Origin of the sequence: Streptococcus sanguinis SK1 = NCTC 7863 (genome assembly GCF_000194945.1) — a bacterium.
Lineage (GTDB): Bacteria > Bacillota > Bacilli > Lactobacillales > Streptococcaceae > Streptococcus > Streptococcus sanguinis.
In genome coordinates, this window is sequence record NZ_GL878507.1 from 986320 (window position 1) to 1043990 (window position 57671).

Annotated in this window: 55 protein-coding genes and 3 pseudogenes (2 of these 58 only partly in view); 6 read left to right on the top strand and 52 right to left on the bottom strand. The window is 42.0% G+C overall.

Annotated features, from left to right (window positions below):
- From HMPREF9378_RS06265 to cdaA, 8 genes and pseudogenes are all read right to left on the bottom strand, one after another.
- Window positions 1–323, bottom strand: partial view of a RidA family protein gene (locus HMPREF9378_RS06265; protein WP_002895964.1) — the 5' portion only. It extends 58 nt beyond the left edge of the window; only the first 323 of its 381 coding nucleotides appear in the window; it begins with the start codon at window positions 321–323; the stop codon falls past the left edge of the window.
- Between the two features lie 213 nt (window positions 324–536).
- Window positions 537–698, bottom strand: a complete 162-nt coding sequence (locus tag HMPREF9378_RS11655; protein WP_002895966.1) for a hypothetical protein — start codon at window positions 696–698, stop codon at window positions 537–539.
- A gap of 11 nt (window positions 699–709) precedes the next feature.
- A complete protein-coding gene (gene obgE, locus HMPREF9378_RS06255) occupies window positions 710–2020 on the bottom strand; it encodes a GTPase ObgE (protein WP_002902732.1) in 1311 nt (436 codons plus the stop codon).
- A gap of 50 nt (window positions 2021–2070) precedes the next feature.
- Window positions 2071–2199 carry a DUF4044 domain-containing protein gene (locus HMPREF9378_RS11180; protein ID WP_002895969.1) on the bottom strand — a complete coding sequence of 43 codons (129 nt, stop codon included), beginning with the start codon at window positions 2197–2199 and terminating at the stop codon, window positions 2071–2073.
- A 117-nt stretch (window positions 2200–2316) separates the two neighbouring features.
- A complete protein-coding gene (locus tag HMPREF9378_RS06250; RefSeq protein WP_002902731.1) occupies window positions 2317–4056 on the bottom strand; it encodes an Ig-like domain-containing protein in 1740 nt (579 codons plus the stop codon).
- A gap of 65 nt (window positions 4057–4121) precedes the next feature.
- Window positions 4122–5474, bottom strand: a complete 1353-nt coding sequence (glmM, locus tag HMPREF9378_RS06245) for a phosphoglucosamine mutase (RefSeq protein WP_002902729.1) — start codon at window positions 5472–5474, stop codon at window positions 4122–4124.
- 94 nt (window positions 5475–5568) lie between these two features.
- Entirely contained in the window at window positions 5569–6324 is a 756-nt protein-coding gene (locus HMPREF9378_RS06240) for a CdaR family protein (RefSeq protein ID WP_023916015.1), read from the bottom strand.
- A gap of 2 nt (window positions 6325–6326) precedes the next feature.
- Window positions 6327–7169: pseudogene (cdaA, locus tag HMPREF9378_RS06235) on the bottom strand (diadenylate cyclase CdaA); the annotation flags it as partial.
- Between the two features lie 232 nt (window positions 7170–7401).
- Here cdaA and murT point away from each other — a divergent pair.
- From murT to HMPREF9378_RS06220, 3 genes are read left to right on the top strand one after another with little or no spacing between them, the layout of a single operon-like run.
- Entirely contained in the window at window positions 7402–8745 is a 1344-nt protein-coding gene (gene murT, locus HMPREF9378_RS06230) for a lipid II isoglutaminyl synthase subunit MurT (protein ID WP_002902724.1), read from the top strand.
- On the top strand, window positions 8745–9530 hold the full coding sequence (gene gatD, locus HMPREF9378_RS06225) for a lipid II isoglutaminyl synthase subunit GatD (RefSeq protein ID WP_002902723.1): 786 nt from the start codon (window positions 8745–8747) through the stop codon (window positions 9528–9530). The genes murT and gatD overlap by 1 nt, the downstream gene beginning before the upstream one ends.
- A gap of 18 nt (window positions 9531–9548) precedes the next feature.
- Window positions 9549–9806: a LapA family protein gene (locus HMPREF9378_RS06220; RefSeq protein WP_002902722.1), complete on the top strand. Its 258-nt coding sequence runs from the start codon at window positions 9549–9551 to the stop codon at window positions 9804–9806.
- 18 nt (window positions 9807–9824) lie between these two features.
- Here HMPREF9378_RS06220 and HMPREF9378_RS06215 read toward each other — a convergent pair whose 3' ends face one another.
- The 37 genes from HMPREF9378_RS06215 to HMPREF9378_RS06030 form a co-directional block, all read right to left on the bottom strand.
- Window positions 9825–11006 (bottom strand): MFS transporter, encoded by a 1182-nt coding sequence (locus HMPREF9378_RS06215; RefSeq protein ID WP_032911170.1) that lies wholly within the window; start codon window positions 11004–11006, stop codon window positions 9825–9827.
- Between the two features lie 78 nt (window positions 11007–11084).
- Window positions 11085–11948 (bottom strand): Rgg family transcriptional regulator, encoded by an 864-nt coding sequence (locus HMPREF9378_RS06210; RefSeq protein WP_002913726.1) that lies wholly within the window; start codon window positions 11946–11948, stop codon window positions 11085–11087.
- Between the two features lie 211 nt (window positions 11949–12159).
- Entirely contained in the window at window positions 12160–13038 is an 879-nt protein-coding gene (locus tag HMPREF9378_RS06205; protein ID WP_002902719.1) for a hypothetical protein, read from the bottom strand.
- A gap of 145 nt (window positions 13039–13183) precedes the next feature.
- Window positions 13184–13843 (bottom strand): hypothetical protein, encoded by a 660-nt coding sequence (locus HMPREF9378_RS06200; protein WP_002902718.1) that lies wholly within the window; start codon window positions 13841–13843, stop codon window positions 13184–13186.
- Window positions 13844–13901: 58 nt separating this feature from the next.
- Window positions 13902–14798, bottom strand: coding sequence for a hypothetical protein (locus tag HMPREF9378_RS06195; protein WP_002902717.1), 897 nt, complete (start codon window positions 14796–14798; stop codon window positions 13902–13904).
- Between the two features lie 215 nt (window positions 14799–15013).
- Complete coding sequence (locus tag HMPREF9378_RS06190; protein WP_002913728.1) at window positions 15014–15718, bottom strand: hypothetical protein; 705 nt, start codon at window positions 15716–15718, stop codon at window positions 15014–15016.
- A 69-nt stretch (window positions 15719–15787) separates the two neighbouring features.
- Entirely contained in the window at window positions 15788–16693 is a 906-nt protein-coding gene (locus HMPREF9378_RS06185) for a hypothetical protein (RefSeq protein WP_002913730.1), read from the bottom strand.
- A 168-nt stretch (window positions 16694–16861) separates the two neighbouring features.
- The gene (locus HMPREF9378_RS06180; protein ID WP_023916005.1) at window positions 16862–17533 is read right to left on the bottom strand and encodes a hypothetical protein; all 672 of its coding nucleotides are present in this window, start codon (window positions 17531–17533) and stop codon (window positions 16862–16864) included.
- Between the two features lie 90 nt (window positions 17534–17623).
- Window positions 17624–18385: a hypothetical protein gene (locus HMPREF9378_RS06175; RefSeq protein WP_002902712.1), complete on the bottom strand. Its 762-nt coding sequence runs from the start codon at window positions 18383–18385 to the stop codon at window positions 17624–17626.
- 369 nt (window positions 18386–18754) lie between these two features.
- Window positions 18755–19471: a hypothetical protein gene (locus tag HMPREF9378_RS06165; protein ID WP_002900725.1), complete on the bottom strand. Its 717-nt coding sequence runs from the start codon at window positions 19469–19471 to the stop codon at window positions 18755–18757.
- A gap of 66 nt (window positions 19472–19537) precedes the next feature.
- Complete coding sequence (locus HMPREF9378_RS06160; protein WP_002913733.1) at window positions 19538–20281, bottom strand: hypothetical protein; 744 nt, start codon at window positions 20279–20281, stop codon at window positions 19538–19540.
- An 88-nt stretch (window positions 20282–20369) separates the two neighbouring features.
- Entirely contained in the window at window positions 20370–20927 is a 558-nt protein-coding gene (locus HMPREF9378_RS06155; protein WP_002900729.1) for a hypothetical protein, read from the bottom strand.
- Between the two features lie 159 nt (window positions 20928–21086).
- Entirely contained in the window at window positions 21087–22982 is a 1896-nt protein-coding gene (locus HMPREF9378_RS06150; RefSeq protein ID WP_032909515.1) for an ABC-F family ATP-binding cassette domain-containing protein, read from the bottom strand.
- Window positions 22983–23081: 99 nt separating this feature from the next.
- Window positions 23082–23447, bottom strand: coding sequence for a hypothetical protein (locus tag HMPREF9378_RS06145; RefSeq protein WP_002900732.1), 366 nt, complete (start codon window positions 23445–23447; stop codon window positions 23082–23084).
- Window positions 23448–23451: 4 nt separating this feature from the next.
- Entirely contained in the window at window positions 23452–24171 is a 720-nt protein-coding gene (locus tag HMPREF9378_RS06140; protein WP_002902711.1) for a matrixin family metalloprotease, read from the bottom strand.
- A 177-nt stretch (window positions 24172–24348) separates the two neighbouring features.
- The gene (locus HMPREF9378_RS06135; RefSeq protein ID WP_002900735.1) at window positions 24349–25209 is read right to left on the bottom strand and encodes a DNA/RNA non-specific endonuclease; all 861 of its coding nucleotides are present in this window, start codon (window positions 25207–25209) and stop codon (window positions 24349–24351) included.
- A gap of 60 nt (window positions 25210–25269) precedes the next feature.
- The gene (locus HMPREF9378_RS06130; protein WP_002900736.1) at window positions 25270–25452 is read right to left on the bottom strand and encodes a DNA-directed RNA polymerase subunit beta; all 183 of its coding nucleotides are present in this window, start codon (window positions 25450–25452) and stop codon (window positions 25270–25272) included.
- On the bottom strand, window positions 25445–26725 hold the full coding sequence (murA, locus tag HMPREF9378_RS06125; RefSeq protein ID WP_002900738.1) for a UDP-N-acetylglucosamine 1-carboxyvinyltransferase: 1281 nt from the start codon (window positions 26723–26725) through the stop codon (window positions 25445–25447). Before murA ends, HMPREF9378_RS06130 begins: the two co-directional genes overlap by 8 nt.
- 67 nt (window positions 26726–26792) lie before the next feature.
- On the bottom strand, window positions 26793–27023 hold the full coding sequence (locus HMPREF9378_RS06120) for a DUF1146 family protein (protein ID WP_002895990.1): 231 nt from the start codon (window positions 27021–27023) through the stop codon (window positions 26793–26795).
- A gap of 173 nt (window positions 27024–27196) precedes the next feature.
- On the bottom strand, window positions 27197–27619 hold the full coding sequence (locus HMPREF9378_RS06115) for a F0F1 ATP synthase subunit epsilon (RefSeq protein ID WP_002900740.1): 423 nt from the start codon (window positions 27617–27619) through the stop codon (window positions 27197–27199).
- A 7-nt stretch (window positions 27620–27626) separates the two neighbouring features.
- Window positions 27627–29033: a F0F1 ATP synthase subunit beta gene (gene atpD / locus HMPREF9378_RS06110; RefSeq protein ID WP_002897903.1), complete on the bottom strand. Its 1407-nt coding sequence runs from the start codon at window positions 29031–29033 to the stop codon at window positions 27627–27629.
- 38 nt (window positions 29034–29071) lie between these two features.
- Window positions 29072–29953 carry a F0F1 ATP synthase subunit gamma gene (locus HMPREF9378_RS06105; protein WP_002895995.1) on the bottom strand — a complete coding sequence of 294 codons (882 nt, stop codon included), beginning with the start codon at window positions 29951–29953 and terminating at the stop codon, window positions 29072–29074.
- A 15-nt stretch (window positions 29954–29968) separates the two neighbouring features.
- Window positions 29969–31474, bottom strand: coding sequence for a F0F1 ATP synthase subunit alpha (gene atpA, locus HMPREF9378_RS06100; protein ID WP_002895997.1), 1506 nt, complete (start codon window positions 31472–31474; stop codon window positions 29969–29971).
- Window positions 31475–31489: 15 nt separating this feature from the next.
- Window positions 31490–32026, bottom strand: coding sequence for a F0F1 ATP synthase subunit delta (locus HMPREF9378_RS06095; protein WP_002904151.1), 537 nt, complete (start codon window positions 32024–32026; stop codon window positions 31490–31492).
- Window positions 32026–32520, bottom strand: coding sequence for a F0F1 ATP synthase subunit B (gene atpF, locus HMPREF9378_RS06090; protein WP_002912080.1), 495 nt, complete (start codon window positions 32518–32520; stop codon window positions 32026–32028). The genes HMPREF9378_RS06095 and atpF overlap by 1 nt, the downstream gene beginning before the upstream one ends.
- A gap of 19 nt (window positions 32521–32539) precedes the next feature.
- Complete coding sequence (gene atpB, locus HMPREF9378_RS06085; RefSeq protein ID WP_002912078.1) at window positions 32540–33253, bottom strand: F0F1 ATP synthase subunit A; 714 nt, start codon at window positions 33251–33253, stop codon at window positions 32540–32542.
- Between the two features lie 42 nt (window positions 33254–33295).
- Complete coding sequence (locus tag HMPREF9378_RS06080; RefSeq protein WP_002913737.1) at window positions 33296–33496, bottom strand: F0F1 ATP synthase subunit C; 201 nt, start codon at window positions 33494–33496, stop codon at window positions 33296–33298.
- A gap of 264 nt (window positions 33497–33760) precedes the next feature.
- Window positions 33761–34702 (bottom strand): mannose-6-phosphate isomerase, class I, encoded by a 942-nt coding sequence (gene manA / locus HMPREF9378_RS06075; RefSeq protein WP_002913739.1) that lies wholly within the window; start codon window positions 34700–34702, stop codon window positions 33761–33763.
- Window positions 34703–34839: 137 nt separating this feature from the next.
- Window positions 34840–35340 (bottom strand): phosphatase PAP2 family protein, encoded by a 501-nt coding sequence (locus tag HMPREF9378_RS06070; protein ID WP_002900746.1) that lies wholly within the window; start codon window positions 35338–35340, stop codon window positions 34840–34842.
- A gap of 142 nt (window positions 35341–35482) precedes the next feature.
- Window positions 35483–37879 carry a glycogen/starch/alpha-glucan phosphorylase gene (locus HMPREF9378_RS06065; RefSeq protein WP_002900747.1) on the bottom strand — a complete coding sequence of 799 codons (2397 nt, stop codon included), beginning with the start codon at window positions 37877–37879 and terminating at the stop codon, window positions 35483–35485.
- 212 nt (window positions 37880–38091) lie between these two features.
- Entirely contained in the window at window positions 38092–39522 is a 1431-nt protein-coding gene (gene glgA / locus HMPREF9378_RS06060) for a glycogen synthase GlgA (RefSeq protein ID WP_002900748.1), read from the bottom strand.
- Window positions 39519–40658, bottom strand: coding sequence for a glucose-1-phosphate adenylyltransferase subunit GlgD (gene glgD, locus HMPREF9378_RS06055; RefSeq protein ID WP_002900749.1), 1140 nt, complete (start codon window positions 40656–40658; stop codon window positions 39519–39521). Before glgD ends, glgA begins: the two co-directional genes overlap by 4 nt.
- A complete protein-coding gene (locus tag HMPREF9378_RS06050) occupies window positions 40648–41790 on the bottom strand; it encodes a glucose-1-phosphate adenylyltransferase (protein WP_002897914.1) in 1143 nt (380 codons plus the stop codon). The genes glgD and HMPREF9378_RS06050 overlap by 11 nt, the downstream gene beginning before the upstream one ends.
- 6 nt (window positions 41791–41796) lie before the next feature.
- Window positions 41797–43707: a 1,4-alpha-glucan branching protein GlgB gene (gene glgB / locus HMPREF9378_RS06045; protein WP_002902694.1), complete on the bottom strand. Its 1911-nt coding sequence runs from the start codon at window positions 43705–43707 to the stop codon at window positions 41797–41799.
- 385 nt (window positions 43708–44092) lie between these two features.
- Window positions 44093–45517: an NADP-dependent glyceraldehyde-3-phosphate dehydrogenase gene (locus HMPREF9378_RS06040; protein WP_002900753.1), complete on the bottom strand. Its 1425-nt coding sequence runs from the start codon at window positions 45515–45517 to the stop codon at window positions 44093–44095.
- 233 nt (window positions 45518–45750) lie between these two features.
- Complete coding sequence (ptsP, locus tag HMPREF9378_RS06035) at window positions 45751–47484, bottom strand: phosphoenolpyruvate--protein phosphotransferase (protein WP_002900755.1); 1734 nt, start codon at window positions 47482–47484, stop codon at window positions 45751–45753.
- 1 nt (window position 47485) lies between these two features.
- Window positions 47486–47749, bottom strand: a complete 264-nt coding sequence (locus HMPREF9378_RS06030; RefSeq protein ID WP_002896017.1) for a phosphocarrier protein HPr — start codon at window positions 47747–47749, stop codon at window positions 47486–47488.
- Between the two features lie 597 nt (window positions 47750–48346).
- Between HMPREF9378_RS06030 and nrdH the strand changes: the two genes are divergently transcribed.
- The 3 genes from nrdH to nrdF all read left to right on the top strand — a co-directional run bounded on the left by nrdH (window position 48347) and on the right by nrdF (window position 52001).
- Window positions 48347–48565, top strand: a complete 219-nt coding sequence (gene nrdH, locus HMPREF9378_RS06025) for a glutaredoxin-like protein NrdH (RefSeq protein WP_002897920.1) — start codon at window positions 48347–48349, stop codon at window positions 48563–48565.
- 160 nt (window positions 48566–48725) lie between these two features.
- Window positions 48726–50885 carry a class 1b ribonucleoside-diphosphate reductase subunit alpha gene (gene nrdE / locus HMPREF9378_RS06020; protein WP_002900758.1) on the top strand — a complete coding sequence of 720 codons (2160 nt, stop codon included), beginning with the start codon at window positions 48726–48728 and terminating at the stop codon, window positions 50883–50885.
- 156 nt (window positions 50886–51041) lie between these two features.
- Window positions 51042–52001 carry a class 1b ribonucleoside-diphosphate reductase subunit beta gene (gene nrdF, locus HMPREF9378_RS06015; protein ID WP_002900761.1) on the top strand — a complete coding sequence of 320 codons (960 nt, stop codon included), beginning with the start codon at window positions 51042–51044 and terminating at the stop codon, window positions 51999–52001.
- 241 nt (window positions 52002–52242) lie between these two features.
- Here nrdF and HMPREF9378_RS06010 read toward each other — a convergent pair whose 3' ends face one another.
- From HMPREF9378_RS06010 to HMPREF9378_RS05980, 7 genes and pseudogenes are all read right to left on the bottom strand, one after another.
- Complete coding sequence (locus HMPREF9378_RS06010; protein WP_002913740.1) at window positions 52243–53544, bottom strand: hypothetical protein; 1302 nt, start codon at window positions 53542–53544, stop codon at window positions 52243–52245.
- Window positions 53545–53594: 50 nt separating this feature from the next.
- Window positions 53595–53774 (bottom strand): annotated as a pseudogene (locus HMPREF9378_RS11915) (DUF7720 family protein).
- Between the two features lie 436 nt (window positions 53775–54210).
- Window positions 54211–54648, bottom strand: a pseudogene (locus HMPREF9378_RS06000) (helix-turn-helix domain-containing protein); the annotation flags it as partial.
- A 353-nt stretch (window positions 54649–55001) separates the two neighbouring features.
- Window positions 55002–55919 carry a diacylglycerol/lipid kinase family protein gene (locus HMPREF9378_RS05995; RefSeq protein WP_002902690.1) on the bottom strand — a complete coding sequence of 306 codons (918 nt, stop codon included), beginning with the start codon at window positions 55917–55919 and terminating at the stop codon, window positions 55002–55004.
- A 161-nt stretch (window positions 55920–56080) separates the two neighbouring features.
- A complete protein-coding gene (locus HMPREF9378_RS05990) occupies window positions 56081–56734 on the bottom strand; it encodes a CPBP family intramembrane glutamic endopeptidase (protein WP_002902688.1) in 654 nt (217 codons plus the stop codon).
- A 21-nt stretch (window positions 56735–56755) separates the two neighbouring features.
- Window positions 56756–57457 carry a CPBP family intramembrane glutamic endopeptidase gene (locus HMPREF9378_RS05985; RefSeq protein WP_002902687.1) on the bottom strand — a complete coding sequence of 234 codons (702 nt, stop codon included), beginning with the start codon at window positions 57455–57457 and terminating at the stop codon, window positions 56756–56758.
- On the bottom strand, window positions 57454–57671 hold the end of the coding sequence (locus HMPREF9378_RS05980) for a DUF3267 domain-containing protein (protein WP_002902685.1). Its footprint extends 325 nt past the window's final position; 218 of the gene's 543 nt are visible here — the last part of the coding sequence; its start codon lies beyond the right edge, outside the window — the gene reads right to left on this strand; the stop codon is at window positions 57454–57456. Before HMPREF9378_RS05980 ends, HMPREF9378_RS05985 begins: the two co-directional genes overlap by 4 nt.

The following is a 57671-nucleotide window of genomic DNA, read 5'->3' on the forward strand; positions in this document are numbered from 1 at the left end:
ACTTCGACTGCCGAACGAGCTGGAAATGCTTCTGTAAAGGCTGTTTTGTAAACTTCATTAAAGGCCACAAAATCATTGATATCACTCAAGAAGCAGGTAGCCTTGACCACATGGTCAAAGTCTGTTCCAGCGGCTTCCAAAATGGCTGAAACATTTTTCAGTACCTGCTGAGTCTGCTCTTCAATAGTTGTCCCAATGATTTCTCCAGTTTCAGGAGACAGAGGAATCTGCCCGCTCGCAAACAAAAGATTGCCAACAATTTTTCCTTGAACATAAGGTCCAATCGCTGCTGGTGCTTTATCTGTATGAATCGTTTTTGCCATAATTATCACTTCTCCTACTTATTTTTTTCATTATACCATAAAATAGCAATCAATGGCCACGACAGATTGATAAGCCTTGACTTTTTCCATTTTTTCATTGATGAGGTCCTTAGAAGCTAAAAGGAAATCGACTTACCTATCAGAACACATTTTTTAAGATTTAAAAACACTGAGAAATTTTTCCCAGCGTTTATAGTTTCAAAATCAGAAGTTTTATTCCTCTTCTGCTTTCGCTAATGCTTCTCTTTCTAAACGCAGCTTGCGTTTGGGATTGAGTTTATTAAAGAGCTCTTCTAGCTTTTCAGCATTCCAGACGTCGGCTGCAGAGACAAAATTTCCATTTTCATCGCGGAAGGATATTGGTTTATCACCCATTGCAATCCTCCTTAGTCAACGAATTCAAACTCAAACTTGCCGATGCGGACCAGATCCCCATCCTTGGCTCCGCGAGCACGAAGGGCTTCATCAACGCCCATACCACGCAGCTGACGGGCAAATTTCATAACTGCCTCATCTCGATCAAAGTTGGTCATATTAAAGAGTTTCTCAAGCTTATCACCTGACAGCACCCAAGTCGCATCATCATCACGAGAGATTTCAAAAGCTGGTGCTTCTTCGTCAAAGCCATAGTAAGCTTCTTCTTCCATTTCAGACTCATCATAAAGCAAGAACTCAGGCGTTTTATCTAATAATTCTGCGGTCGCATCCAAGAGGGTCGCAAGCCCCTGCTTGGTCAGACTGGAAATCGGGAAGATTTGCGGTAGTTCCGCAAATTCGTCATAATTAGCCGCTAATTTCTCTTTGAATACCTTGAGATTTTCAGCACTTTCCGGCATATCCATCTTGTTAGCAACAATAATCTGCGGACGCTCCATGAGACGAAGATTATAGGATTCCAACTCTTTATTGATAGCTAGATAGTCCTCATAAGGATCACGCCCCTCACTAGCTGACATATCGATAACATGCAGGATAACCCGTGTCCGCTCAATATGACGGAGAAACTGGGTTCCCAGTCCCACTCCTTGGCTAGCCCCCTCAATCAAACCCGGCAGATCTGCCACCGCAAAGGACTCTCCAGAATGAGTGCGAACCATGCCTAGATTGGGCACGATTGTCGTGAAATGATAGGCACCAATCTTAGGCTTGGCTGCTGTAATAACACTAAGCAAAGTGGATTTCCCGACAGATGGGAATCCGACCAGACCAACGTCTGCTAGGACCTTGAGCTCCAGCAGAAGCTCTCGCTCTTGACCCGGTTCTCCGTTCTCAGAAATCTCTGGAGCAGGATTTTTAGGCGTTGCAAAGCGAATATTTCCACGACCGCCTCGGCCACCACGCGCTACGATAAATTCTTGACCATTTTCTACCAAGTCCGTCAGCACCTTGCCAGTCTCAGCATCACGAACCGTCGTCCCCTGCGGCACACGAACAATCAAGTCCTCAGCCCCTCGGCCATGCATTCCCTTGGTCATGCCCTTTTCACCAGACTGAGCCTTGAAGTGGCGATTGTAACGAAAATCCATCAGGGTACGCAGGCCCTCGTCTACAACAAAAACAACATTGCCGCCTCGACCGCCATCGCCACCCCAAGGACCGCCATTAGGAACATATTTTTCACGGCGAAAGGCCACCATGCCATCGCCACCATTGCCAGCCTTAACTTGAATCTTGGCCGTATCTAAAAACATACTCATTTTTTCTATTCTCTTTTTCTAGTCTAAAAAAACGCCCTGAAGCGTTTGGATTAAAAGATTGCGCTGAGAGCAGAAGCAAAAATCGCTCCGACTGTCACGATAAGCATGATAATCACGACCAGCATCGTCAATTTTTCAAATCCTGTTTTTTTGCGTTGTCCGTTATCTCCAAAAGCCACGATAACACCTCTATCCTTTAAAAATTACTAGGTCTATTCTAACACGATTGCTCCGTTTTTTCAAATGGAAAAGTATGCAAAAAGGTTTTAAGAGAAAACTCTTAAAACCTTTGAATTTTATCTAGTCTTTTTTTGAAGAAAGACATAACTTCCAAAGCCAACTAAGATTGCCAAACCTGCAACTGACAGCCAAAGTGTAGTTTCTTGACCAGTCTTAGGCAGAACTTTTTTGTTGCCTCCTGCAGCACCCGGATCATTGGTACCATTGTTTGAATTGTTATTTCCATTCCCTGGATTGTCTGTTCCACCCTTTGGATTGTCGGAACTGTTACCAGGGGTATTGTTACCATTGCCTGGGGTATTATTTGGATTATTGTTTGGATTATTATTTGGGTTGTTGTTTGGATTGTTGTTATTGCCAGGAGTTGGCGGCTGAACTGACTTGCCTGGATCATTACCTCTATAAGTATTTGTAAAGACTGGATCCAAGTCATACTTGACAGAGCCTAAAAGCTCACCATTAACGTCTGTTACAGTAACTGTCAGCTGTGCTTCCTTGTCATCATAGACGTAGTTAGGATCATTTCCTGGGATTTCCTTGATGCTGTAGCGGTAAGTACCAGCAGCACTGTAGTTTAAAGCCTTGAAGTTGATAGAGCCGTCTGCTTCATTGGTAACTGTTTGAAGCAAGTTACCACTTTCGTCAAAGAGACCAAAGGTAAATTGACCTTTTTCTAACTCTTTATTAACAAGCTTCTTCTGAGCCTTAATCATTACGTCTTTTGCTAGCAGAGCGCTTCCTTTACCAGAACCATCTTCTAAGCGGACTGACTTAGTAATAGTACGCTCTGGGAAGCCTTTAGCTGTCCAAGACAAGGTGTTGTTAACCACATCGCCTACTTGAACACCATCTGGTACACGAGTAGAGTACTCGATGTACATTGGCCAGTTGTAGTTATCACCAAAGTTAATGGTAAATCCATTGGCATCACCATTAGCATTTTGCGTAAGAACTGCCTTGTTAGTGAAGTTATCCAAAACAGGCAGAGTCAGCAAGTGCGCTTCATTGCGGATGCCACCTTCTACAGGAGCATAACGAACTGCGCGCAGTGTACCTGGTACCAATGTCAGACCATCGCCAAAGTTGTCTGAAATCACCATGTTACGAAGCATGTCCTGTCTTGCATTCAGGATAATGCGCCACTTGACAATCTTTGGATCGCTACTGTCTTGGTAACCATATTTCATTTCATACTCACCAGCAGTTCCTTCTACCTTTTCGTATTGGAAAGAAAAATCTGTCTGGCCAAATTTGAAGGAAACCGGCTCTGAATTTTGTACCTTGTCGTTATTAACTCGTACATTAAAAGTCAGGGACATTTCTTTTTGTTCGGTGTAGTTAGTAAAGTAATTACTAAAGGTTACCGTAACAGTCTGACTTGCTGGATTCGCTTGAGCTTTTCCGACTACTTCTCCCTTGTGATTGACAACATCAGATACTTGGAAGTTTAAGGGAGTAATCAGGGTTAATTCCTGCGGCAGTGAGAAAGTAAGGGTGTCGCCTTCAGCGATAGTTTGAGATGACGGGAATGTGAAACTAGTTGTTACAGACAGAGTTTCATTGGTCATAACTGTTGAGTCACTTGTTAATGGCACACCATCTTTGGTAATGCTTGTTTGCTGGGTATAATCTGTTACCTCAGCAGCCTGTGTCCTAGCAGCCAAACCAAGACCTGTAACAATAGCCGTTAACAAGATTAAAATTTTAAGAATAAGTGTTTTCTTATTTTTCATCTTATACTCCTTTCGTAGCTTATTATACCAAGAGTATTGCAATTTATCAACATTTTTATTCAAAGTGTTTAAAAATTCATACGAATATAAAAAAACCAAGACATTATGTCTCAGTTTCTTTACATTTATTAGTCTATCCCAATTTCATCTCGAACAACATTAGCAATGGTATCTACATAATAATTTACTTCTTCGTCAGTTGGTGCTTCAGCCATGACCCTCAGCAGAGGCTCAGTTCCGCTCGGACGAACCAAAATCCGGCCATTGCCAGCCATTTCAGCTTCCATTCTCTCAATCACTGTCTTGATAGCTGGAACTTCCATCGCCTTATCCTTCATGCTGTTTTCCACACGGATATTGACCAGTTTCTGCGGATAGATGGTTACTTCAGCAGCCAATTCGGATAGTTTTTTACCTGTTTCCTGCATGACCTTGGTCAATTGCACAGCTGAAAGCTGACCGTCACCTGTCGTATTGTAGTCCATGATGATAACATGTCCAGACTGCTCGCCACCTAGATTATAGCCATTCTTGCGCATTTCCTCTACTACATAGCGGTCACCAACTGCTGTCACAGCCTTTTGGATACCTTCGCGATCCAAAGCCTTATGGAAGCCAAGATTGGACATGACGGTCGTAACAATGGTATTCTGCGCCAGCTCGCCTTTTTCAGACAGGTATTTACCGATAATGTACATAATCTTGTCACCATCTACCAGCTCACCATTTTCATCCACAGCAATCAAGCGGTCGCTATCTCCATCAAAGGCCAGACCAATTGCTGCACCAGACTCACGGACAACTTCCTGCAAAGCTTCTGGATGTGTAGAGCCGACATTCAGATTGATATTGAGGCCGTCTGGATTTTCTCCAATAATCGTCAACTGAGCGCCGAGGTCTGCAAAAATCTGACGAGCGCTGGTAGAAGCCGCACCGTTAGCCGTATCTAAGGCCACATGCATTCCTTCTAGTTCTAAGCCAGTTGAAACCAAGTATTGTTGGTACTTGCGCAGTCCTTCTGGATAATCCACCAAGTCACCTAAACCTTCGGCACTTGGACGTGGCAAGGTATCTTCTGCTGCGTCCAGCAAAGCTTCGATTTCCAATTCACGCTCATCATCCAGTTTATAACCGTCACCACCAAAGAATTTGATACCATTATCCAAAGCTGGATTGTGGCTGGCAGAAATCATGACTCCGGCGCTGGCTTTCTCTGACTTGACCAGATAAGCCACACCAGGCGTTGCAATGACACCCAATTTATAGACATGAATCCCAACGGACAAAAGTCCTGCAACCAAGGCGCTTTCCAGCATTTCTCCTGAAATTCGAGTATCCCGGCCAACAAAGACCCGAGGAACTTCACTTTCGTGCTGGCTCAGAACATAACCACCAAAGCGACCGAGTTTAAAGGCCAATTCCGGCGTTAATTCCACATTTGCTTCTCCGCGAACACCATCGGTTCCAAAGTATTTACCCATTATAAATAGTTTCCTTTCATAAGACCTGGATGTAAAGATTTAGGCTGCAAGCAAGGCAGACCGCTTTAATCCAAGTTTATTTTCAAAATTTTATTTAGTTTTTATTTGATGAGCTCGTATTTGAGCTACTGTTAGAGGAGGACGAGCCTGAACTGTCTGCTGTTTTAGTGTTGACACGCATAGTCGTTTCAAATGGTGTCACCACGCTTGGCATGACATTTCCCTGCCCATCAACAGCCTGCAGCGGTGCTGTTCCGCTGTAGTTGCCAGTGATAATGACATTGGTCGGAAGAATAGCTACGACAGACTCTATCTTAGACAGGGTCTCCTCGTCACTGGTTACAGTAGCTTCCTTATTTTCCAAGGTCACACCACTGATAGACACATTTTCAGCCACCTGGCTGTCTGTGATGAGGTAGCGGACTTCAACCTTCTTGCTAGCCTTTTTACCAATCTTAACCGAAATCTTCTGCGGAGTCACTGTAGCAGTCAGACCGCTTGGCAGGTTTTCAACCTTTAGCGGAATTTCTACTGTGCCTTCTGTAGCCTTGGAAAGATCAGCAACGACTCGAAACTTCCGAGTACTTTCCTGCATTTCACTGGCTAGATTGACTCGGTTGGAGCCTGTCAGGGCGACGGAGACTTCAGAAGTGAAGCCGCTGATAAAGTAATTCTCGCTGTCATATTTGATGTCAATTGGCACATTGGAAACCGTATTGGTATAAGTTTCGGATGTGACCTGTCGAACTCCAGTATTGTTTTGATAACTGCTAGAGGTTGCATAGACAAACAGCACTAGGGCAAAGAAAAACGAAGAGATGATATAAAGAATTTTTTTACGTTTTTTCATTTCTTCCATCCTCCCATGAAGCGTTTTTTCAAACCTGCTGGCTTGTCCTGCTCTGATAAGAAGACCTTTCTCAGCTCTATCTCAAACTCATCCAAAGTCAGATCATGCTTGAAAATTCCATTGTGCGTAGTGGAAATCCCACCTGTTTCTTCTGAAACAACAAAAGTAAACGCATCGGATACTTCAGACAGGCCAATAGCTGCGCGGTGCCGGGTTCCAAACTCCTTAGAGATGCCGCTGCTTTCTGTCAGAGGCAGGTAGGCACAGGAAGCCGCAATCTTATTGTTTTTTATGATGACAGCTCCATCATGCAATGGCGTATTGGGGATAAAAATGTTGATTAGCAGCTCTCCAGACACATCTGCATCCAAAGGAATCCCTGTTGCAATGTACTCCTGCAAGGTGCGGGTTCCCTGAATGGCCACCAAAGCCCCGATTTTCCGCGGACTCATATAGGCAACAGACTTGACAAAGGCCTGAACCATTTTTTCTTCGTTACTGATGGGCGTTGTAGAAAAAATATCTGTTGCTCGGCCGAGCTTTTCCAATCCTGCCCGAATCTCTGGCGAGAAAATCACCACGGTCGCAATGACCCCGTATGTGATGACCTGATTGATCAACCAAGAAATGGTGGTCAAGCCGATGATATTGGCAAAAAACTGTGCCAAGATAAAGAAGAGCACCCCGCGGACCAGAATCATAATCTTGGTACCGGCAATGGCCTTGATTAGATAATATAGAATCCATGCGACGATAGCGACGTCAATAATATTAATTACAATCCTCCAAGGGTCAGAAAACAAACTGGCCCAATATTGGAGATTGGTTAGTTGTTGAAAATTCATACTTAGACTTCCTACTCCTCTACAAGCAAAATCAAACAGCTGTAGCAACAAATCGAACTTATTAAATCTAGTAACAGCCTGATTTTGTCTTGTAGTCAGAGTTTACTCAATTAACTTCTCTCTTTTTATTTTACAGTGGGTCTTAACGCTTAAAGACTTACCAACCCATTATATCACGTTTGTCAATATTTTTCTGTAACCTTCTTTACTTTTTTATGATAAAATATTTCTTATGAAGATAAATACAGCCTTGGGCCTCTTGGCGGGCAAGTCCTCCCACTTTGTTCTCAACAAAATGGGGCGTGGATCGACTCTGCCAGGGAAAGTTGCCCTGACATTTGATAAAAATATTTTGCAAAACCTAGCAAAAAACTATGAGGTCGTGGTTATTACCGGAACCAATGGTAAAACACTGACTACAGCTCTGACAGTAGGCATTCTCAAGGAAGCCTTTGGAGAAGTGGTGACCAATCCCAGCGGTGCCAATATGATTACCGGAATCACGACAACCTTCCTGACTGCTAAAAAAGGCAAATCTGGCAAAAATATCGCTGTGCTGGAAATAGATGAAGCCAGCCTATCTCGGATTTGTGATTATATCAAGCCTAGCCTCTTCGTCTTTACCAATATTTTCCGTGACCAGATGGACCGCTATGGGGAAATCTACACGACCTACCAGATGATTCTGGATGCTGCAGCTAAAGTGCCTGAAGCAACTGTACTGATGAATGGTGACAGCCCCCTCTTTAACTCCGTAAGCCTGAAGAATCCTGTACGCTACTATGGATTTGATACCGAGAAAGGCCAAGCTCAGCTGGCTCACTACAATACAGAGGGCATTCTCTGTCCCAAGTGCGAGCATATCCTCAAATACGAGCTCAACACTTATGCCAATCTGGGGGCTTATATCTGTGAGGACTGCGGCTTCAAGCGTCCTAAGCTTGACTACAGCCTGACCGCTCTCAAAACACTTGAGCATAACCGCTCGGCCTTTACCATTGATGGTCAAGACTATCAAATCAATATCGGCGGTCTTTATAATATCTACAATGCCTTGGCCGCTGTATCAGTGGCTCAGTTCTTTGGTGTTGAGCCGGCTACTATTAAGGCTGGCTTTGACAAGAGCCGAGCTGTCTTTGGCCGTCAGGAAACTTTCAAAATCGGCGATAAGGAATGTACCTTAGTCTTGATTAAAAATCCAGTCGGTGCCACCCAAGCTTTGGATATGATTGGACTGGCGCCCTTTGACTTTAGCTTGTCTATCCTGCTCAATGCTAACTATGCGGACGGCATTGATACCAGCTGGATCTGGGATGCTGACTTTGAGAAAATTCTAGAGATGGAGATTCCTCATGTCATTGCAGGCGGTGTGCGCCACTCCGAGATTGCTCGTCGACTGCGGGTAACGGGCTATCCAGCAGATCAGATTACCGAAGTTAAGGACTTGGAAGCAGTGTTCAAGACCATTGAACAGCAAGAAACCAAGCATGCCTATATCTTAGCAACTTATACTGCCATGCTGGAATTCCGCGAGTTACTAGCAGAACGGCAAGTGGTCAGAAAGGAGATGAACTAATGGTATACAGATCCCTCACTTCTCCCGAAAACCAGGACTATCGCTACAATGTAAAGATTGCCCACCTCTATGGCAATCTCATGAATACCTACGGTGACAACGGCAATGTCCTCATGCTCAAGTATGTGGCTGAAAAGCTAGGCGCTAGAGTTGAAGTCGATATCGTCTCTCTAGAAGATGACTTTGACAAGGACAGCTACGACATCGTCTTCTTTGGCGGAGGTCAAGACTATGAGCAAACGATCGTGGCTCGTGACATGCCAGCTAAAAAAGAAGCTTTGGAAAGCTTTATCAATGAAAACGGCGTAGTGCTAGCTATCTGCGGTGGTTTCCAACTCTTAGGCCAATACTATATCGAAGCTTCTGGCCGACGTATCGAAGGCCTAGGTATTATGGGACATTACACCCTTAATCAAACCAATAATCGCTATATCGGTGACATCAAGATTCATAACGAAGAATTCAATGAGACCTACTACGGCTTTGAAAATCACCAAGGACGGACTTTCCTCTCGGACGATGAAAAACCTCTGGGCAAAGTCGTCTATGGAAATGGCAACAACCAAGAGGATGGTTGCGAGGGTGTTCATTATAAAAATGTCTTTGGCTCCTACTTCCATGGCCCTATCTTGTCCCGCAATGCGAACTTGGCCTACCGTCTGGTGACCACCGCTCTGAAAAACAAATATGGCTCAGATATTCAACTAGCCGCTTATGAAGATATCCTTGCCCAAGAAATCCCAGAAGAATATGGAGATATCAAGAGCAAGGCTGAGTTTGAATAGATAAACAGGAGAATCACTATGAAAGAAAAATTGCATTATATTCTGCTTTTAATTACCATTCTATTGGTTGCTGGTATTTCCTTGGCCAATATGCAGAGTGTCAACGTCAGCTTTATCCTGTTCAGCTTCAAACTTCCCTTAATCATATTGATTTTAGTCTCAGTGCTCCTAGGCTCTGTCACGACCTTTCTCATCAGCATGCTAAAAAACTTCTCGCTGAAAAAAGAGCTTAAGAAAACCAAAGAAGCACTTAAAAATTCCCATACAGAAAACTAGGTTGGAAATTATTCCAGCCTAGTTTTTTTGTATTCTCTTTTGATAAAGGTAGGAAATCAAAGCCAATCCCATCACTCCAAAACCAATCAAGAGAAAGGAAAGGGTGCTGACACTCGGCAGAAGAGTCATTAGAAAAGTCGCAGGAGGCATGAAAAGAATTGCCAGCGTGTAGATCGTTGAGAAAACGCGGCCTAGATACTGCTTGTCCACCTTGGTCTGAACCTGGCTGAAGAAATGAATGTTGAACACAGTCATAAAGAGCTCACAGATAAGATTACCAGAATAGGAGAAATATGGATGAACCGGTAGCAAGGCTGAGACACCCATGACTGCGACTCCAACACCGGTCAATAGCAGGGCTACAAGTAAATTGCCCATACTGGCCTTAACCTTGCTGGCTAGAATGGCTCCGATGATTGAGCCTATAGCACCCAAACTCAAAATGGTCGCATAAGAGCCTGTCTTACTGTAGAGCTGATTGGTAAAAGGCAATAGATAATTAAAGGCCGCAAAGAAAAAATTGACTGCAGAAGCTACCAAGAGCAGAAAGAAGATTTCTTTTTGCTGACGGATATAAACTAAACCTTCCTTAATATCTATCAGGATATTTCCAAGATTGATGGGAGACTTCTGCTTGCTTGGCTCATGATTAGGCAGAAAGTAAACCAAGGCAAAAGCCAGAAAGAAGCTAAGAGCATCCAGCTGAAGGGTCACGCGCAAATTTGCATACTGCATCACGATAAAAGATAAAACTGGAGCTGAGACGCTGATAACCTGCAAGGCCAATTCCAGATGAGAATTGTAGGCCACGATGTCTTCCTTGTCCACAATTTCGGTAATATAAGACTTATTAGCTGGCCGAGAAAAAGCAAAGGCTATAGCCTGAACTACATTGGCAAAAATCAACGCTCCAATCATGAGCTGGTCATTTGAAATAAAAGAAATCAGCAGACAAAGACCAGCACAAATCAAATCTGTTACCATCAAAACCTTACGCCTGGAAAAGCGGTCCGTAATGGCCCCACCCAAAGGATTAAATAAGATAGAAGTGACTAGCTCTGATATCTGGTAAATGCCCAAGACCGTCTGTCCCAGAGCTCCCAAAGAAGCAAGCCAGATGCTATTCCCATAATCATAAAGCATATTCCCAATTTTATTAATAGCAGCCCGTGTAATCAGCTGTGCTGCCTGTCGATTCATAAAAATACCTCCTTTCATTTCTGAAACTATTGTATCAGGAATGGAGGGAGGTTCTTTATTTTTCCCATATTTGGGAAATTATACTTTTACAAACTTATGGAAATGCTCTTGATAATAGGCAACTTGCTCAGGTAAATTCAGCACTTCAAAGATGTGCATGGCTTCCTGCATTTGCTTGATGCCCTGCTTCTTCTGCTCCTTCTGATAAGCAGCAAACCCCTTGAGATAGAGGAACACATTGCGTTCATAGAGTTTAATGCCCTTGCCAATGATTTTCTCCACGTAAGCCTCAAAATAACTAGCCTTATCAAAAGAACGACTTTCCAAACAATGCTGGTAACAATTGAGAGCTATAATCAAGACTAGTCTCTTATGGCGACCGATTTCTTTGTAGTAGTCCTCCCGCTCCATGACTTCCTTGCCCAGACGGTAGACGTAGTCCACATCATAAAAGCTATAGAGATTGCCAAAGAGAATCAGCTCATACATAGTCCAGTCTTCCACTTGGAAAAGATAATCAGCCACCTTATCTAAATCCTCTTGCCTCATGCGAAACTGGCTGTCTCGCTGACAAATCAAGCCCTGCATCAAAATCCAATTCAGCTCATAGTAAAGAGGCGTGCTACTAGCTTGGGCCTTTTCCAACTGCTCCGCTTGCAAGTCTTGAAATCCCTTGATGTCATTTGAGTAGTAAAGAGGGATAATTTTACCCATCATGGCCACGTGCTCATGCTGCTGGAAATTCCGTGCCTTGTCCATAAAATTTTCAAGAGTCACATGAATATTATCCAAGAGATCTAAAAATTTCGAGAGGGTCATGTCCGACTCACCCAGCTCAAAACGAGACAGCTGAGAAGTCGAGCAAACCTGACCAGCCGCTTCCTTCAAAGAATAATGCCCATTTAAACGAAAATCACGAAAAACTTTACCTAAATCTTCCATTTGTTTACCACTTCAATTCCTTTAATTGCTGTTTCGCTTCCCTAGTCGCTCTTTCAAAACTATCTTCACCGATCATTGTTCGGATTATACTTTCGGACGAGCCTCTTTTCGTCAAAATCTTATCGGCCGAAAATCGGAAAAGGCAGATTCTACTAAGAATCCTGTCTACTTTTCTCTATTACCCATACCAATCGTTCTTTTTATCTGTTTTTTAATAAATCCTTGTGTTTTTTTTAAAATATTTTTTTCCATACCACTCTTCTACAGTTTTCCCTTCCCACTCACGGTATTCTTCGGGATATTTCCATTTGTAGAAAGCTTGTAAATAACTAGGAAATTCGATGTAGATTAACATAGCAATCACAGCAATATTTAGGATAATCCATGTTATCAAAAGACCTAAGCCTTCCAACGAAGTTGAAAATTTTATGGAAAAACCCTTTATTATAAAGTTTATAATTACTCCAATTCCCAAAAAGCTCATTCCATAAATCGCTATCTTATTGGCAATTTTATTGCGAAGAGAAGAGCCACTTCCATTACCATACATCAGTTTTTTAAGACTTTCAATTTCAAGGCTAAACATAAAATAGGCTAATATAGAAATAAAAACAAAAATAGCAGCAATCATCCAAATAGATAAAGTTGGTAATGATATATCAATAGCTAGCAGGTTAAATTCAAAACTAAGCCAAATTAAAAATGTGATAACATGAAAATGATAACGATAGGGCAGTATAAAAGCTTTTCTAAAAACTTTACCAATCAATATGATAAATACCCAAATTAAGAAACAGACTAGATATACCTCAGCTGTTAGTAATGGATGTTGATAGATAGGCAATCTTAAATCTTTAGGATCAGAGTCGTGCAAGGATAGCGAAAAAACAAGAATCATAAAGTTTATAATGACAGGACCGATAAGAGTTAAAACAATATTCTGAATATGAAGAACTAGTTTAGACTTTCCTTCCCTATAATATATTTCTAACTTAGAGAAAACATTTCCTTTCTGGTACTGTACAAACCCATCATCTTCCAGATTCAAACTCTCTTCAAAACTAGCCTTAAAAATAGATTTTTTCTTCATTTTTTCAATCAAAATACCAATATATTTCCTATTCCATAAGATGTCTAGAAATTACCGCCATAACGCCCACACCTTCATAAGAGTTCAAATAATCTTTCATTTTGGAATTCATTACAGCAAAACTTTTCAAAACTCATATTTTCTATTATGAAATTTTATTGTATCTATTCTTTCTATATCTTTCAACAGCCATAAACCATCTAACCATATTGTTTTGCCATAATAACAGAACTGCTGCAGCTGGTAAAATACCCATAAAGCTTAAAGTGATAATCTCACTGCCGATAGGTGTCCCTATCATATTAAAAACTAGAATAGATATGACTAAAATTGGACCAATCAGTCCCATTAAAGCCATAAATACTGTGAAAATCCAAGCGAATATCTTCTTGCCAAGAGTAACCTTCTTATCGCCAAAATTACCCCAAATAAGATTAGTATCAACTGCCCGTCTAAAATTTTCTTTACTGGTTGGCTGTGCCAACTTAACATTCTTATAAAGGGCTCGCTCTACTATGACCAGCAAAAGAGTACCTTCCAGAAACCAAACAATTAGAAAATAAACCAAAGTACCATAGCCATAGACACCACCAAACAATCGTGTCTCAGGAAAAAGCTGCATCACACCACTAAAAGCAATCAGAAATGATGTAATTAAAATGATTTGTTTCCGATTGCCACGCGATGCCTCTGTATTCAATAGTTTACTTTTAGGAGCTGCTAAGGGGTCTCTTGGCTTTTCTACATTTACATAAATAGCCTGACCATCACTTTCCCCTATATAAATAACTTTCCTAAAAAACATCCTTCATCCTTTCCTCTCTATATACCAACAATTAAAACAAGTCAGGTTGATATAGTTCTCAGCACTTTCTTTTCTTCCTCTTTTTAAACTGATAATAAATAAAACTCCCCGTAGCATCCAAGACAATCGTATAGCCAAAAATTCTTATAAACCATATTAGCCAAATCGGACTATTTTCAGCATCTATATGCAATAATTGCAAACAAGCAATAATACCAAGAAATAGAATAACCTCTGCAATCAAACGGGGCTTAGTCTTTTTGAAATCTAAAGTTTTAAAAATGCTATGATTATATAATTCTTCTGGTACTTCTTCCCAGTAAGTCTTATCTTTCGCTCTCAATTTAAGTAAATATCCGACTTCAACAATGAGTCTCGAGAAAGCTGATATAAACACTAGATTACCAAAAATACCTAATATTTGCTTATAATAGCCGGTTATCAAACCAACCATCATTCCGCCAAGCAAGGTAGCTCCTAGAATTATCCAAATAGAGGGTTTACTATAGACACTCGAAGCAGCAACATAGTTGGCATTAGTCCGTTGCTCGGAAAAGCCTGTTTCTAATTGTTTCTTTAGCCATCTTACATTATAAAGGATTAAACCCAAAAATAGAATCAGAGAACTAAGCCCAAAAATAATGGTATATATAAAAGAATTTCTCAATAAATTATTAGTGAGTACAACAATAACATAATCGGTCAAAACTAATGACAGAAGTAATCCATTAATCATTGCAAAAAGCATGGCTGTACCAAAAAATTGATGTCTATAAATCAATTTTTGATTGAAAGAAATAACTTGACATATCAGCATAAAAAGAAGGTATACGCAAAAAAATAGGAATATAAGATTAGAAAAGGGATTCAATTTGAGTTGATCTTTTATAAAATAATACACATGCGACAAGGCAATACTTAAGGCAAATATACCGGACCAGGCCAAACCAAGCATCCCAACAGAAGCTCGTGTCGCACCTAGTGATTGAAAGTAGTTCTTGTTTAATTCTTCTGGTCCTAAAACTATATTTTTTCACTCATTTTCTACCTCAAAAAATTTGGCCTTTGTATCTCTAAAAGCATTTTTTTAATTCTGCTAGACATACAGACATTACATGGTTTGATCTCAACTGGTTTATGACAACCGAACCAATTGGTAAAATAGGGTTATTATTTTCCATTTTCATTCTCCAATTCATAATTTAATTTATCTAAAATTTTATTATTTATAACAGTTTTGACTATGCCATTCCATATAATATTTGGAACCAAAGAAAGTAGTATAGCAAGTACAACTAATTTTATTATAAACTCTATAATTGTACTTGGCATAAAATAAAACCAATAAACAAAAGGAATAACTGCAAAGACAATAAACAACACTACTAAAATGTTTGCAAGATAAGATGTTTTTATCTGTTTCAAAACATCATTATGTTTTAAAGTTATATCGTGTATAACTTCAAAATATTCTTTCTGGACAGTACTACTAGGAGCTTCAATCAAAGGATAAGTATTTCTAATTGAAATCATCCATAATTCAAAAAGTATAAAAAACCAGATTCCTAAGATCATAGGTAACAGAAAAGAAAAAAGACCGAACTCTTTTTGAGGAACAATGTAATTATCAGAATAACCAGCGATAAAAGCCATAATCGGGACAATCAAAAATGGCGAAGACATCCAAGTTAATCTGCCAATTTTCTTAGCTATGTTTTGGTGATTCCCTATTTTTTCCTTATCGAGCCTTCTCCAAACAATATCTCCTGATAAAAAATAGTACTCTGCAGCTAAGCCTGTTCCTTTTAAATTAGTTCCCATCCCATTATCAACAGCAAATAATAATCTTATCTTTTTCACAATGGACATCTCCATATTAGCTTTTTAGACTTAATATTTCGATCTAGTTCTTTATTGACATCACTTCCTAAAAGCAATAATTTTTTACTCATTTTCTTCTCCATTCTCTTGTGTTGTTTCTTCTTTTAGCTTGCCACTTTTGACCAGCTTTTTATAATATCGTTTGCTGTACCATTCTCGGTCTGAAATCTTTAAGTAGGATTTATACTCTTCTGGGTACTTGTGGATATAATAGGCTTGAAAAATATGCACATTCATCATAAAAGCTATAAAATAACCGCTAATGACAAACCAAACCACCAAAAATAATCCAAACATATAAAAATACCAAAGGACCGGAAGTTGATTCATTAGATGATAGACCAGTGATACCGGAAAGAGCACTACCATCGTTCCGACTGTAATCATCATCACTTTCTTAAGAATTGACTTTTCTTCTTCATCGTTCAGTCTCCTTTTCAGATTCTGGATACTATTCGTAATAATCCAGAAAAAGAGAACGATTCCTAAGACGAACTGAAACCAGAATCCCACCAATGTATAAGCATCGTAAGCTACCGCACTAGCAAAATAAAACCCCGATATAAAAGCACAAATTGACATTGAAAAATAAAAAGGAAAGTAAGTCCAAAGCTGACTGTTCAAGCGTTTCTTGGGCCAAAAAACAGGGATAGATCCAAAAAGGAAAGTTAGATAGAAAACTATACTGATTGGTCGCATTATTTGCCCAATTGTGTGAAACAAAGAAACCGATTGATGAGAAAGATAGTGTACTTCTCCACTTTGACCTACACTACTTGGCAAAGCAATTAATAGAAAGTAAACCATAATTCCAAAAAAGATAAATATGCAAAACACGACCGTAAACAGCCGATTGATCATCCCCATATGAATAGGATTTGGCATACCGGCGGTTAAGGCAAACTTTCCGTTCGTTACGATTTTCTTACTTCGTTCAAAGTCTGCACCGAAAATACTGATTTTTTTCATTTTTAATCTCCAAATTTCATCTGGCAGAAAGGCTCATATCCTTGAGAATCTTCCATTTGAGGATAGGCAACAAATTGTGTCACAAAACAGCAACTGTCGCAGCAGCTACTCCTCGCTTTGTTAAAGATATAACACTTACCTTCTGCGATCGACTGTTTTATCTAACACTTAGTTACAAGTTTCGCTCTCCGGTTCTTTCTTGAACAAGATTTTCCCTTGACTGTACAGCTTCATAATCTTTACAAAACGAACAGGGTTGTTTTGGTTATAAAACAAAAAGGGTATATAGAACATAAATCCAGCTATCCAAAAATCGTAATTGGTCTCAATAGGCTGACCAAACTTTTGAGTATAGCCGTAAAAAACACATACTAAATATATAACAGCAGCAATTATTATGTAGCGAGCAATTCGATAGATTGTTGAAGATGATTTAGCTGGGTCAAAATTCTCGTCACCCACCATCAAATTATGGGAAGCCGCATAATAAAACACCTTCTCTGTTGTCGGCTGAGCCTTGCGAACATTTTTATAAAGCCCTCGCTCAAGAATAGCGACCATTAACAGAAACTCAGCCAACCAAAATAGCAGGATATAGGTCAAACTGGTCCAATTATAGACACCAATGGACAAGGCTGAAAAGAATCCGAAGACCGCAGGTCCACCTGCCATCAAGAGAATCACCAATTCAGGAATATAGGCATTAGTCTTACGCGCTCCTTCCGTATTGAGCAGGAAACTTTTGGGAGCTGCTAAAGCCTCTCTAGTCTGCTGGTCATAATAGACCGCCTGACCATCACACTCGCCAATAAATACTCGACGACGTCTAAGAAAAAACATTCTAACCTCTTTCCAATTAGTTATTGAAGTTCTGTTACCAAACTTTATAATCTCTACTGCTTCACTCACTTTTATTTAATTTCAAATCAGCTAAGCTCCAGCTTTATAATCATGTAGCTCTTTTGTCAAAATAGCTCCATCCGGTCCGACGCTCACTTCTAGATAGACACCTGGATCGTCATCAGATCTACATATCACACTAATTTTCCCCTCCTCAAACTGTTGTGATAATTTCAAGATTCTAACAAAGTAATTTTGATTGAACGCAACAAAAGCAATTCCCAACAAAAGACCTGCAAATATAATCTTAAAAATTTCACCTCCAATCGGTTGCCCCAACAAGTCTTTAAAGCGGGAAATAAAATCATATACATAGTAGAAACCTACTGCAGGAATAGTAAATAAGAGTGCATTAAAATATAAAAAAGCACCTTTACTAAAACCTTTTTCCGTCTTTTCCTCCTCGTCTTGATTTTCGTCATCCGGATAAATCATAGTCGTCAGACAAACCGTTTGGGTAGTCACTTGAGCTTTATTAACATTTCTATACAAGGCTCGTTCTACAAGGAGAGTGACAAAAGCAAACTCTGCTATCCAGATAAGAATAACACTCCAAAAAGCAGTCATGCTATAAGTTCCTTGTAAAAATAGACTAAAGAAGGAAGTAAGACCACCCCCGCTAAACATAAAGAAAACAACTAATAGAGGAATATGCCGATTCATCCTGCTCGATTTCTCTGTATCTAATAGTTTACTCTTTGGAGCTTCTAAAACTTCATGGGTCTTACGATCATAATAAATGGCTTTGTCATAATATTGATTCAAATAAAAACGACGTCTTCTAAAAAACATTCTAGCCTCTTTCTATTTTCTTTATTCTATTTCCTTTTTGACGCGATGATTTCTGTACCGTTCAACTGCCTTCAACCATCGAATCATATTATTTTGCCATAGCAATAGAACTGCGACAGCTGGCACAATCCCCATCACGCTTAAATTGAATATCTCACTGCCGATGGGTGTTCCCATCATCTTCAAAACGAGCATGGTGAAGATAGAAATCGGGCCCACCAAGCCCATGATAGCCATAAAAACTGTGAAAATCCAAGCGAATCACGAAGAACTATAGATTGTTTCTTCATTGACTCCATCCAATTTAATTACACTATTGATCAATCGGTCTATAATGATTGGCCAGTTAACGGCCACTTTTTTGTACAATCACAACTCTTCATATTCTGGATGCTTTCGGATATAGATGGCTGCGTAAACGGCATCCACGATAACCGCAGGAAACGTTAATGTGATTAACATCCCCAAGAAAAGACCGAAGATTCTCTCAACATAGCCTGTCATCACGGCTATGAACAGCAGTATAATTCCAATAACTCCCAAAATGTTGAAAAGCCATTCTTTTTTCTTACTATTCACCTTATAGGTCTCCCATTGGTTAATCTTCCAAATTTTCCCTTGATTTTGAGGGAGGTAATACCAGGCGTAAATCAAGGTCATCCCAAGGAATAAGAGCAAGATGGGAATGAGATAAAACAAGGTGAAACTGGAATCATTGACCGTTCGTGCACTAATAGAATCCTCGCCCGAGGTAAACATCAATAGGCCAATAAAGGTGAAGCTGACGACTATTGTCCAAGCTACCAAGCCGATTAAGATGTAGGTCAGAGATTTAAAGCGATTCACCAAAGAGTTAAAAAGGCCAAAGATAATACTAAATCCATTAATCAGAATACAAGAAAGAAATAAAACCTTGATAATACCAATCCTATCTTCGTAGCTACCCGCAAAATATAAAAATGCCGTAATCGGTAGCATGATCCAAGGAAAAAATTTAATATAGCCTAAACTAACCTCATTTGTAATCAAAGGGCCGTGGTAGCGTTCTTCGATCACTACTTTCTTTTTCTTTGAAGCTTTTGACATGAACTCCCTCTCCTTATCTGGTCAGATTGATTTTATACAAGAAAACTATTTTCCACTCTCTACCTTCTACTTCAAAACTTGGTTTTCATCTTTCTGTAGTTCGGTGATGATAGGTTCTTGATCTGTTCCCATCCTCACTTCTAGATAGACATCTGGATCGTGGTCAGCTCTACATACTACACTCAGTTTTCCACCATAGAATAAATCCAATATATCAAAACTCTTAGTAAGATTATTTTGATTATATAATACAAAAGAAACACCTAATAAAAGTCCAGTTGCAATAATTTTAAATATTTCTCCTCCAATAGGATTACCTAACAAGTCTTGATAATTAAAAATGAAATCATAGGCATAGAAGAATCCAACCAAGGGGACTAGAAAAATCAATCCTTTTATCAAGCGTGTACCATTTCTATTCTCTTTCTTGCTCAAATCCTTCTCCACCTTTTGTTCTTCGTCCAATGTCTCCATAATAACCAAACTAATTGTTTGAGAGGTCACTTGTGCTCTGTTGATATTTCGATACAAGGCACGTTCTACGAGGATAGTAATAAAGGCAAACTCAGCTATCCAAATAAGAATAACACTCCAAAAAGTTGTCATGGTATATGTTCCATGCAAGAATAATCTAAAGAAAGAAATTATTCCTCCTCCACTAGACAAAAACAGGACAACTAAAAGAGGTATATGCCGATTCATCCTGCTTGATTTCTCTGTATCTAATAGTTTACTCTTTGGTGCCTCTAAAAGTTCGTGGGTCTTACAATCAAAATAAATAGCTTTATCGCCATATTGATTAAAAAACATACGACGTCTTATAAAAAACATTCTAGCCTCTTTCTACTTAACTATATACTTCCTATTACCAAATCTCTGGATTGAAAACCAGGAAGACTCATTTTGCGTTTGCAATATAAGCCAATTTCTCAATTCTATCATGAAGGTCTTCTACATTCAAATTTTCTCGAAGGTATTCACAGAGCATTCCATTTTCATAAAACATTTGCTCTGAAAGCTGACCTTTTGGTTCATCCGGGCACTGAATCATAACAATGCTGAAAACACCACCGGGACCAGAATTCTCAATTGCATTTCCCTCAAAATGATAGGTGAAAGCCCGAAATTGAGAACCATTGTAGTTACCTGAAATTACATAGGCAACTTTTACCATATTTCCACGACCAAATGGATAATGATTAAAATTCGCGTATTTTTCTACATACGGATTCTGGAAAAGTTTTAGTGTGAGGTCGTTACTTGTTTTTTGCTTGGAATATTCTCTGTAATAGTCGTTACCTTGTGCTTTATCAAATTGATAGCCGTGCTCGGAAGCGAAGGCTTGGTATACTTTATTCTTTTTGGCGGAATGACTAATCGCCCAATAAACTATCCAACCTACGAAAGCAAAAATTGCTAGCATTAAGACAATAAAAATTATTACAAAATCCATCATTTTCTCCTATTTTTCTTAAATAAAACGATTCAGTCATCACAATCTTTAGTAATACGATAACTGAACCACATTAAATATCATTTTAATTTTCCTGTAAGCTCTAAGAAGTTCATCTCTCACGGAAACTAGGAATTCTTGCACAGGTTCGATTGGCTCTTCCTACACCTTCTCCGCCAGTTCTTCCCATTCTAGCATGGCTTCTTCTTGGGCGGCGGTCAGCTGGTCGATTTGCTGCTGGCTCTCCATGAGTTCACTGGCGTCGTTGGTAGCCTGCATGGCTTCCTGAAGCTGACTAATCTGACTGTCCAAGTCCTCGATTTGCGCTTCCAATTGCTCTAGGCGGCGGGCCAGCCGGCGCTGTTCTTTCTGGTTTTCCTTTTGAAGCTGATAGTCATTGGCAGGGGCAGGCTTATCTAAATCAACCTGCTCCGTCTCCTCACGCAAGGCTTCCTGCTCTGCCTTTTTCTCCAGATAGTAGTCATAATCACCCAGATAAAGGGTGGAGCCTGTCTCAGAAAGCTCGATGATCTGGGTTGCCACGCGATTGATAAAGTAACGGTCATGGCTGACAAAGAGCAGGGTGCCGTCAAAGTCAATCAGGGCATTTTCCAGCACTTCCTTGCTGTCAATGTCCAGGTGGTTGGTCGGCTCGTCTAGGATGAGAAAGTTGTTGTTTTCCATAGACAGCTTGGCTAGAAGCAGCCGCGCTCGCTCTCCACCTGATAGCATGCCGACAGACTTCTTGACATCGTCCCCCGAGAAGAGGAAAGCGCCTAAGCGATTGCGAATTTCGACTTCTGGCGTCAGCTTGAAGTCATTCCATAGCTCATCAAGTACCGTATTGCTGGCAGTCAGTTTGCTCTGGGTCTGGTCATAGTAGCCCACTTCCACATTAGCCCCCAGCTGCTCCTTGCCTCTGATGAAGGGCACTTGACCGATTAGTGATTTAATCAAGGTCGTCTTTCCAATCCCATTTGGCCCGACAATAGCTACCGCATTGAACTTGCGAATGTCAAGGTTAATTGGCTCCGATAGAACTTCCACGCCATAGCCAATAGCTGCGTCTTCCAAAGTTAGAACAACATTTCCCGAAACCTTATCGGATTTGAAGGTCATATTAGCCGATCGACTGCCGGTCTCCGGCCTGTCCAAACGCTCCATCTTTTCCAGCTGCTTGCGGCGGGACTGAGCCCGCTTGGTAGTAGAGGCCCGGACCAGATTGCGATTGACAAAGTCCTCCAGCGCAGCGATTTCTTTCTGTTGCTTTTCGTAGTTCTTGGCTTCAGTGGCCAGCTTCTGCTCCTTTTGGACCACAAAGCTAGAGTAATTGCCCACATAGCGATCCAAGGAATGCTTGGTCAAGTCCAGCGTGATGGTCGCAACCTTGTCTAAGAAATAGCGGTCGTGGCTGACGATGATCAGGGCACCGCTGTAGTTGACTAAGTAAGTCTCCAGCCAAGCAATGGTCTCGATATCCAAGTGGTTGGTCGGCTCGTCCAGTACCAGCAACTCTGGCTTTTCCAAAAGCATCTTAGCCAGAGCCAGACGGGTATTCTGCCCGCCTGAAAGCTCAGAAATCTTCATCTGCCACATGGACTGGTCAAACTTGAAGCCATTCAAAATAGCTCGAATATCGGCCTCGTAGGTAAAACCACCTTTCTGGCGAAAATCCTCTGACAGCTGGTCATACTGAGTCATGAGAGCAGTCAGCTCTTCCGCTGACAATTCTCCCATTTGCAGCTCCATCTGGCGCAAGCGTTTTTCTTGCTGACGCAGACTATCAAAGACCAGCATCATCTCATCGTAGATGGTATTCTCCGACTCAAAGCGGCTGTCCTGAGCCAGATAGGACAGAGACAAGTCTCGTTTTTTATTGATCTGACCAGAAGTAGGCTCTTCCTCGCCCACCAAAATCTTGAGCAGGGTTGACTTCCCAGCTCCATTTTTACCGACGAGAGCAATTCGATCACCCTCATCTACCTGCAGGTTAATATTGTCAAAAAGAAGCTCCCCTGCAAAAGAGCGTTCAATCTTGCTTGCTTGTAAAATAATCATAAGACCATTATAGCAGATTTCCAGAAGCACAGCTATCAGAATTCAAGAGAAAGCAAACTCAGCTCCCCAAAAGAAAAAAGACAGCCATAGCTGACTGCCTTACATAAAACTATTGAGAATAGATTGATTCTGCAAAATCAGATAAATTCCCAGCAGAATCAGAACCGTAAAGACAACAAATTTAATCATTCCCTTGATTATACGAATAGCCAGAAGGATAATCATAGATCCGACTAGCCACATAAAGGCGGAATTGTGAAAAAATCCCTGAACTGCCTCAATATTCTGGCCGAAGAAGACCTGAATGGGCGCCGGAACATGATTTTCCCAAGCCGCTGTCACTCCTAGCTGGTTGGCAATCTCATTGCCGCTTTTCCATAGCCAGACAAAGATTCCTGAGTTAAAAACAAAGAGAAAAACTTGCTCTGGAAAGTGTCGAATCAAGTAAAAAATAGATTTTAACATAGGCTTACGATTGATACAAGTCTTTTACAGCCTGGATATCTGTCGGCTGGATACTGTAAAATGAGCCTGCTGACTGCATCACTGATTCCTCCTCATTATGGTCTAATCCGATAGCATGGCCCAATTCGTGCGCCGCTGTATTGACAATCCGCTCATGAGAATAAGCATAGCGACTGTCTAGCAGGTAGTAACTATTAAGGCGAACTGTGACATGGGTAAACCGCTTGGTTAGGAGATTAGTCTGCGACTCAGCTTCACCAGCTGCACTGACATTGCCATCGTTCATCTCCGTCGCAACAATGTCCGCCTTGTCTTTGTCATTGATGATTTGAAAGGTGAAGGCACCTGTTTGATTCCAAGAATCAATGGCCTCCTTATAGGCTGAACGGAAGGTTTCATTATTTGTATCGATATAAATTGTAGCGCTTGGCTGATCCCAACGAGCCCCTGTTGTTGCATGCTCATCTGTCAGCTGATCCGTCTGCGTCTCCTCACTGCTGTGAAGCCCCGTGGAAATGCCTTGGTGATTTAAAAATTGATCCACTCTGCCAACAGCCGTCTGAACAGCCTGCGTCAGTCCCTCTGTACCCGGTTTTGTCGAAGTGGTAAAATAGAAAATTCCGACAATAACCATAAAGCTCAGGACAAAGGACCAGGCAAGTCCCCAAACCACGCGCCCAATCAAACGCATGAGAAACCGGATGCATTTAAAAATAAGTCCCATCGCAACCTCCTTTACTAGATTGTAAGAGAACGTTGATTTTACCACCGCTTTCTTAAAAAAGACTGAAAAATTAGCCTTCTTTCTATCTATTATTATAAAAGAAAATGACTACAAATCTGCAACCATTTCTTTTCATACTATTGAATACTCTTTGCAAATCTATTTTTGAGTATAAAATTAAGAACCCGTCTCCTGACTGACCTTGCCACTATTATAGTCCAAACGAATCCCTTTTTGCACATTCGGAATAAAGACATTGAATTCTAGACTGCCATCGCTGGACTTGGCCTCTAAATGTGACCCAACCGGTACTAAATCAGTCTCCGTGGCATAAATCAAGGTTACCCGGTAGCGCACCCGCTTGTTCTTATCCAGGGCCTTACGGATCTTTGTCTCATAGTAATTCTGCCCTGTCGAATCCGCTTCATTGGCTTGGTTGGACCAGGCCGTCTGCACAGCGATATTGGCAGGATTGCTAGTAGAAGCATCAAAGCCCTTCAAACCACCGATCAGCGAATAGGCCAAGAGATGTCCGCGGTCCACAGCGTGATTGTACTCACCAGGGAGGTTCTTGAGTTGATGCCAGCCTGCCGGTACCCATGAAGTGTTGGCATTTCTAGTTTCTTCCCGTTTTTTGTACTGGCGGGTAGACTTGGATAAAAAGGCATTCGCCACTGTCGGAAGGGTTTGCCCTTGTACAAGCTTGGTCTTATTGTCAGCGTAGGGCTTACTAGAAATCCCCGCATCCAAGTCTGTCTTATTCCCATTCACGATAAAGGCACCAGCTCCATTCCATTCAATGCTGCCTTTAAGCTGAGCTCGGACAGCATCCGTCAGAACGCTCTCAGCCAGTTCCCGACTAGGGGTGCCCTGATCTTGAACTTGCCCAACTCTGATTTCTGAATTTGGACTCTGAAGTGGCTGCTGACCATCCTGTCCCCAGAAATAGCCAGCCAGCGCCAAAATCAAGGCTAGAGTCAGCCCAGCCCAGCCTTGCAGGCTCTTAGAATTCCTTTTCTGACTAGTCTTTCTTTTCATCTTCTTTCTCTCAACTTAGCAAACTGGATTCACATTTCAGCCAGTCTTTTCGACTAGGAGCTAGTTTCCAGTAAACTTCCCGATTAATTCTTGCCAGGTTTCTGGTGAAAAAACTGAGCCCTTACCGTTTCCGATAATGTTATAGCCAATCATCAAAGCCACAAAAAAGAGAATCACGGCTACCAGGAGAACCAACAGAACAAGGCCAATCTGCCGGCCTAAATATTTAAGATTTTCACTCATCGTCTTCTTCCTTTACACGCTTCACTTTGGCTCCCAAGGCTGCCAATTTTTCATGGAATTTATAGTAGCCTCGGTCTAAGTGTACCAGTTTGCTGACCTTGGTCTCGCCTTCAGCAATCAAGCCCATCAAAATCAAAGTCGCACTGGCCCGAAGGTCAGTTGACATGACTTCAGCTCCCTGAAGACTGCCACCACCCCAGATGCGAGCTGTATCACGCATGATATCAGAGTGCAACCCCATCCGACGCATTTCCTCTAGATGCTGGAAGCGGTTCTCAAAAACAGTCTCAATCATCGTAGACTCTCCCTTGGCCATGGCCATGAGCGCCGTAAACTGAGCCTGCATGTCGGTAGGGAAACCCGGATAAGGAAGGGTCTTGACCGAAACCGGTCTGAGCTTGGAAACATCGGAACGAATCCGAATCCCTTCATCTTCCTCTGTCACTTCCACTCCCATTTCCTGCATTTTGGAAAGCAGGGGACGATTGTGCTCCCAAATGGCATCCTCAATCAGCAAGTCACCGCTGGTCATAGCTGCAGCAACCATAAAAGTTCCTGCTTCGATACGGTCTTGAACCACATTATGCTTGGCCCCTCGCAGCTGGTCCACTCCGACAATAGCCAGAGTCTCTGTACCCGCTCCTCTGACCTTGGCTCCCATTTCATTTAAAAAGAGGGCTAGGTCAACGATTTCAGGCTCCCGAGCAGCATTTTCAATCACTGTGGTGCCTTGAGCCAGCGTTGCAGCCATCATGATGTTTTGCGTTGCTCCCACACTAGGAAAGTCCATGTATATGTGAGCTCCCTTGAGCCGCTCTGCCTTTGCTTCGATATAACCCGCTGTTTGGGTAATCTGAGCGCCCATGGCTTCTAAGCCCTTCAGGTGCAAGTCAATAGGTCGGCTGCCAATCGTACAGCCGCCTGGCATGGAAACCTTAGCATGACCATTACGAGCTAGGACTGGCCCCAAAACAACGATAGACGCCCGCATTTTGCTGACATATTTGTAAGGCGCCTCCTCAGACAAAGGCTGGGTGGCATCCACAACAACTGTATTTTCTTCCTGATTAAAATCCACCTGAGTGTTTAAACCGCGGACCACATTGTTCATGGTAAAGACATCAGACAAGACCGGAACATTTTTCAGCACAGACTGGCCCTCGCTAGCCAAGACTGTCGCTGCTAAGAGAGGCAGGACCGCATTTTTTGCTCCTTCAATCTTGACCTTTCCGACCAAGCGATTATCTCCACCTTGAATAATAATTTTTTCCATACCGATTCCTTACTCTAAATTTTTAAAATCATCCATACTATCATACCATAAAATCAAAAATATGACCTTATAAAGTACCATTAAAAATCGCCCGGCTCATATCGTAAATACCAATGAAGAAAAGGCTGACTAAATAGCCCAAGGCAATGCTAAACAAGAGAATCAAAAAGCGAATTTTCATCGCATTATCGGCATTAACCTTGAAAAATCTCTCCCACTCAACAACCGTTGACAGCAGATGAAAGGCAAAGAAAATAAAGAGCAAATGACTGCATAATTTAAAAACAACTTCTACCATAACTTTTATTATACCACAAGACTCCAGTCAGGGACGAACTAAATAGTCCCCCCTTTTTCTTTGGAAAAGAAAACTGAGACAGTTCTGCCTCAGTTTTGCGTATTCAGTTTGTATTCATGAAAGCATATTACCAGATGATGAACTACTTCCATCAATCTAGGCAAAATGGCTTCTTATAATCTTGTTCCGACATTGATCCGGTTGATCGCCCGTTGCAGGGCAATCTTAGCCCGGCGTTCTTGGTCAATCAAATGCTTATCATGTGCTTCTTCGATTTCTTGCTCAGCTCGGAGCTTAGCCCGCTCAGCCCGACTAATGTCGATATCTCGCTCACGCTCAGCTGAATCCGCCACAATGGTAATGACATTATCTGCAATTTCAATGATTCCGCCATTAACCGCAATCCAGTCGATATGCTTGTCATCATCAATCCGGCGCACCTTGACCTGATCCACTTCTAAAACAGCGATGGTATTGATGTGGCGGGGCAAAATCCCCAGCTCACCATCAATGGTCTTTACGGAAACAAATGCAGCATGGTGATCATAAATAAGACCATCCGGTGTCACGATTTGTACTGTCATTTGAGCCATCATTCACCTCTTAGAATCCCATTTTCTCAGCCTTGGCCAATACATCCTCGATGGAGCCCACACCACGGAAAGCGTCTTCTGGCAGCTTATCGTGCTTACCTTCAAGGATTTCCTTGAAACCACGAACCGTTTCAGCTACTGGTACATAAGAACCTGGCTGACCGGTAAATTGCTCCGCCACATTGAAGTTCTGTGACAGGAAGAACTGAATCCGCCGCGCACGTGCAACCAAAGTCTTCTCATCGTCAGACAACTCATCCATACCAAGGATAGCAATGATATCCTGCAATTCATGATAACGTTGCAAGACCCGCTTAACCTCTGCTGCCACTGCATAGTGCTCTTCTCCGACAATCTCTGGTGAAAGGGCACGAGAGCTGGAAGCCAGTGGATCCACGGCTGGATAAATCCCTAACTGAACCAATTTCCGTTCTAGGTTGGTCGTAGAGTCTAAGTGAGCAAAAGCTGTCGCTGGCGCAGGGTCAGTATAGTCATCCGCTGGCACATAAATAGCCTGGATGGAAGTAACGGAACCTTTCTTGGTCGATGTGATCCTTTCTTGTAACTGTCCCATTTCCGTCGCAAGTGTCGGTTGGTAACCAACGGCTGACGGCATGCGGCCCAAAAGGGCAGACACTTCCGAACCAGCCTGCGTAAAGCGGAAGATGTTGTCAATAAAGAGCAACACATCCTGACCTTCCACATCACGGAAATATTCCGCGATAGTCAGTCCGGTAAGAGCAACCCGCATCCGAGCTCCTGGCGGTTCATTCATCTGACCAAAGACCATAGCGGTCTTTTCGATAACGCCAGACTCTTTCATTTCCCAGTAGAGGTCATTCCCTTCACGCGTCCGTTCACCAACACCCGTAAAGACAGAAATCCCCCCGTGTTCTTGGGCAATATTGTGGATCAATTCCTGAATCAGGACAGTCTTCCCAACTCCGGCACCACCAAAGAGACCAACTTTCCCACCTTTCAGATAAGGAGCTAGAAGGTCGATAACCTTGATCCCTGTTTCCAAGATTTCTGATGAAGTCGATAGTTCATCAAAGGTCGGTGCCTTCTTATGAATCGGCTGGCGCTCTGCATCAGCAGGAAATGGCGCATCCAAGTCAATAGTATCCCCAAGGACATTGAACACCCGCCCCAGAGTTTCCTTGCCGACTGGCACAGAAATCGGACGACCAGTATCCAAGACCTCTAAACCACGCGTCAAACCATCGGTCGACTCCATGGCAATGGTCCGCACCACACCGTCACCAAGCTCAAGAGCTACTTCAAGGACGATTTTTGATTTTTTCTCATCATTTTTATAGACTACAAGTGCATTATTTATCTCAGGTAGTTTGTCTCCGGCAGCAAACGCAACGTCTACGACCGGCCCGATAACCTGAGCAATTTTGCCTGAGCTCATGTTTTTTCCCTCGTTTAATTTCTAATTCATTTGTGGCCTTATTCTAGGGCACTTGCACCCGCCACGATTTCAGTAATTTCCTGCGTAATGGCAGCCTGCCGAGCGCGGTTGTACTGAATAGTCAAATCACTGATGACCTTTTTAGCATTGTCTGTCGCTGTCTGCATAGCAGTCATGCCGGCAGCATTCTCAGCCGTCTTGGCATCAATAATAGCACCGTAAATCATGCTCTCTGCAAACTGGGGCAGCAGTTGGTCCAAGATAGAATCCCGACTGGACTCCAGTTCCAGATTCAGCGTATAATCTTCATCAGCTTCATTGGGGTCCAAGTCAATAATTGGCAGCATCTGCTCCACCCGCATCTGACTGGTCAGACTGTTGACATGGTGATTATAGCAGACATAGAGCTCATCGAAGAGCTCATTCTGATACATCTCAATGGTCTTGCTAATGATTTTACGGACTTCATCAAAGCTAGGTTGATCGGCTAGACCACGCAGCTCATAAACTGGCTGAATCCCCCGAGCTCGGAAGAAATCCGCACCGACACTTCCGATACAGATGACTTCAAAGTCCTCTCCAGTCGGATGGTACTCAGCTTTCAGCTCCATCAAAGCCTTAAGGATAGTCGCATTGTAGCCACCTACCAGCCCGCGGTCAGAAGTAATGACGATATAGGCTGATTTCTTAACTGGCCGACTGATTAACATCGAGTGATGACGGGCATTTTCTGCCTCGTGGCCATGCAGCATATCCGTAACTAACTTACGAACTTTCTGGGCATAGACCTGAAAGTTCTTAGCTGCTTCCTCAGATTTTCCCAGCTTAGCAGCAGAAACCATCTGCATGGCATTGGTGATTTGACTGGTGTTTTTCGTGGATGCAATTTTATTTTTAATATCATTTAATGAAACTGCCATCTGACACCTCTATTTCTATTTGAAGCTAGACTGGTCAATAAACTCAGTAATGGCAGCATCCAAGACTTCCTCACTTGGAAGGTCTTTCGTTGTCCGAATGGTTTCATAAATGCTTTCTTGATGTGCATCAAAGTAGGCAAATAGTTCTGACTCAAAGCGCAGAATATCGTCTACTGGCACACTGTCTAAGAAACCATGGGTCAAAGCATAGAGAATCACGACCTGTTTTTCAACCGGCAGCGGCTCATGAATCGGCTGCTTCAAGACTTCTACAGTCCTGCGGCCACGATTGAGCTTGGCCTGCGTTGCCGCATCCAAATCACTACCAAACTTAGTAAAGGCCTCCAGCTCCCGATAAGAAGCCAGGTCGATACGCAGGGTTCCAGCTACTTTCTTCATAGCCTTGATTTGGGCTGAGCCACCAACCCGTGATACAGAAGAACCTGCATCAATGGCCGGACGTACCCCAGCATTGAACAAGCTGTCGCTGAGGAAAATTTGTCCATCAGTGATTGAAATCACGTTGGTCGCGATATAAGCCGAAATGTCTCCTGCCTGCGTTTCAATAAATGGCAGAGCTGTAATCGAACCACCGCCCAGCTCATCAGAAACCTTGGCTGAACGCTCCAAGAGACGGCTATGCAGATAGAAAACATCCCCTGGAAAGGCCTCACGGCCTGGCGGACGACGGAGCAGGAGGGACAGTTCACGGTAGGCCACCGCCTGCTTAGACAAGTCATCATAGACAATCAAAACATGCTTGCCATTATACATGAACTCTTCTGCCATCGCTACACCAGCATAAGGCGCTAGGAAAAGCAAAGGCGACGGCTGTGAAGCAGAGGCTGTCACGACAATCGTATAGTCTAAAGCACCATACTGACGGAGCGTTTCTACCTGCGTACGGACTGTAGATTCTTTCTGTCCAATTGCCACATAGATACAAATCATATCCTGACCTTTCTGGTTCAGGATGGCATCAATGGCAATGGTCGTCTTCCCAGTCTGACGGTCCCCGATAATCAGCTCCCGCTGGCCACGGCCAATCGGAACCAAGGCATCAATAGCCTTGAGACCTGTCTGCAAAGGCTCAGATACTGACTTACGCTGCATGACACCCGGAGCCGGCGTTTCAACTGGACGTGTCTTGTCCGTGACAATATCACCAAGTCCATCAACAGGACGCCCCAGCGGATCAACAACCCGTCCAATCAAGGCCTCGCCCACAGGAACTTCCATGATTTTACCAGTCCGGCGAATGGTATCTCCCTCACGAATGTCTGTAAAGTCTCCCAAGATGATAATCCCAACATCGGTCGACTCTAGATTTTGCGCCATACCATAAGAGCCATTTTCAAAGATTAACAGCTCTCCGCTCATAGCCTTATCCAGTCCATGAGCACGCGCAATTCCATCACCAATATAAGTGACGACCCCTGTTTCTGTGACGTCAAAATTTGGCTGGAAATTTTCAATTTGTTGCTTAATTAAAGCGCTGATTTCTTGTGCGTTAATCGCCAAAATTCACACCACTTTCTATTTCAATTTTTCTTTTACGACTTGCAATTGACGTTTTATGCTTGCATCAATTGTTTTGTTATTGGCAGAGATGACAAAGCCGCCAATCAAGCTGCTGTCCAATTCTTCCTTGAGCGAACGGACTTTTAGGCCCATCTTCTGCTCAATAATCGGCCGAATCTTCTCCTTCTGACTGGCTGTCAAAGGCTGAACAGAGCGCAGCGTCACCTCAAACTCATTGCTGATCTTTTCAAGCTGGTGCTGACTCTCCAGCACAATCTCATAAAAGAGGTCCTCGCGATGATTGAGAATGACAATTTCAATCAGATTATCAAGCAGCTGGGAGCCTGAGTTTTGAAAGAGCCGCAGACTCTTTTCTTTCTCGTGGTCACTGATGCCGATATGTGACAAAAAGTCAGCAAGGCCAGTCTCCGCGAAAACAGCCTTAATCTGACTCAGTTTTTCAAAAACATCTTCTTGCTGACCTTTTTCAAAGACCGTCTGAACAAAAGGCAAAGCATATTTCTCAATGATTGCATATTGCTTCTTATCCATCAGGCATCTCCTAACTGTTTGATATAGCGGTCAATGAGCTCGCTCTGAGCTTCCTTATCCAGCTCCTGACTCAAAATCTTACTAGCCAGAGTTACTGTCAAGTCGGCTACTTCTCCTTTGATGCTGCTCATAGCCTCTGCCTTGTTTTGGGCAATTTCCTGATTGGCTTTAGCTTTCAAACGCCCTGCTTCTTCTGCCGCATTAGCTAGGATTCCAGCCTTGTTCTTTTCAGCTGTCTCCTTAGCTGTTTCAACGATAGTAACGGCTTCCGCACGACTTCCTGCCAACTCATGCTCCCGCTTTTGAGCCAGTTCTTCTGCTTTTTGACGCGCAGATTCTGCACTATCAATATCGTCAGAAATTTTCTTTGCTCTTTCTTCAAAAATGCTGGTGATATTGCCCCAAGCAAATTTTTTGATGAGGACAATCAAAAGAAGAAAGGAACCTGCCACAAGGATAAAGTTTCCAATCAATTCACCTATGGTTATATTCATTTATTCGACTCCTTTCTCTTTATTCCTCACCATTAATTTTCTTGCCCAAGTACATGGATGTCAACATAGTGAAAACATAAGCCTGAATGCAAGAAATAAAAACGGAAAAAGCTGTCCATACAAAATTAGCAACAAAAGCTACTGGGTACCAATAAAAAGCCTGATGAGAAAGGGTCACCAGCAAACCAGCTAAAACTTCCCCTGCAAAGATATTCCCGTAAATCCGCAAGGCTAAAGAAGCGAAGTTGGTGAACTCTTCCAAGATATTCATTGGCGTCATAAAGCCCGGTGTCGCAAAAGCTTTCAGATATTTTTTCACGCCTCGGCGACGAATGCCTTCTACATGGCAAATCAAAGTGATCAAGAAAGACATGCTAAGGTCAAAACCGAGGTTAGCCGTTGGTGACGTCCAAAGATTTTCACCGCTGGTCGTTTGCAATTTTGCCATGAGACCAAGGTTATTGGCTATTACCAAAAACAAGAAAAGTGAAAACAAAAACAAAGAATAATTCTTCATATATTTGCTTCCGATATTTCCCTTGGTAAAGTCAATCACAAAATCATAGAGATATTCTAAGGCATTTTGCTTTCCCGACGGCTTAAGGGTCATCTTGCGGCTCGCCCAATAAACAAAGGCAAAGACCATGAGAACAGCTAAAAGAGACATAGCAAGCAGGGTCAAATCAAAGGTCACAGGACCTAACTGAATGGTTGGATTTACACTTTCTTCCAACTAACTCCCCTCCTTTTCTAAAGATGAAAAACTTTCCTGTTCTTACTTGATGATGAATGCCATAACCAATGTTACAAAGAAAGTACCTTCGATAAAGGCAATCCCCATAATCATCAAAGTTCTTAATTGACCGATAATCTCTGGCTGACGAGACGCTGATTTGAAAAGGTTACTCATAAGCATTCCTTCTGCAATCGAAACACCCATACAGGCAAGACAAAGTCCTAAAAATGTTAAATTCATGATGACTTCTCCTTTATATTTTAAAATTTACTTCCTTAGTTTACTCCTAAAATATCGAATAGTCAATCTTTTGCCACCATTGTAAGCGTTTTTTGTTTCTTTCTTTTGATTTATAAATTTTCTTGTCAAAACAATTGAATTATTATTGATATACAAACTATTCTGCTATATAAATAAGAAGAAAGTGATTAAAATTTCACTTATTTCATATGTTTTTTAAAGAAAAAAGAGCAAAGTGATTATTTGCTCTTGATTTTTCTATGATTATGGATGGCTAACAATCAACTGCATATCTCCAGACAAGGTCCATTCTGTGACATCGCTAGGCAGGATGAAATGCTCCCCTTTTTCAAGAGGATAAACTGCCCCACCAACTTCTAGCTCACCGACACCTTCCAAGACACTGACCAAGCTATAGTCTGCTGTCTTTTTAAAATTGACTGAACCGGCAATATCCCACTTGTAAACAGCAAAGAAGTCATTGGCCACCAAAAGAGTAGAAGTCAAACTATCTGCCTGAATGGTAACAGGACGGCTATTGGCTGGATCACCGATAGTCAGAACGTCAATCGACTGCTCCAAATGCAGCTCACGAAGATTACCAGCATCGTCCTTACGATCAAAGTCATAGACACGGTAGGTTGTGTCACTGGACTGCTGAGTTTCTAAAATCAGAATCCCCGAGCCAATGGCATGCATGGTGCCACTTGGTACATAGAAGAAGTCACCAGCCTTGACTGGGATTTTGGTCAGGAGACGGTCCCAGTCCTTGCTCTCAATCTGCTGGCGCAGCTCTTCCTTGCTCTTGGCATTGTGACCATAAATAATCTCTGCTCCTTCGTCTGCAGCAATGACATACCAGCATTCAGTCTTACCAAGCTCCCCTTCGTGCTCTAGTCCATAGGCATCATCAGGATGGACCTGAACACTAAGCCAGTCATTGGCATCTAAAATCTTCGTCAAAAGTGGAAAGACTGGTTCCGGACGATTGCCAAAAAGCTCACGGTGCTCGGCATAGAGAACATCTAACTTCTGGCCGGCAAATCGTCCGTTCTTGACGGTTGACACACCATTGGGATGAGCCGAGATAGCCCAGTACTCCCCTACATGGTTGCTGGGAATCTCATAGCCAAAGACATCGCGCAGCTTGGTTCCGCCCCAGATCTTCTCCTGCATCACAGACTGTAGAAATAATGGTTCTGACATAGTTTTCTCCTTAAATATTTTTTAGATCCACCAAGGAATAATCCAAGGAATAATCCTTGGTGTCGAAACGGTTGTTACTGCTTCTATTATAATATAGCTGGAAGTCCTTTGTCTACTCTCTGCTGAAAACAGGTCCTTTATAATAAAAAGAGTAAAGCTCCCCAGAAAATGCCGCAAAGATAGCCGACCAGCACATCCTTTGGATAGTGCACACCGCCAATCACACGCACTACGGCCAGCCCTGCTGAAAGCAAGAGGCAGATAAGCCCCGGCAGCCAGAAAAAGTAGAGCAGGCACATGGAAATCACTGTAGCCGAAAAGACATGGCGGCTGGGCATGGACTTGCCTGATGTATCCTTAGCCAGCAAGGGTTGAATAGCCCATTTCTCGTAAGGGCGTGCTTGATTCAGCCGTTTGCGAATAGCTGACAACAGAGCAAATCCAATGGCTGGTAAGAAGAAAAAAGTAAGCAGCCCTTTCCAGTCTTCCGTCAGAAAGGCACTAATTAGAACGAGACCATAAACAATAGGTATGAAGAGGGTCATTCCCCTATTGAAGTAAACCAGCCCTTTCAGCCACTGAGGGCGACTGCGAAAAGGAGCCGTTAATTGTTGATAAAAAATCGTGTAGTCTTTCATGCTTTCTTACCCTGCTTTTCTAAAAGTTGGATTCTCATACTTTCTCTACTATAGCATATTTCTAGACAAGATGGTAGATGGATAGCAAAAGAGACTGAGGCCCAGGCCCCAATCTCTTATTGTTCATGTTTTCTCAGGAGTATTATTTCTCCAAGTTCCAGATTTCCTTGGCATATTGCTCAATGGTATCGTCTGAAGTAAACTTGTCTGATGTAGCGATATTAATCAAGCTCATGCGGGCCCATTTTTCTTTGTCACGATAGAGAGCATCAATCTTCTCTTGAGCTTCTACATAGGCATGAAAGTCTTCCAAAAGGAAGTATTCGTCATTGTGGGTAATGAGGGCTTCATAGATTTCAGATCCTTCTTCACGGACGTTTGGAATGGTGCCGTTGACAAAGGTATCGACCACTCGGCGAATATCTGGATTGCTTTCATAGACACCGCGTGAGTAGTAATCGTGGCGGGCATAGTGCTCGTAAACTTGGTCCTTGTCCATCCCAAAGATGACAATATTGTCGTCACCGACCTCGTCCTTGATTTCGATATTGGCTCCATCCAGAGTAGCCAAGGTAATGGCACCTGTCATCATGAACTTCATGTTGGAAGTACCAGAAGCCTCCTTGGAAGCCAGAGAAATCTGCTCTGATACATCTGCTGCAGGAATGATGAGCTCAGCTAGGCTGACCCGGTAGTTTTCTAGGAAAACAACCTTGAGTTTGCCTTGCAGGCTTTCATCCTTGTTGACCAGATTGGCTACTTCATTGATTAGCTTGATAACAGACTTAGCAAAGTGGTAGCCTGGAGCAGCCTTGGCACCGAAGATAAAGACGCGTGGCACCATATCCTTGTCAGGATCGTCCTTGAGGTCCCAGTAGAGCTTGATGATATGAAGCAGGTTGAGTAGCTGACGCTTGTAAGCGTGGAGACGTTTCACCTGGACATCAAAGATGGCTTCTGTAGAGACTTCCACTCCTGTTGATTCCTTGATGAAGTCAGCCAGACGAGCCTTGGCTTCTTGCTTCACTCGATAAAAATCGCCCAGCACTTGCTGATTGTCCTTGAATTCCAAAAGCTTACGCAGCTCATGGATATCGCTTCGCCAGCCCTTACCAATCAGCTTATCAATCTCAGCCGATAAAGGCTCATCCGCAATTTGCAGCCAGCGGCGCTGGATAATGCCATTGGTCTTGTTATTAAACTTCTCTGGGTAAATGCTGTAAAAATCACGCAAGGTGTCTTCTTTGAGCAGTTCTGTGTGGAGTTTGGCAACACCATTGATTGAATGACCACCGATGATAGCCAAGTGAGCCATGTGGATTTGATTGTCCTTGACAATCCGAGTGTTTTCGATGACTTGCGGATCAAGGCCACGCCCAGCCATTTCAGCTACATAGCGGTTGTCAATTTCAAGGATAATCTGATAAACCCGCGGCAGGACATTCTTAAAGAGCTCTGCATCCCATTTTTCCAAGGCTTCAGACAGAATGGTATGGTTGGTATAGCTCATGGTGTTAACCGTAGCATTCCAAGCATCTGCCCATTCCAAATCGTACTCATCCATCAAGAGACGCATAAACTCAGCCGGTGCAACCGCTGGGTGGGTATCGTTGATATGGACAGAGACCTTCTCATGAATATCCTTGAGCGGACGCCCTTGCTTGAGGTAGGATTTGATAATGGTCTGCAGACCTGCACTGGTCATGAAGTATTCCTGGATCAAGCGCAGCTCTTTTCCTTCGTAGCTAGAGTCGTCGGGATAGAGAATAGCAGTGATGTCTTGCACCCGGCGACGAGCCTCAATGGTCGGATAGTCCAGTTCATGCTCCTCTGGAATTTCAACATCCCAAAGCCGGAGATTATTGACATTATCATTGCCAAAGCCAATCTGCGGCACATCGTAAGGAACGGCCCGCAAGGTTTTGGAATTCTCATAAAGTGGCACGATCCGGCCCTTTTCATTAGCATGGAGGGAAACATTTCCGAAGATTTTAACATCGACAATATCATGGTCCTTACGGGTCTCCCAGACATTGCCCAGACTGCCAAACCAAGCATCAGGAATTTCTACCTGATAGCCATCTACGATGCGTTGCTTAAAGAGTCCATAGCGATAGCGAATCCCATTTCCAAATCCTGGATAGCCAGTGGTTGCCAGCGAGTCCATAAAGGCAGCCGCCAAGCGGCCCAGACCGCCATTGCCCAAGGCCATGTCATACTCCGCATTCTTGACATCTTCAAAGTCAACGCCCAACTCGGCAAAGCCCTCCTTGACCATATCGAGGATACCTAAGTTGAGCAGATTGGTTTCCAGCATGCGTCCTGGAAGAAACTCGATAGAAAAGTAATAAGCTGTCTTTTGCTGCTGCTCAATCAACTGATTGCGACGCTCCAACCAAAGGGGCGTGATATACTTGCGGATAGTGCTGGCTAAAGCCTGAAAAAGCTCCACTGAAGTCGCATCAGCAACTTTAATCAGCTGTCTTTCATGTAGAATATCCTTAAAATCTCGAATAAAACGTTCTTTTGTTAGTTCCATAGTGGATGGTTATCTCCCTTTCTAAATAACGGGAAGCAGATTTAAACGTAGAAATACTTTTTTCAATTAAGATGGGAATCGCTCACTTCAGCCACAAGCTAAAAACAGTGCTCCAACACAGTATGATAATATATAAAAATGTAATTCTCACGGAAATCCTCCCTTGTCCAATGGGCAAGAGAGGATTTTTTATACTGATTCCAAAGTAAATGTTATAAAAGTGATTGATATAAATCACTGTAAGCCTTGCTGGCTGTATCCCAAGAGAAGTCTCTTTCCATCGCCTGTTCTTGCAGAGATTTCCAAGCTTCCTTGTCATCGGCATAGAGCTTGAGTGCTTCCTTGAAGGTCCAAGTCAGCCAGTAGCCAGAAAAGTTATTGAAGCTAAAGCCAGTTCCCTGTCCTGTATAGACATTGTAAGGCTCGACGGTATCACGCAGACCGCCCACTTCATGCACCAAAGGCAAGGTTCCGTAGCGCATGGCCATCATTTGTGAAAGGCCACAAGGTTCGAAGCGGCTTGGCATGAGGAAAATATCGCTGGCAGCGTAGATCTCCTGAGCCAAGGTTACATCAAAGAGAATATTAGCTGAAAGCTTATCAGGATAGGCATGACCAAACCAAGCGAAAGCCTGCTCAAAAGCTGGATCCCCTGTTCCCAAGAGGATAATCTGCACATCTTCCTGGAGGAGATTATGCAGCTCTTCCACTACCAAATCAAAGCCTTTCTGACGGGTCAGACGGGAAACAATCCCAACTACCGGCACATCATCACGCACAGGCAGACCAACTCGCTCTTGCAAAGCTCGCTTGTTTTCTAGTTTACCAGATAAGTCAGATTTGTTAAAGTGATGGGCTAATAGCGGATCCGTTTCTGGATTATAGATATCTGTATCTATACCGTTGACAATTCCGACCAGCTTACCGGACTCCATCCGCAGGATTTGATCCAAATTGCAGCCAAATTCTGGTGTACGGATTTCGCCTGCATAGCTAGGTGATACAGTTGTCACTCGGTCCGCATAGAGAATACCAGCCTTCATCCAATTGAGACAGTCATTCCAACGTAGGGTGCCATCTGCATAGCGCTCATAGCCCACTCCAAATAGTTCCCAAAGCATGCTGTCAGGGAACTGACCTTGGAACTCCAGATTATGGATGGTCAAGACAGTCTTGATATTCTGATATGCTTGAATCCAATGGTATTTTTCCTTAACCAAGAAAGGAATCATAGCTGTATGATAATCGTGAACATGCAGAACATCTGGAATGAAATCAATCCGCTCCATCAGCTCAACCGCTGCTAACTGGAAGTAAGCAAAGCGCTCACCATCATCAAAATCCCCGTAAACATGGCCGCGGAAGAAATAATGCTGATTGTCAATAAAATAGAAGGACACACCATTCAAGACCAGTCGCTTGACTCCAACGTACTGGCGACGCCAGCCAACACTGACTTCAAAGTAGAAAAGGTCTTCCACTTGGTCGCCAAATTTGGCATGGGTCATGTCATAGTAAGGCAGAATGACACCAACTTCATGGCCAGCCTTGACCAGTGATTTGGGGAGAGCGCCGATAACGTCTCCCAAACCACCTGTTTTAGAAAATGGGGCTCCTTCTGCTGCTGCAAATAAAATCTTCATCGAATTATGTCCTCTGTAACTTTTTGGCTCTTCTTGACTACGATTGGGTCTTCTGCAGTTCCGCGAATCACCACTCCTTCGCCAATTTCAACACCCTTGTCCACAATCGCGTACTCGACAGTTGCATTTTCTCCAACTTTCACTCGAGGGAAGAGAACACTGTGTTTAACACTGCTTCCAGTCTTAATCTTGGTATTCCGCGAAATCACAGAATTGATGACCTCACCTTCCACAATGCTTCCTGACGCAAACTGGGAGCGAGATACTTTTGAAGACTCAGCATAGTAAGTTGGCTCTTCATTCTTAACCTTTGTGTAAATCTTTTGGTTCGGACTGAAAAGAGAGTAGAATTTCTTACTTTCAAGCATATCGATATTGGATCTGTAGTAGGTCTCTACAGAATAGATATTCGCCAGATAGCCTGTATATTCGTAGGCAAATGCCCCTTCCTGAGTTGCTAAATCACGCAGGACATAGCGAAGTTTTTGCGGATGCTCTTTCTTGGCTTCTTCTTCCAGCTTTTCAATCAGCCATGGAGTATCCAACACAAAGATGTCTGTAGACATATTAAAGAGCTCAGCATCTTCTCGACCATCAAAGAGTTTATGACCTCTAACATGGTCCGTCTCATCAATATCTAGGACAGCATTTACATCCGAAATATTTTCCTTATGCAATTTCTTATAGACAACTGTAATCGGCTGTTCTGTTGTATTGTGCAAATGGAAAACTTGATTGAGGTCAATATTGACCAAGATATCGCAGTTAAGTGCGACCGTTTGGTTGGAACCAGAGCGTTTCAGATAGGTCAAAAGCTGATCATAGTATTCCTCACCGACTGTAGAGCTTTCTACACGAGTATTGTAGATTCCTAGGTAATAGTGGCTAAGCAAAGTAGACAGACCCCACTCACGACCTGAACGAATATGGTCAAAAACAGAGCTGATATTGTCCTGCTGGAAGATACCAAAGACACTGCGGATACCAGCATTGGCAAGACTTGAAAGCGGGAAGTCAATCAAACGGTATTTCCCACCGAATGGCAAGCTGGCTACTGGACGATGATTTGTCAGAGTTGACATATCATGAAAGCCGACTGTATTTCCTAAAATTGCTGAGTATTTATCAATCTTCATCTTTTGGTACCCCCACTTTCTCGTTGTATCCAACAACATATACTTCCTCTGTACCATCAATCTCTACACCATCAGAGATGATAGCCCCTTCACCGATAATGGCCCGCTTGATCTTAGCGTCTTTGCCAATAACAGCTCCACTCATGATGACAGAGTCTTCAATGACTGCGCCCTTTTTGACTTGAGCACCAGTAGAAAGAATAGAGTGTTTTACTGTACCGTCAACGAAACAGCCATCAACGACCAGCGAATCTTCTACATGGGAATTTTCACTGATGAAGTTTGGCGGAGAAATCAAGTTGCGAGAATAAATTTTCCAGCGACGATTGCGGCTATCCAGAGCATTTTCTGGGCTGATGTATTCCATGTTGGCTTCCCAGAGAGACTCTACTGTACCAACGTCTTTCCAATAGCCTGCAAAGTCATAAGCATAAACGCTTTCTCCAGATTCAAGATAGTTAGGGATAACATTCTTACCAAAGTCAGACATATCCACATTACTCTTTTCAGCAGCTACCAGCATATTGCGCAGACGCTGCCAGTCAAAGATATAAATCCCCATAGAAGCCTTGGTTGACTTAGGATGTTCTGGTTTTTCTTCAAATTCAACAATCCGATTATTAGCATCTGTATTCATGATACCAAAACGGCTGGCTTCTTTGAGAGGCACATCCAAAACAGCAACTGTCAGGCTGGCATTGTTGTCCTTGTGAGATTGAAGCATATCATCATAGTCCATCTTGTAGATATGGTCCCCAGACAAAATCAGGACATACTCAGGATTGATACTGTCGATATAGTCAATATTTTGATAAATCGCATGGCTGGTACCTTCAAACCAACGATTTCCTTCGCTCGCAGAATAAGGCTGAAGAATGGACACGCCCGAGTTAATACCATCGAGCCCCCAGCTAGAACCATTTCCGATATGACTGTTCAGAGCTAGTGGTTGGTATTGAGTAATGACACCGACATTGTGAATACCGGAGTTGGCACAGTTAGACAAGGCGAAGTCAATAATACGATAGCGGCCGCCAAACTGTACCGCAGGTTTTGCGATACTCTGTGTGAGCTTTCCAAGACGAGTTCCTTGCCCGCCGGCAAGAATCAAAGCTAGCATTTCATTCTTCATAGACTATTACTCCTTTGTGGAATCTTTTTTAACATTTTTTCGAGCAATCCGACGCTTGATCTTCCAGATGCTGGCTCCAAGAGCTGGCAACGTAAAGGTCAAGGTCTGTGGATAATCTTTCCAAAGTCCTTCTTGAGACTGAACTGTTTCGTTATGTTCCTTCCAAACACCTCCCCATTCTTCTAATTCAGTGTTCCATACTTCTTCATAAATGGCTTCCACTGGAACACCAATGGTAAAGTTCTTCCGCTCTACTGGCGCCATATTGAATACACAAACTAACATATCTCCTTTTTCCGTCTTACGGATGAAGGAGAGGACACTTTGATCGGTATTATCCGCATCAATGATTTCGATGCCATCGTAGCTCAAATCAATTTCCCAAAGCGGACGATTGTCTTTATAGAAGGCATTGAGTGCAGCAGTGAAGCCCTGCATCTTTTTGTTCATCTGATCGTCCAGATTAGACCATTCTAGCTGCTCTTCTGACTTCCATTCTAGGAACTGACCAAATTCTGAGCCCATAAAGAGCAGTTTCTTGCCCGGATGGCAGATTTGGTAGGTCAGCAAGTTGCGGAGCCCTGCAAATTGATTGTAACGGTCACCCCACATCTTATGCATGAGACTCTTCTTGCCGTGAACCACTTCATCATGCGAGAATGGCAGGAGGAAGTTTTCAGAGAAAGCGTACATAAAGCTGAAGGTCACTAGATTAAAATCGTACTTACGATAAATCGGATCTTCCTCGTAGAAGCGAAGGATATCATTCATCCAGCCCATATTCCACTTGTAGTCAAATCCAAGACCACCCAGCTCTCTCATGCCAGTAATCTTGGTCTCTGAGGAGCTTTCCTCTGCAATCATCATGACATCAGGATGGGCTAGTTTGATAACCGTATTGAGGCGCTGCAGGAAGTAATAGCCTTCATAGTTACGATTGCCGCCATCTTTATTTGGCTGCCATGGACCGCTGTCATAGTCTAGATAGAGCATATTGCTGACAGCATCAACCCGAATTCCGTCCAGATGATAAAAATCAATCCAGAATTTAATGCTGGAAATCAAGAAAGACTGAACCTGATTCTTGCCCAAATCAAAGTTGAGAGCACCCCATCCATAGTTATGGGCCCTATCGTGGTCCTGATACTCGAAAGTCGGTGTCCCATCATAGTAGGCTAAAGCATCATCATTAATAGTGAAATGACCCGGTACCCAGTCCACAATGACACCAATATTGTTCAAGTGACATTCTTCGACGAAGTCTTGAAATTCCTCAGGCGTACCATAGGTATGCTCAAAGGCGAAGTAGCCCATAAGCTGATAACCCCAGCTAAGTCCTAGCGGGTGAGCCATAAGTGGCATGAATTCCACATGCGTATAGTTCATTTCCACCAGATAAGGAATCAAGTCTTCTTTTAACTGGGCAAAGCTATAAGGACTGCCGTCTTCATTGCGTTTCCAAGAGCCGGCATGCACTTCATAGATATTGACCGGCCGAGAGAAGAAGCCCCAACGCTTCCGGCGTGCCAGCCAAAGACCGTCTTTCCACTTCTTCTCAGGAATAGTGCGAATAACTGCTCCAGTGCCCGGACGCTCTTCCAGATAGATAGCCAGTGGATCAATTTTCAAAATTTCCTGACCACTGCTGCGCTTGATATTGTACTTGTAAATATCTCCTTCCTTAGGCAACTCCGTGAAGACTTCCCAAACGCCCGCTTCATTTCGGACCATAGGAATCTGCTCTTCATACCAATTGGTGAAATCTCCAATCAAATGTACACTCTGAGCATTAGGTGCCCAAACGCGGAAAGAGTAGCCAGACTTGCCGTCCACTTCATCCTGATGCGCCCCTAGATAATGCTGCAAATGAAAGTTTTCACCTGTTGTAAAGGTTCTTAATGCTTCGTTCTTATCCATGCAATCACCTTTCTATTTGTAAGCGTTTTCTGTAATACTATTCTACATTATTTTTATCTCTTTTTCAAGTAAATTTCAAATATCCTTACGGAAAATCACTAAAACCGAACATTAGCTGAAATTAGTAATAAATGAGAGAGAAAACACTGCATTTTGTGTCTCTCGATATGTTTTAATTCCTTTTTCACTAAATATAGGAGCTATCCAAAACAAGAAAAAGATGAAAATTTTCATAAAGATATAGACCAATATGTAAATTTACATTTTAAAATAATAAGCAATTAAACATATAAATGATTAATTCTTTTCAAATCATGAGTTAATCTTATTAAATTTACAAGTTCATCAATGTAAGAAAAAAGGCCGCACAAAGCCGCCTTTCTCATTATTTCACATCAAACACGATGGATTTCACTTGTGTCATCGCTTCGATACTGTAACGAATCCCTTGCACTCCTGCTCCAGATCCCTTAACACCAAGGAATGGGAAGTTATCTGGACCACGTTGGGTCTTATTATTGATGTGTACAGTACCCACTTCCAGTTTCTCAGCAATTTCAAATGCTTTAGGGAAATCATTTGTAAAGACTGAAGATTGAAGACCAAACTCTGACTGGTTACAGATCTGAATAGCCTCTTCAACGGAAGTCACACGAATAATCGGAAGAACAGGACCAAATGGCTCTTCCCAAGCTAATTTCATATCCAGTGTCACATGGTCAAACAAGGCAGGCCAGATGAGATTTGCTTCACGTTTGATTTCTGTCAAGGCTGACGCTCCCTTTTCCTGAGCATCTTCAATCAAGCCCCAGATGAAATCTGCTGATGCATTATCAATGACTGGTGTGATATCCGCATTATCAAAGGGATCACCAACCGTCAGTTTCTCTACCTCTGCCTTAATCAGCGCCGCTAATTTATCTGCTACGCTCTCCATGACAATGACACGTTTAATAGCCGTACAGCGCTGACCGGAATAACTGTATGCCCCGCCAACAATCTGCTTAGCTGCATGCTCCAAGTCAGCATCTTCCAGCACGACTGCAGCATCCTTACCACCCAATTCTAACATAATTGGACGCATACCAGCCAACTTACCGATGCGCTCACCGATTGGAGTGGAGCCAGTAAAGTTAATGTAGTTTACTTCCTTATGCTCAATGATGTAATCCCCGATTTCTGAACCACGTCCTGTGATGGTATTGAAAACACCAGCAGGCAGACCAGCCTCAGCAAAAGCCTGAGCCAAGAGCAGACCAGAGATTGAACCTTGAGTAGGTGGCTTAAACATCACGACATTTCCGCCGATAAGGGCAGGAGCAATTTTGGAACCAGACAGGTTGACTGGGTAGTTAAATGGCGCAATGGCCAGTACAACTCCTACAGGCTCACGACGAACCACAGCCAATTTTTTCTTGCTGGCAGCTTCAAAGCCGCCACCTTCCATAACCTGACCGTGAATACGAATGCCTTCTTCAGCCGCATAGCGAATCAAGTCTGCTGTCCGGACTACCTCTCCGACTGCCGCTTTGATACCCTTGGCAACTTCTTTTGCAAGAATTTCGCCAATCTTCTCCTGATCGCGCTCCAAAATATCCGCAACCTTATGCAAATAAGCTGCACGCTCAACTGCTGAAAGAGCTCGCCAAGCTGGCAAAGCCGCACGAGCGCTCGCCATCGCATAGTCAACCTCTGTCTGAGTCATGGCAGGCACAGTTCCTAAAATCTCATTGTTGATAGGAGATGAGATGGTAATTTCATTTTCAGAAACTTTCCACTCTCCATTTATATAGTTTTTATATTGTGTCACTTGTCCCCTCCAAAATGTTATTAAATATTATTTTACCAAATTTTCTGAAAATTTCAACCAAAAGTTATAAATTTAAAGAATTTTTTCACAATTAAGATAGATTGTCTAAGTTTGTTCATATTATATCTGATTATTTCTATTTTCTTTGATTTCAACTTTCTGAACAAACTTCACTATGCCTTTGAAGAAAACTAAAAAAGACCAGGAAAATCTCCCTGATCTTAATTTTCAGATTAATCGAAGTCCAGATATTCTTTTTCAAGCTCAAGAACTTCTTCCATCGTTGCACATTCAGTCAGTGCACGCTGAGCCAGTTCTTGCATCTTCTTCGTATCCAGCTTCTTCATGAGGCTACGAGTCCGAAGAACTGAAGTCGCACTCATAGAGAATTCATCCAAGCCCATACCTACGAGCAATGGCACCGCAGTTTGGTCGCCGGCCATTTCTCCACACATACCTGCCCACTTGCCTTCAGCATGAGCTGCCTTGATAACATTGTTAATCAAGCGAAGGATAGATGGATTGTAAGGTTGATAGAGGTAAGAGACTTGCTCATTCATCCGGTCAGCCGCCATAGTGTACTGAATCAAGTCGTTAGTACCAATTGAGAAGAAGTCTACTTCCTTGGCAAATTGATCCGCCAACATAGCTGCTGCTGGGATTTCAATCATGATACCCACTTGGATATTATCTGCTACTGCAACGCCTTCAGCTTGCAGCTTAGCTTTTTCTTCGTCATAAACCGCTTTAGCTTTGCGGAATTCTGTCAGAAGGGCCACCATTGGGAACATGATACGCAATTGTCCATGTACAGAAGCACGCAAGAGAGCGCGGATTTGTGTACGGAACATAGCATCGCCAGTTTCAGAGATAGAGATACGCAAAGCACGGAAACCAAGGAATGGGTTCATTTCATGCGGCATATCGAAGTAAGGAAGCTCCTTATCTCCACCAATGTCCATTGTACGAACAACTACTGGTTTTCCATTCATGCCTTCAAGCACAGCCTTGTATGCTTCATACTGCTCATCTTCTGTCGGGAAGTCTTGAGAGTCCATATAAAGGAACTCAGTACGGTAAAGACCAACCGCTTCTGCACCATTAGCATTGACACCTTCAACGTCTTTTGGTGTACCGATATTGGCAGCCAATTCGAAGTGCTTGCCATCTGCAGTCACAGTCTGAGCATCTTTAAGCAATTCCCATTCAGCTTTTTGCTTAGCATAAGCCTCACCAGCTGCTTTAAATGCTGCGATTTGCTCTTCAGTTGGGTTGATAATCACTTCACCAGTGATACCGTTAGCTGCAATCACATCGCCGTCTTTTACAAGCTCAGTAATGTTATTAGTTCCCAATACTGCTGCGATTTCAAGCGTACGTGCCATGATAGCAGAGTGGCTTGTCCGGCCGCCGATATTGGTTACAAAAGCTTTGACGAATTTCTTATCCAACTGTGCTGTATCAGAAGGAGTCAAGTCATGAGCAATGACAACTGATTCTTCATTGATAGACGCTGGATTTGGCAATTTCTTGCCCAAAAGGTTAGCAAGAACCCGTTTTGTCACGTCGCGGATATCTGCCGCACGTTCCTGCATATATGGATTGTCGTCCATGTTTTCAAAGAGAGTGATAAACATGTCCGTTACTTCTTTCAGACCAGCTTCTGCATTGGTCTTTTTCGCACGGATTGTTTCTTTGATTTGCCCAACCATTTCAGGGTCAGCAAGTACCATTAAGTGAGCGTCAAATACCTGAGCGGCTTCCTCACCAAGGCTATCTACTGCTTTCTCACGGATAACAGAAAGCTCGTTCTGTGAAGCTTCAAGAGCTGCATCCAAACGAGCCTCTTCTGCATTCGTATCTTCGACTGAAACAGTCTCAAATGATAAATCCGGTTGAACTAATAGATATGCCTTAGCAACGGCAACACCGTCAGATGCTGCAATTCCTTTAAGCATTTCTGTCATATTAAGCCAATCCTTCTTTTTCCATTGTTTCAGAGATTGCAGCGATAGCATCGTCTGCATCTGCACCTTCAGCTGAGATCTTAACATCAGCTCCTTGGCCAACACCGAGACTCATAACACCCATGATAGATTTCAAGTTTACTGATTTACCTTTGTATTCAAGCGTGATGTCTGAAGCAAATTTGCTAGCAGTTTGAACCAACAAAGTTGCTGGACGTGCGTGAATACCTGTTTCTGCTACAATGTGGAAATCTTTAGAAGCCATAGTTAGACTCTCCTTTTAAATAATTCTTTTTGAGTTATTGTGATAACCCTTACAAGTTGATATTATATCACCTTTTGAAATCTTTTTCAAGAATTTTATAGCCCGCTTACAAAATATTTCTTAGGAAATGAAAACTCTTCTTATTATATTGAAGGTGGAATTTTCAAGCAAAAGCCCCCATCTTTCAGCTTTTATTCAAAAATTTCTTCCAGCAAGTTTTCAATCATAAATTTCTTATTTTTATAGTAGTTAATTTCCATAAATTAAGAATATAAACTCCTCCCTCCACTCCTCCTAGTGATTCCCTAAATTCTGTAACACAAGATATTGGATTTTTGTTTTTGGCGGAAAAACTACTAGTCATTTTTCTAACATTTTAAGACTTGTTTAAGCATTGCCGCATCAGCATTTTGCTCCTTTTCTGCAATTTTTCACTTCTTTTCACCGCTTATACAAACACTATATATTGTATTGTAATCTATCCTATAACAAAATATCACACAATATTTAGTTCAAAACTATTGACATTCTATTTTCTTTTAGATATACTAGTTTCGTATTATTTAAAAGAAAAACGAAAGTTTAGAGGAATTTTTAATGGTAACTATTTACTCAAAAAACAACTGCGTTCAGTGCAAAATGACCAAGCGCTTCTTAGATACTAATCATGTAGAATATCGCGAAATCAACTTGGATGAACAGCCAGAATTCATTGACCATGTCAAAGATCTTGGTTTCAACGCTGCTCCTGTGATTCAGACAGCAACTGAGGCATTTTCTGGTTTCCAACCTGGTAAATTGAAAAAACTGTCTTAATGTAGTTTATTTTGAGGGCGGCGCGCCTTGATTGGGAGATAAACTAAAAGACATATTATCAGGGCAAACTGCAGCTCCTATGCTCATAGGGGCCGTTTCTTTTGTAAGGCGGATATTTTTCTGCTAGCTAATTATCTTATTTATATAGAAAAGGAAAAACATGGGACTCAAACATTTAGAGGATGTGACATACTTCCGACTCAACAACGAAATCAACCGTCCAGTTAATGGTCAGATTATGCTTCATAAAGATCAAGAAGCCTTAAAAGCTTTTTTTAAAGAAAACGTTGAGCCGAACACCAAGCAATTTTCTTCTATCACAGAAAAGATTAATTATTTAATAGAAGAAAACTATTTGGAGAAGGAATTTATTGAACTTTATTCTCCGGAATATATCGAGGAGCTGACTGCTTTTATCCATGCTCAAGATTTCAAGTTCAAATCTTTCATGGCTGCTTATAAGTTCTACAACCAGTATGCCCTGAAGACAAATGATGGTGAATACTATCTGGAAAGCATGGAAGATCGGGTACTCTTCAACGCCCTCTACTTTGCCAACGGAGATGAAGCCATTGCCAAGGATATTGCAAATGAGATTATCCACCAGCGCTACCAACCAGCTACACCAAGCTTCCTCAACGCTGGTCGGGCCCGTCGTGGTGAATTGGTTTCTTGCTTCCTCATCCAAGTAACAGATGATATGAACTCAATCGGCCGCTCCATTAACTCTGCCCTGCAGTTGTCTCGTATCGGAGGCGGGGTCGGTATTTCCCTCAGCAATCTGCGGGAAGCTGGAGCACCTATCAAGGGTTATGAAGGAGCTGCATCTGGCGTTGTGCCTGTTATGAAACTCTTTGAGGACAGCTTCTCTTACTCTAACCAACTGGGGCAACGTCAAGGAGCTGGAGTTGTTTACCTCAATGTCTTCCACCCAGATATCATCGCCTTCCTTTCTACCAAGAAAGAAAATGCCGACGAAAAAGTTCGGGTTAAAACCCTCTCACTCGGTGTTGTCATTCCGGATAAGTTCTACGAATTAGCGCGTAAAAATGAAGAAATGTACCTCTTCAGCCCATATTCTGTTGAACGCGAGTACGGTGTACCATTTGCCTACCTTGACATCACTGAAAAATACGATGAATTGGTCGCTAATCCAAATATCACTAAGACCAAGATCAAGGCCCGTGATTTGGAAACAGAAATTTCTAAACTCCAACAAGAATCTGGCTACCCTTATGTTGTAAACATTGATACAGCCAACCGTTCAAATCCAATCGACGGTAAAATCGTCATGAGTAACCTTTGCTCTGAAATCCTGCAAGTACAGGAGCCTAGCCTTTTGAATGACGCACAAGAATATCTTCACCTAGGAACAGACGTATCATGTAACTTAGGCTCTACCAACGTTGTCAACATGATGACTTCGCCTGACTTCGGAAAATCCATCCGAACTATGACACGCGCTTTGACCTTTGTCACAGACAGCTCGCACATCACAGCTGTGCCTTCTATCGACAATGGTAACAGTCTGGCGCATACCTTTGGTCTGGGAGCTATGGGACTGCACAGCTATTTGGCTCAGCAGTTGATCGATTATGGATCTGCGGAAGCTGTAGAGTTCACTAGCATCTACTTCATGCTCATGAACTACTGGACCTTGGTTGAGTCTAACAATATCGCTCGCGAACGTGGCGTGACCTTCCACAACTTTGAAAAATCTGACTATGCCAACGGCACTTACTTTGACAAGTACCTGACGGGTGAATTTGTACCTAAGTCTGACCGTGTCAAAGAACTCTTCGCAGGCATCTTTATCCCGTCTGCAGAGGATTGGGCAGAGTTGCGAGACAAGATCAAGGCTGATGGTCTCTACCATCAAAACCGCTTGGCCGTTGCACCAAATGGCTCTATCAGCTACATCAATGACGTTTCTGCTTCAATTCATCCAATCACTCAACGGATCGAAGAACGTCAAGAAAAGAAAATCGGTAAGATCTACTATCCTGCTGCTGGTCTGTCAACTGAGACTATCCCTTACTACACCAGCGCCTATGACATGGACATGCGCAAGGTTATCGATGTCTATGCAGCCGCAACTGAGCACGTGGATCAAGGACTTTCCCTGACTCTCTTTATGCGCAGCGATATCCCTAAAGGCCTCTACGAATGGAAAAAAGAAAGCAAGCAGACAACCCGCGATCTTTCTATCCTGCGTAACTACGCCTTCAACAAGGGAATCAAGTCCATCTACTACGTCCGCACCTTTACTGATGATGGCGGCGAAGTAGGTGCCAACCAATGTGAAAGCTGTGTCATCTAACAAGAGATTTTAGAAAAAGAAAAGGAAATTCGACCATGTTACAATTTTACCTTCCTCATCATTGTCAGGAAGGTAAAATCGTGAAGCATTGGGACAGTATCCAAGAAGGGATAGCTGATACCCCATTAGGTCGTACCATCTACTAAAGGAGAAAGAATGCAAACTTACTACAAAGCCATTAACTGGAACGCTATCGAAGATGTCATCGATAAGTCCACCTGGGAAAAACTGACTGAGCAATTCTGGCTGGATACGCGGATTCCCCTATCCAATGATCTGGATGACTGGAGAAAGCTATCCCACAAGGAAAAAGACCTGGTCGGCAAAGTCTTCGGCGGCCTGACCCTGCTGGATACCCTCCAGTCTGAGTCTGGTGTGGATGCCCTTCGCAAGGATGTCCGCACTGCTCACGAAGAAGCTGTCTTCAACAACATTCAATTTATGGAATCCGTTCACGCCAAGTCTTACTCTTCTATCTTTTCTACGCTCAACACCAAGTCAGAAATTGATGAAATCTTTGCCTGGACCAACACCAATCCATATCTGCAAAAGAAAGCTGAGATTATCAACGAGATTTACCTGAATGGTACAGCTCTGGAAAAGAAAATAGCCAGCGTTTTCTTGGAAACCTTCCTCTTCTACTCCGGTTTCTTTACTCCGCTCTACTATCTGGGTAATAACAAACTGGCCAACGTTGCTGAGATTATCAAGCTGATCATCCGTGACGAGTCTGTCCATGGAACCTATATCGGCTATAAGTTCCAGCTAGGTTTTAACGAATTGCCAGAAGACGAGCAAGAAAAACTCAAAGAATGGATGTATGACCTGCTCTACACCCTCTATGAAAATGAAGAAGGCTATACTGAAAGCCTGTATGACACAGTCGGCTGGACCGAAGAGGTCAAGACCTTCCTGCGCTACAATGCCAATAAAGCTCTGATGAATCTGGGACAGGATCCCCTCTTCCCAGACTCAGCGGACGATGTCAATCCTATCGTCATGAACGGTATCTCAACCGGTACTTCCAACCATGACTTCTTCTCCCAAGTAGGTAACGGCTACCTGCTAGGCGAAGTCGAAGCCATGCAGGATGACGACTATAATTACGGTTTATAAAGTGTTTAAAACAATAAAAAGAAATTAAGCTACAAAAACCAGTTAAATAGCGTTTTTAGGGCAATCTAATCATCGATTAGATTTTATTAAACAGTCCACAAAGTTCCTAAAAAGGTTCACAAAAATACCCGTTAGGGTATCTATCAATTTATGAGTTCTGCAGGCAAGATCTAGCACCCTTTACAGGGTGCTTTTTTGTCCCTATATATTAGGAAGTGATCCCTTTTTTATCACCTTGCTTTTAACTGTTCTTAGGAAATTTCTTTGAGATCATTTTTGCGCATTCATCCATCTTATTAATATCTTGTTTATTTAAACCCCTATTGTCTTTTTTGGGACTTTTAATTTTTATTTTAAAATTTCCAGTTTTTTTTCTATTTGTAATTTTTATGGCCCTACTACACAGTTCACATGGATATTTTGTAACTGGCATTTTTACTGTTTTTCTTTTTCCTAGACCTATACTATCGATCTTAGATATCAATTTTCTTTCACAACATGTGAACATTCTATTTTCTCTACTTTTTGATTTTTCAAATTGCTCATATGTAATATCTTTCCCATATTTTAAATAATACTTTGTATTTTTAGCTATGGATACATACTCTATATTTTCACCCCCTAATATTTCTACTAAAATTGATACTACTTTTTGTTTATTACTAGTATTTCCATTAGGTATGATAGTTGCTTTTATAGTCTCATCATTTAAACCATTTATAGTTATATAGTTTGTATTGTTTAATCTTACCGAAGCATAGCAATTTATTTCTTTGTTTATGAATTTTGCAAGGTTTAAATCTTCAATTTTTTTACAAAATTGACTGATAATACGTTTTTTCTTGCCACCAATTACAATTCTATTTAAATCTTGTGTATTTAAACAAAATAAATCAGATTCAATCTCCTTTTTGTTCGTATCTATCTCAGAAAGTATTCTTGTACTTATCCTGATTTGACTTTCCCAACGATAGTACTTAATAAAATCTTTCAAAGTAAAATCGAAAAAATATTCTTCAAAAAAAAGGTAGCTATATATAATATTTAGCAAGTAAATTCTCAGAATCGATTTTTGTCTTTCTGTTAATTCTATAAAAAATGAACTTTCTTTTATCTTTATTTCCTTATATAATTTTAAAAGTTCTTCCAAATCCCCCATATAATAATAGTAGAAGTATCGAGATGGTACAATATACTTTACAAATTCTAATTCTTCCTCTTTTACATCTTTAAGTCTTTCTAAAATGTTACTCAATTCGTCCTCGTAAAAGAATTTCAACCTTAAAAGATCACCATAATAATTAGAAGTTTCTCTAATTATTCTATTAGCACTTTTTTCTTCTAAGTGTTTGCTAACATCCTTATGCAGTGCTTCTACTGTATAAAGATCAGTTACTACATTTATAAAATCCAAATTTGCATCAAGAATTAACTTCTTCTCTACCTCCACATTTCTTCTTTCTTTATCTAGACCTTGAAAAATCCATGGAGAATTAAGTTTTTCTTTTAATTCCAAAATTGATTGGTTTTCTTTTTTATCCATGCTAACCTCGATATATTAAAGTATTTTTTAATATAATTTTATCAAAATTATTACTTTTGTCTATACTGTTTCTCCAAGTTATGCATATCCACCGAATGAAGCACTAGATCACGATACTTAAGAGTTGATACCATGTAATCTAGTAACTCCTTATCTTCTATCTTAAAAACTAATAGGAGTAATCACTTAACCTTGTATACATTCTTTAGTATCGGTACACTGTAAGTCACTTCTACCCAGAGTTCAAAACGTTAGTACCTTCAATTCTTATAAGTTCAATATTTAAAAAATTCATTTTTCTTTCCTATAGTTTATTATTCGTAAAAGGAAAAGAAAAAACCTAGAAATGAACTGCACCCCAAAAGTTAGACAAGAAAAATCTAACTTTTGGGGTGTTATTTTTATGAAATTAAACTATGAAGACAAGATTCAAATCTATCACTTGCGAAAAAATGGTGCAACTATCAAATCATTATCAAAACAATTTAAGATCAATCAGTCAGGGATTGAATATTTGATTCGACTGATTGATAGGCATTGTCAAGAAAAATATTCGATTTTTAAAATCATTTAAGTTTTTACCCCCTTTTTGTCTGAAGTGCCCCGACTTGGAAAAAGTCCCCTTCACTGGTGCTCAAAAACTTAAAAAGACTCGATTTTTTGACAGAGAGTCATTCCATACTTATGGAATTTCTCAGAAGTATAAGTATAAATCTTTGATTGCAAGATATCCATTACATTCTGCTCAGCTTCTGGCAAATCATCGTAATAAACTTCAAAAATCTCATCTATGATATGCTCCAATTCGGACAAGACTTCAGAGTTGCCATAAGTGGTCGTGCGAATCAGCTTATACTTCAAGCGCTGGTAATCAGCAGGTAGAGCGGCATCTTCTTTTTTACTTCCTATCAAGGTTGCCAAATCAACCTCTAGACAGGAAGCCAGATATTCTAAAGTAGAGAGAGTCGGCTGGGAAATGCCGGACTCCAAACGCGTTAACTGCCGTATAGAAAGCTTTGACTCATCACCACACAATTGCTCCTTGGTCCAGCCCCTATTTAATCGAAGCTGTTTCAAATGCTGTCCAAATTCTTTTCCTTGCATCGTCAATTCCCCTCCCAAATAAATCAGGAAACTTTTGGCTATGTTATCATGTTATTCTAGATTTATTGTAGCATAATTGGAAAGATTTTACTAATAAAATTCCAAAAAGATTACTTCCTTTTCTCAGTGATGAAATCTACCTAACTGATGCAACAGTTAGGTAGTGCGGAGCTATTGAGACCTTAGGCTCAATAGTTAGTCATGGAACTCTGCAGGAGGTCGCTGACGTCCGCCATCACTTGAGAAAAGCATGTAAATCTAAAAATTAGTATATTACAAGTATTAAAGGACCCCAAACTTAAAAGTTTGGAGTCCTTCTACCATATTCTTTTTTTAAGCCTAAACACAAAAAACTAGCAATAAACATTCAAGTGAGATGGCAAGACACGAATCGTTACTGGCAATTGGTCGCCCTCATCTCCGTCAACGTTGACACTAAGCTCTGCGTTTGCATCAGCCAACTCAACTGTGATTTCCTTAAAGGTCAGATACTCGATATTATCACTTTCTTCACCATTGCCCGAAATCAAATCCGGTACAGAAACCAAGGTGTCCAAGAGATTTTTATCCTTAAGATACAAGAGATGGAGCAAGCCGTCATTGACAGTGGCTTCAGGGAGAATGCTCTCGAAACCTCCGATTGAGTTGGTAGAGCCAATCAAGAGTGTGCTGCTCTTTATCGTGCGCTCTTCTCCATCAATCTTCAAGTGAAATTCGTAAAAACTAGTATCCATCAACTGCTTGAAACCAGAGATAAAGTAGGCAAACTTACCCCACTTGGTCTTGTCTTCAGAATCTACATTGTTGATCGACTCTGGAATAGTTCCAATGGCAACCACATTCATAAAGTACTGGTCATTAATCTTGCCGATATCAAGTGGCTTGACTTTGTTAATATCCAGATTCTGGATGGCTTCTTCAGCGTCTAGGGGAATGCCGAGAGCACGCGCCAAGTCATTGACCGTACCAAGTGGAAAGAAACCAAAGGTCGGACGATAGTCTAGTTCAGCCAGACCACTGATTCCTTCATTGACAGTTCCATCGCCACCCATGACAAAGACGCTATCATAATGGTCTTCTGCGGCTTGCTTAGCAAAAGCTGCTGCGTCTCCGCCTTTTTCAGTATGCTTGACCACTACCTCATCGAAACATTCTGCCAGCTTTTCCCTTGCCAAGTCTTCGTAGGACTTGGCTTTTTCGCCTCCCGAGCTAGGGTTGACAATTAATAGGACTTTAGACATAAAGAAACCTCTTTTCATTTGATAGCTCATTATACCATCTGGAAAACACTTTCACAAGAATTTGAATCTGCTGGCTTTCGAAAGACCAGAACAGCAGTTTAGTAGTTAAAATCCATTCCACAGAAAAACACTTCTGCCGTTAGACTTTTCTGCCTAAGTTTAGAAGTGCTGTCTTATATTTAGTTTTTCTATTAAAAGAAGACAATGAGAACAAAGGCAATTAGATTATTGGCCAAATGTAGCCCCATTGAGTAGCGAAGATCCTTCTTAGCTAGATATCCTATGCCAAAGATAGCTCCCAAGATGAAGTAAACCAGAAACTGGACAAGATTGCCTGGCATGTGCAGAAGAGAGAAAAAGCTGGCAGATACGGTTAAATAGAGCAGGATTTTCGCCAAGCTATTTTGGTCAGGAAAGAGAAACTTAGCCAAAAATCCTCGTGTCAGCAACTCCTCGAGAATAGGAGCAAAGATTACCATGTATAGGAAGGCAAAGGCTGGCTGCTGCTGAATCAATTGTACAGCAGTGTTCTGATTGGCAGAAGATTCAATAGGAACGAGCTGCTGGAAGATGAGAAAAGCAAGCAAGAGGGCGCTGGGAAGCCAGATAGAACTGGTCAGCTTGGTATTTTTGATTTCCAGTTTCAAATCTTTCTGGTACCATTTCCACATGGCAAAAGAATAGAGACTTGCAAGTATGACAAAAATCGGCAAAATCAATAGTTGAGAAGTTCCTCCTGTCAGAGAACCTATGGTGAAGAGAACTATAGCCGAAAATATATAGAAATAGGCCAAGAGAACAAGTATATAAAGGCCAAAATTAGTAAAGAAGGTTTTTAATTTCATAGTGATTCCTTATAGATTGATTTACTTAAACATAGCTAGCAGCAGTATTATAGCCATAGGGAGATTGTTCAGGATATGAACCAACATGGAATCTTTTATATTCTCCCGACGAGCATAGGATAAATATAAAACCAGTCCAAGTGCAAAATAAATTGGAAACTCTGTCAATTGGGTGATATGAGGCAGGGTAAAGACCACAGAAGTCACAATAGCAGACAAAACTTTTTGATTATTCTTGAAAAAGAAGGCAGTACCAAAACCGCGGAAAATTAATTCTTCCATGATAGGAGCGATAAAGGCAATCGTTGCAACAAAGAGCAAGGCAAAAAAGATATGCTGCGAAGACATCATTCCCCCTAGCCCTTGTATGGCACTGTCATTACTGGTCTGGGAATTGCCGCTCAGGATGAGATTGAGATAAACACCGACAATAGCAGCCACTCTAGCAAGGAAAAAGAATAGAAAAGCAAAACCGATGTCCTTGCCAGACAGTTTGAATTTCTTCTTTTCTTCAGGCACACGCTTCTGATAACGCCGCCACAAGCTACGAAAAATCAGGAAAACTAAAATCAGATACAAGGCTACCAATAAGATTTCTGCATAAATAGGTAAATTCTTCCCGAGTCTCAAGAATAGCATAGGAGCAACATTTATAAGGAGGCTAAGAGCAATTAAGCCTATCCATTTTACAAGTCCTAAAGCAGTTGATTTGAAGTTGTTCATTTTGTATTCTCCTTCTGATAAATATTGATACCGACTTCCGTATCCTCAACAGCAATATCTCCCTTCTGCTGGAGAATAGTGGCAGCGAGGAAAAAATCTCCTGCACAGCCGGCTGCATGGAAGCTAGCAAGAACGATATAAGAGGTTGCAGTCAGAATATGCAAGGCATAGATCAAGGTCAGGACTAGGCTAATCAGAAAGAAAGGTGCCAGGA

Bases quoted from the DNA above. Each gene is read 5' to 3' on its own strand.
- gatD (WP_002902723.1), top strand. From the start codon at position 8,745: ATGGTATACAGATCCCTCACTTCTCCCGAAAACCAGGACTATCGCTAC.
- HMPREF9378_RS06215 (WP_032911170.1), bottom strand. From the start codon at position 11,006: ATGAATCGACAGGCAGCACAGCTGATTACACGGGCTGCTATTAATAAA.
- nrdH (WP_002897920.1), top strand. From the start codon at position 48,347: ATGGTAACTATTTACTCAAAAAACAACTGCGTTCAGTGCAAAATGACC.
- HMPREF9378_RS06220 (WP_002902722.1), top strand. From the start codon at position 9,549: ATGAAAGAAAAATTGCATTATATTCTGCTTTTAATTACCATTCTATTG.
- HMPREF9378_RS06050 (WP_002897914.1), bottom strand. From the start codon at position 41,790: ATGAAGAATGAAATGCTAGCTTTGATTCTTGCCGGCGGGCAAGGAACT.
- HMPREF9378_RS06165 (WP_002900725.1), bottom strand. From the start codon at position 19,471: ATGTCAAAAGCTTCAAAGAAAAAGAAAGTAGTGATCGAAGAACGCTAC.
- HMPREF9378_RS06180 (WP_023916005.1), bottom strand. From the start codon at position 17,533: ATGTTTTTTCTTAGACGTCGTCGAGTATTTATTGGCGAGTGTGATGGT.
- HMPREF9378_RS06030 (WP_002896017.1), bottom strand. From the start codon at position 47,749: ATGGCTTCTAAAGATTTCCACATTGTAGCAGAAACAGGTATTCACGCA.
- HMPREF9378_RS11655 (WP_002895966.1), bottom strand. From the start codon at position 698: ATGGGTGATAAACCAATATCCTTCCGCGATGAAAATGGAAATTTTGTC.
- HMPREF9378_RS06185 (WP_002913730.1), bottom strand. From the start codon at position 16,693: ATGAAAAAAATCAGTATTTTCGGTGCAGACTTTGAACGAAGTAAGAAA.
- HMPREF9378_RS06135 (WP_002900735.1), bottom strand. From the start codon at position 25,209: ATGAAAAGAAAGACTAGTCAGAAAAGGAATTCTAAGAGCCTGCAAGGC.
- HMPREF9378_RS05995 (WP_002902690.1), bottom strand. From the start codon at position 55,919: ATGAGCTATCAAATGAAAAGAGGTTTCTTTATGTCTAAAGTCCTATTA.
- HMPREF9378_RS06195 (WP_002902717.1), bottom strand. From the start codon at position 14,798: ATGCTTGGTTTGGCCTGGTCCGGTATATTTGCCTTAAGTATTGCCTTG.
- HMPREF9378_RS06205 (WP_002902719.1), bottom strand. From the start codon at position 13,038: ATGAAGAAAAAATCTATTTTTAAGGCTAGTTTTGAAGAGAGTTTGAAT.
- HMPREF9378_RS06120 (WP_002895990.1), bottom strand. From the start codon at position 27,023: ATGGTAGAAGTTGTTTTTAAATTATGCAGTCATTTGCTCTTTATTTTC.
- glmM (WP_002902729.1), bottom strand. From the start codon at position 5,474: ATGGGTAAATACTTTGGAACCGATGGTGTTCGCGGAGAAGCAAATGTG.
- HMPREF9378_RS05990 (WP_002902688.1), bottom strand. From the start codon at position 56,734: ATGAAATTAAAAACCTTCTTTACTAATTTTGGCCTTTATATACTTGTT.
- HMPREF9378_RS06175 (WP_002902712.1), bottom strand. From the start codon at position 18,385: ATGTTTTTTAGAAGACGTCGTTTTTATTTGAATCAATATTATGACAAA.
- atpF (WP_002912080.1), bottom strand. From the start codon at position 32,520: ATGAATATAACCATAGGTGAATTGATTGGAAACTTTATCCTTGTGGCA.
- murA (WP_002900738.1), bottom strand. From the start codon at position 26,725: ATGGAAAAAATTATTATTCAAGGTGGAGATAATCGCTTGGTCGGAAAG.
- HMPREF9378_RS06105 (WP_002895995.1), bottom strand. From the start codon at position 29,953: ATGGCAGTTTCATTAAATGATATTAAAAATAAAATTGCATCCACGAAA.
- nrdE (WP_002900758.1), top strand. From the start codon at position 48,726: ATGGGACTCAAACATTTAGAGGATGTGACATACTTCCGACTCAACAAC.
- HMPREF9378_RS06145 (WP_002900732.1), bottom strand. From the start codon at position 23,447: ATGTTAAAATCTATTTTTTACTTGATTCGACACTTTCCAGAGCAAGTT.
- HMPREF9378_RS06130 (WP_002900736.1), bottom strand. From the start codon at position 25,452: ATGAGTGAAAATCTTAAATATTTAGGCCGGCAGATTGGCCTTGTTCTG.
- glgD (WP_002900749.1), bottom strand. From the start codon at position 40,658: ATGAAGATTGATAAATACTCAGCAATTTTAGGAAATACAGTCGGCTTT.
- HMPREF9378_RS06190 (WP_002913728.1), bottom strand. From the start codon at position 15,718: ATGGAGATGTCCATTGTGAAAAAGATAAGATTATTATTTGCTGTTGAT.
- glgA (WP_002900748.1), bottom strand. From the start codon at position 39,522: ATGAAGATTTTATTTGCAGCAGCAGAAGGAGCCCCATTTTCTAAAACA.
- HMPREF9378_RS06240 (WP_023916015.1), bottom strand. From the start codon at position 6,324: ATGAAAAAACGTAAAAAAATTCTTTATATCATCTCTTCGTTTTTCTTT.
- HMPREF9378_RS06095 (WP_002904151.1), bottom strand. From the start codon at position 32,026: ATGGATAAGAAGCAATATGCAATCATTGAGAAATATGCTTTGCCTTTT.
- glgB (WP_002902694.1), bottom strand. From the start codon at position 43,707: ATGGATAAGAACGAAGCATTAAGAACCTTTACAACAGGTGAAAACTTT.
- HMPREF9378_RS06140 (WP_002902711.1), bottom strand. From the start codon at position 24,171: ATGGGACTTATTTTTAAATGCATCCGGTTTCTCATGCGTTTGATTGGG.
- HMPREF9378_RS05985 (WP_002902687.1), bottom strand. From the start codon at position 57,457: ATGAACAACTTCAAATCAACTGCTTTAGGACTTGTAAAATGGATAGGC.
- nrdF (WP_002900761.1), top strand. From the start codon at position 51,042: ATGCAAACTTACTACAAAGCCATTAACTGGAACGCTATCGAAGATGTC.
- atpD (WP_002897903.1), bottom strand. From the start codon at position 29,033: ATGAGCTCAGGCAAAATTGCTCAGGTTATCGGGCCGGTCGTAGACGTT.
- HMPREF9378_RS06065 (WP_002900747.1), bottom strand. From the start codon at position 37,879: ATGGAACTAACAAAAGAACGTTTTATTCGAGATTTTAAGGATATTCTA.
- manA (WP_002913739.1), bottom strand. From the start codon at position 34,702: ATGTCAGAACCATTATTTCTACAGTCTGTGATGCAGGAGAAGATCTGG.
- HMPREF9378_RS06155 (WP_002900729.1), bottom strand. From the start codon at position 20,927: ATGATGGATTTTGTAATAATTTTTATTGTCTTAATGCTAGCAATTTTT.
- HMPREF9378_RS06200 (WP_002902718.1), bottom strand. From the start codon at position 13,843: ATGTTTTTTAGGAAAGTTATTTATATAGGGGAAAGTGATGGTCAGGCT.
- obgE (WP_002902732.1), bottom strand. From the start codon at position 2,020: ATGAGTATGTTTTTAGATACGGCCAAGATTCAAGTTAAGGCTGGCAAT.
- HMPREF9378_RS06160 (WP_002913733.1), bottom strand. From the start codon at position 20,281: ATGTTTTTTAATCAATATGGCGATAAAGCTATTTATTTTGATTGTAAG.
- HMPREF9378_RS06080 (WP_002913737.1), bottom strand. From the start codon at position 33,496: ATGAATTTAACATTTTTAGGACTTTGTCTTGCCTGTATGGGTGTTTCG.
- HMPREF9378_RS06115 (WP_002900740.1), bottom strand. From the start codon at position 27,619: ATGATGGCTCAAATGACAGTACAAATCGTGACACCGGATGGTCTTATT.
- ptsP (WP_002900755.1), bottom strand. From the start codon at position 47,484: ATGACAGAAATGCTTAAAGGAATTGCAGCATCTGACGGTGTTGCCGTT.
- HMPREF9378_RS06150 (WP_032909515.1), bottom strand. From the start codon at position 22,982: ATGATTATTTTACAAGCAAGCAAGATTGAACGCTCTTTTGCAGGGGAG.
- HMPREF9378_RS06210 (WP_002913726.1), bottom strand. From the start codon at position 11,948: ATGGAAGATTTAGGTAAAGTTTTTCGTGATTTTCGTTTAAATGGGCAT.
- murT (WP_002902724.1), top strand. From the start codon at position 7,402: ATGAAGATAAATACAGCCTTGGGCCTCTTGGCGGGCAAGTCCTCCCAC.
- HMPREF9378_RS06010 (WP_002913740.1), bottom strand. From the start codon at position 53,544: ATGGATAAAAAAGAAAACCAATCAATTTTGGAATTAAAAGAAAAACTT.
- HMPREF9378_RS06070 (WP_002900746.1), bottom strand. From the start codon at position 35,340: ATGAAAGACTACACGATTTTTTATCAACAATTAACGGCTCCTTTTCGC.